At 71.1% G+C, this 57,671-nt stretch carries 35 protein-coding genes and 2 pseudogenes (2 of these 37 cut by a window edge); 16 read left to right on the top strand and 21 right to left on the bottom strand.

What is annotated here, in order from left to right:
• Positions 1-337, top strand: partial view of a TMEM175 family protein gene (locus ACJ6WD_RS17705; protein WP_233660076.1) — the 3' end only. It extends 362 nt beyond the left edge of the window; only the last 337 of its 699 coding nucleotides appear in the window; the start codon falls outside the window, past its left edge; the stop codon is at positions 335-337.
• A gap of 540 nt (positions 338-877) precedes the next feature.
• On the opposite strand, the gene ACJ6WD_RS17700 is transcribed toward ACJ6WD_RS17705, so the two are convergent.
• The gene (locus ACJ6WD_RS17700; RefSeq protein WP_233660074.1) at positions 878-1,444 is read right to left on the bottom strand and encodes a TetR family transcriptional regulator; all 567 of its coding nucleotides are present in this window, start codon (positions 1,442-1,444) and stop codon (positions 878-880) included.
• Positions 1,445-1,561: 117 nt separating this feature from the next.
• Here ACJ6WD_RS17700 and ACJ6WD_RS17695 point away from each other — a divergent pair, with 117 nt between their 5' ends.
• From ACJ6WD_RS17695 to ACJ6WD_RS17685, 3 genes and pseudogenes are all read left to right on the top strand, one after another.
• A complete protein-coding gene (locus ACJ6WD_RS17695; protein WP_376439468.1) occupies positions 1,562-2,494 on the top strand; it encodes an NADP-dependent oxidoreductase in 933 nt (310 codons plus the stop codon).
• Positions 2,491-2,760: pseudogene (locus ACJ6WD_RS17690) on the top strand (leucine zipper domain-containing protein); the annotation flags it as partial. The gene ACJ6WD_RS17695 and the pseudogene ACJ6WD_RS17690, both read left to right, overlap by 4 nt.
• 106 nt (positions 2,761-2,866) lie before the next feature.
• Positions 2,867-3,577 (top strand): SDR family NAD(P)-dependent oxidoreductase, encoded by a 711-nt coding sequence (locus tag ACJ6WD_RS17685; protein ID WP_407616134.1) that lies wholly within the window; start codon positions 2,867-2,869, stop codon positions 3,575-3,577.
• A gap of 231 nt (positions 3,578-3,808) precedes the next feature.
• Here ACJ6WD_RS17685 and ACJ6WD_RS17680 read toward each other — a convergent pair whose 3' ends face one another.
• The 11 genes and pseudogenes from ACJ6WD_RS17680 to fabD form a co-directional block, all read right to left on the bottom strand.
• On the bottom strand, positions 3,809-4,108 hold the full coding sequence (locus ACJ6WD_RS17680; RefSeq protein ID WP_376439474.1) for a hypothetical protein: 300 nt from the start codon (positions 4,106-4,108) through the stop codon (positions 3,809-3,811).
• 125 nt (positions 4,109-4,233) lie between these two features.
• Positions 4,234-4,435: pseudogene (locus ACJ6WD_RS17675) on the bottom strand (transporter); the annotation flags it as partial.
• Between the two features lie 2 nt (positions 4,436-4,437).
• Positions 4,438-5,568, bottom strand: coding sequence for an LLM class flavin-dependent oxidoreductase (locus ACJ6WD_RS17670; protein WP_407616133.1), 1,131 nt, complete (start codon positions 5,566-5,568; stop codon positions 4,438-4,440).
• A gap of 86 nt (positions 5,569-5,654) precedes the next feature.
• Positions 5,655-6,971, bottom strand: a complete 1,317-nt coding sequence (locus ACJ6WD_RS17665; protein ID WP_407616132.1) for an MFS transporter — start codon at positions 6,969-6,971, stop codon at positions 5,655-5,657.
• 76 nt (positions 6,972-7,047) lie between these two features.
• A complete protein-coding gene (locus tag ACJ6WD_RS17660; protein WP_233660068.1) occupies positions 7,048-7,563 on the bottom strand; it encodes a flavin reductase family protein in 516 nt (171 codons plus the stop codon).
• A 168-nt stretch (positions 7,564-7,731) separates the two neighbouring features.
• Entirely contained in the window at positions 7,732-9,018 is a 1,287-nt protein-coding gene (locus tag ACJ6WD_RS17655; RefSeq protein ID WP_331247026.1) for a hypothetical protein, read from the bottom strand.
• The gene (locus tag ACJ6WD_RS17650; protein WP_331247025.1) at positions 9,015-9,308 is read right to left on the bottom strand and encodes a thioesterase domain-containing protein; all 294 of its coding nucleotides are present in this window, start codon (positions 9,306-9,308) and stop codon (positions 9,015-9,017) included. The genes ACJ6WD_RS17655 and ACJ6WD_RS17650 overlap by 4 nt, the downstream gene beginning before the upstream one ends.
• Positions 9,305-30,325 (bottom strand): SDR family NAD(P)-dependent oxidoreductase, encoded by a 21,021-nt coding sequence (locus ACJ6WD_RS17645; RefSeq protein WP_407616131.1) that lies wholly within the window; start codon positions 30,323-30,325, stop codon positions 9,305-9,307. The genes ACJ6WD_RS17650 and ACJ6WD_RS17645 overlap by 4 nt, the downstream gene beginning before the upstream one ends.
• Positions 30,322-32,325: an asparagine synthase (glutamine-hydrolyzing) gene (gene asnB, locus ACJ6WD_RS17640; protein WP_407616130.1), complete on the bottom strand. Its 2,004-nt coding sequence runs from the start codon at positions 32,323-32,325 to the stop codon at positions 30,322-30,324. Before asnB ends, ACJ6WD_RS17645 begins: the two co-directional genes overlap by 4 nt.
• Before the next feature lie 15 nt (positions 32,326-32,340).
• Positions 32,341-32,592 carry an acyl carrier protein gene (locus ACJ6WD_RS17635; RefSeq protein WP_233660064.1) on the bottom strand — a complete coding sequence of 84 codons (252 nt, stop codon included), beginning with the start codon at positions 32,590-32,592 and terminating at the stop codon, positions 32,341-32,343.
• A gap of 34 nt (positions 32,593-32,626) precedes the next feature.
• Positions 32,627-33,475 (bottom strand): ACP S-malonyltransferase, encoded by an 849-nt coding sequence (gene fabD / locus ACJ6WD_RS17630; protein WP_407616129.1) that lies wholly within the window; start codon positions 33,473-33,475, stop codon positions 32,627-32,629.
• Between the two features lie 470 nt (positions 33,476-33,945).
• On the opposite strand from fabD, the gene ACJ6WD_RS17625 reads away from it, so the two are divergent.
• On the top strand, positions 33,946-34,137 hold the full coding sequence (locus ACJ6WD_RS17625) for a hypothetical protein (RefSeq protein ID WP_331247022.1): 192 nt from the start codon (positions 33,946-33,948) through the stop codon (positions 34,135-34,137).
• Between the two features lie 101 nt (positions 34,138-34,238).
• Here the strand turns inward: ACJ6WD_RS17625 and ACJ6WD_RS17620 are convergent, their stop codons facing one another.
• Positions 34,239-34,970, bottom strand: a complete 732-nt coding sequence (locus ACJ6WD_RS17620; RefSeq protein WP_407616128.1) for an SDR family oxidoreductase — start codon at positions 34,968-34,970, stop codon at positions 34,239-34,241.
• Positions 34,971-35,238: 268 nt separating this feature from the next.
• On the opposite strand from ACJ6WD_RS17620, the gene ACJ6WD_RS17615 reads away from it, so the two are divergent.
• The 10 genes from ACJ6WD_RS17615 to ACJ6WD_RS17570 all read left to right on the top strand — a co-directional run bounded on the left by ACJ6WD_RS17615 (position 35,239) and on the right by ACJ6WD_RS17570 (position 45,184).
• Positions 35,239-36,915 (top strand): FAD-dependent oxidoreductase, encoded by a 1,677-nt coding sequence (locus ACJ6WD_RS17615; protein ID WP_331247020.1) that lies wholly within the window; start codon positions 35,239-35,241, stop codon positions 36,913-36,915.
• Positions 36,912-38,387 (top strand): ATP-binding protein, encoded by a 1,476-nt coding sequence (locus ACJ6WD_RS17610; protein WP_233660061.1) that lies wholly within the window; start codon positions 36,912-36,914, stop codon positions 38,385-38,387. The genes ACJ6WD_RS17615 and ACJ6WD_RS17610 overlap by 4 nt, the downstream gene beginning before the upstream one ends.
• Positions 38,384-38,737: a UBP-type zinc finger domain-containing protein gene (locus ACJ6WD_RS17605; RefSeq protein WP_233660060.1), complete on the top strand. Its 354-nt coding sequence runs from the start codon at positions 38,384-38,386 to the stop codon at positions 38,735-38,737. The genes ACJ6WD_RS17610 and ACJ6WD_RS17605 overlap by 4 nt, the downstream gene beginning before the upstream one ends.
• A 162-nt stretch (positions 38,738-38,899) precedes the next feature.
• Complete coding sequence (locus tag ACJ6WD_RS17600; protein ID WP_376552962.1) at positions 38,900-39,871, top strand: alpha/beta hydrolase; 972 nt, start codon at positions 38,900-38,902, stop codon at positions 39,869-39,871.
• Positions 39,872-40,529: 658 nt separating this feature from the next.
• On the top strand, positions 40,530-40,769 hold the full coding sequence (locus tag ACJ6WD_RS17595; RefSeq protein ID WP_233660057.1) for a ferredoxin: 240 nt from the start codon (positions 40,530-40,532) through the stop codon (positions 40,767-40,769).
• The gene (locus ACJ6WD_RS17590) at positions 40,759-42,150 is read left to right on the top strand and encodes an NAD(P)/FAD-dependent oxidoreductase (RefSeq protein ID WP_376552959.1); all 1,392 of its coding nucleotides are present in this window, start codon (positions 40,759-40,761) and stop codon (positions 42,148-42,150) included. Before ACJ6WD_RS17595 ends, ACJ6WD_RS17590 begins: the two co-directional genes overlap by 11 nt.
• 39 nt (positions 42,151-42,189) lie before the next feature.
• Positions 42,190-43,395, top strand: a complete 1,206-nt coding sequence (locus ACJ6WD_RS17585; protein ID WP_233660055.1) for a cytochrome P450 — start codon at positions 42,190-42,192, stop codon at positions 43,393-43,395.
• Between the two features lie 265 nt (positions 43,396-43,660).
• On the top strand, positions 43,661-44,584 hold the full coding sequence (locus ACJ6WD_RS17580; RefSeq protein ID WP_407616127.1) for an NADP-dependent oxidoreductase: 924 nt from the start codon (positions 43,661-43,663) through the stop codon (positions 44,582-44,584).
• 38 nt (positions 44,585-44,622) lie between these two features.
• Positions 44,623-44,796 carry a hypothetical protein gene (locus ACJ6WD_RS17575; RefSeq protein WP_407616126.1) on the top strand — a complete coding sequence of 58 codons (174 nt, stop codon included), beginning with the start codon at positions 44,623-44,625 and terminating at the stop codon, positions 44,794-44,796.
• A 25-nt stretch (positions 44,797-44,821) separates the two neighbouring features.
• The gene (locus ACJ6WD_RS17570) at positions 44,822-45,184 is read left to right on the top strand and encodes a hypothetical protein (RefSeq protein WP_233660052.1); all 363 of its coding nucleotides are present in this window, start codon (positions 44,822-44,824) and stop codon (positions 45,182-45,184) included.
• Between the two features lie 152 nt (positions 45,185-45,336).
• Here ACJ6WD_RS17570 and ACJ6WD_RS17565 read toward each other — a convergent pair whose 3' ends face one another.
• From ACJ6WD_RS17565 to ACJ6WD_RS17530, 8 genes are all read right to left on the bottom strand, one after another.
• Positions 45,337-46,053, bottom strand: coding sequence for a GntR family transcriptional regulator (locus ACJ6WD_RS17565; RefSeq protein ID WP_407616125.1), 717 nt, complete (start codon positions 46,051-46,053; stop codon positions 45,337-45,339).
• Between the two features lie 177 nt (positions 46,054-46,230).
• Positions 46,231-47,064, bottom strand: coding sequence for an alpha/beta hydrolase (locus ACJ6WD_RS17560; protein ID WP_331247018.1), 834 nt, complete (start codon positions 47,062-47,064; stop codon positions 46,231-46,233).
• A gap of 168 nt (positions 47,065-47,232) precedes the next feature.
• Entirely contained in the window at positions 47,233-47,826 is a 594-nt protein-coding gene (locus ACJ6WD_RS17555; protein ID WP_407616124.1) for a YbhB/YbcL family Raf kinase inhibitor-like protein, read from the bottom strand.
• A 102-nt stretch (positions 47,827-47,928) separates the two neighbouring features.
• Complete coding sequence (locus tag ACJ6WD_RS17550) at positions 47,929-49,758, bottom strand: glycoside hydrolase family 15 protein (protein ID WP_407616123.1); 1,830 nt, start codon at positions 49,756-49,758, stop codon at positions 47,929-47,931.
• 289 nt (positions 49,759-50,047) lie between these two features.
• A complete protein-coding gene (locus ACJ6WD_RS17545; protein ID WP_331247015.1) occupies positions 50,048-50,725 on the bottom strand; it encodes a methyltransferase domain-containing protein in 678 nt (225 codons plus the stop codon).
• Positions 50,722-51,225: a hypothetical protein gene (locus tag ACJ6WD_RS17540; protein ID WP_233660046.1), complete on the bottom strand. Its 504-nt coding sequence runs from the start codon at positions 51,223-51,225 to the stop codon at positions 50,722-50,724. Before ACJ6WD_RS17540 ends, ACJ6WD_RS17545 begins: the two co-directional genes overlap by 4 nt.
• A 2-nt stretch (positions 51,226-51,227) precedes the next feature.
• On the bottom strand, positions 51,228-52,661 hold the full coding sequence (locus ACJ6WD_RS17535) for a molybdopterin-dependent oxidoreductase (RefSeq protein ID WP_407616122.1): 1,434 nt from the start codon (positions 52,659-52,661) through the stop codon (positions 51,228-51,230).
• 1,129 nt (positions 52,662-53,790) lie between these two features.
• A complete protein-coding gene (locus ACJ6WD_RS17530; protein WP_407616121.1) occupies positions 53,791-56,565 on the bottom strand; it encodes an ATP-binding protein in 2,775 nt (924 codons plus the stop codon).
• A gap of 225 nt (positions 56,566-56,790) precedes the next feature.
• Here ACJ6WD_RS17530 and ACJ6WD_RS17525 point away from each other — a divergent pair, with 225 nt between their 5' ends.
• Positions 56,791-57,671, top strand: partial view of an AAA family ATPase gene (locus ACJ6WD_RS17525; protein ID WP_407616120.1) — the 5' end (the start) only. It continues 1,993 nt past the right edge of the window; 881 of the gene's 2,874 nt are visible here — the first part of the coding sequence; the start codon lies at positions 56,791-56,793; the stop codon falls past the right edge of the window.

Raw genomic sequence — 57,671 nt, 5'->3', positions numbered from 1 at the left:
GTCGGTCGTCGTGCTCCCACTCCCGACGGAGATGATCGGCGCCTTCGGCCGCGACCGGTTCGTGGCGGCGTTCTACTACGCGGTGCTCCTGGTCGGCATGGTGTGCCGGGTAGCCATGCTGAAGATCCTGAAGAGCAACCCGGGGATGGTCGAGAGCGATGGCGAAGAATCCCGCCTCAGGATCGCGCGCCTGTACACCGACAGTTACATCAACGTCATCGCCGTGGTCGTCGCGTTCGCCCTCGCCCTCGCCGTACCGGTGCTGCAGTACTACAGCCTTCTGCTGCTGATCCTGCCGGGGCGGGTGCGCTTCACGGGCCGGCGCCGCTCGCGCTGACCACGGAAGCGGCCAGTGCCCAGGGGCATCTGCCCCGCTATCCGCTCGATGGTCAGCTGCCCCTTGCCCAGGTCCCGTCGCCAGCGGACGACTTGGAGGGCCTGGCGTGCGCGGGGGTGATCGAGGTGCGCGAACGAGGCCGTCTTCTGACGGCGGGTCTCGTCGCAGTGGTGGCCTCGTCCGCGTTCGCAGCGGTCCACGGGCGCCCGGCGTTGTAGCGCAGGGCCGACTTCTCACGCATCGTCGCCTCGGCCGACCCGTCGTCCTCCGGGACCAGAGTCGCGACCGTCGCGACCGCCGAGGCCACCGCCGCACCTCGGTGAACGTCCCGTGCGCCTCGGCCTGTTCATCGGTCAGAAGCTCCGCCGGCACGGCCGGACCGCAGCCAGCCCGACTCCCAGCCGACCGGCTTTCCCCGAATCTCAGCAGGGTCCACGGCCGGTGTGCCAGCCGTATCGACCACGAGCGTTGTCGACAGATGGCGAGCGGGCGAGGACTGGCTGTTCAACGTTGACGGGCGCGGGCTGGCCGGAAGGTGGTTCAGCCGCTGGCGGCCAGGGCCCGCAGTCGGTCCAACGTCTCGCGCATGATGTCTTGCAAGACCTGATCGTCGGTGGCGGTGACCCATCGTGAGAAGGCGACGCGGAACACGACGATGCTGGTCTCCGCGGCCAGGCTGGCCTCGATGTCGCCGATGCCTCGCTGTCGCAACCTGTCGGCCAGGGCGGTCGACAGGGATGTGAGCTTGATCAACTCGCGTTCGCGGAGCTCGGCGTTGGCCATGATCACGGCCTGCCGCTTCCGGGCGAGCTCACGGTCGACACCCACTGTCTGGGCCACGGTTTCGAGCACGGCCGCGACGGCATCCAGCGCCGACGTCGTGGTCGGCAACCCCTCGAGAGCAGCCAGTGACTTCTCTTCCAGGGCGGAGGAATCGTCGAAGAGGACCTCGCGTTTATCGGCGAAATACCGGAAGAACGTGCGCGCGGTGACGCCCGCCCGCTCAGCTATGTCCGCCACCATCGTCTGCTCGAAGCCGCGCTCCAGATAGAGCGACAGCGCGGCCTCGCGCAGCCGGTCACCGGCCCCAGGCTTCCACCGTCCCATGCCGAGAGTGTAGGTGATGGCACCTCGTGACACCGCGCTCCGCCCGCCGTGATGTCACTTGATGACATCGCAGTGGTACAGTGATGTCATTCGATGACGTCACTTGTGGAGGCACCGATGAAGCGCATCCAGTACCACCAGTACGGCGGCCCCGAAGTGATGCGTCTGGAGGATTTCGAGCCGACTCGTCCTGGTTCCGGGGAGGTTCTGGTCCGCGTGCGGGCAGCCGCGGCCAACCCGATGGACTGGGGTATCCGCAGCGGCGCCATGAAGATGGTGACCGGACGGAAGTTCCCGCGCGCACTGGGCTACGACTTCGCGGGCGTCGTCGAGGCGGTCGGCGAGGGCGTCACTCGGCTCGCCGTCGGCGACGACGTGCTCGGCGGGGCGTCGATCAAGGCATCGGGAGCCTTCGCCGAGATGGTCCTGGCCGCGGAGAGAGGGGTCGTGAAGAAGCCCGCGGAACTCTCCTTCGAGGAGGCCGCCGCCATCCCGACCGTTGGCCTCACCGCACTCCAAGCCGTGGTCAGGAAGGGAAAGCTGCGGCCCGGGCAATCGGTCTTCATCAACGGCTGCCTCGGTGGAGTCGGCCGCGCCGGCGCCCAGCTCGCGCTGGCGCACGGCGCCTCAGTGGGAGGCAGCTGCCGCACCACCGCCACGCAGGACGCACACGACCTCGGCCTCGACCCGATCGTCGAATTCGACTTCGACCCGACGGCGCTCAGCGGCCGATTCGACCTCGTCGTCGACACTGCCGGCACGCTCCCGACCGGCGCAGCGAAGAAGATGCTGAAGCCGGACGGACGCATCGTCAGCATCCACCCCACCCCCGCGAACATCGCAAGGAGCGCACTGCCGGGCCCGTACAACGTCTTGATCACCAGACCCGTCACGGAGGACCTCGGGGAGGTCGCGCGCGCCGCTGGACGCGGCACACTGCGGGTGCCGATCGCCCGCACGGTGCCACTCGCGGAAGCCATCGCGGCACTCGCAGAGCTCGAACGCGACGGCACGCCCAAGGGCGGCAAACTCGTCATCACGACCGAATGACCGCAGGGGTATTGGCCTCATATCCCCACGCCCGGCCGACCGTTCACGGCCGCCGACTCCTGGTCGACCGTCTCCGGGCCAGACATCCCGTCGTCCACGTCGCTGACGAGACGGGCATCTCCCGGGCTACGGCGCACACGTGGGTTCGGCACCGGCCGGCCGAGGGCGATGCGGGCCTGTGCGACCGCACGAGCCAGCCCCGAGCCACTCCACACCGCACGCCCGCCGACGTGGAGGAACGGATCCGCGCTCAACGACGCGAGCAGATCTCCTTCACATCCAAGTGGTCGTTGCGGCGCACTCCCCCGCCCCACGGCCCGGACCGCTCAGCGATCCCCCTCCACCTCCCCGGAACACGCAAAGGAACGCATCATGTCCGCACCTGCAGCTTTGATAACCGGCGGAACCAGCGGCATCGGCAAAGCGACCGCTGAACTGCTCCACACCCGCGGCTACCGCGTCATGGTCACCGGCCTCGACACTCTCGCCGCCGGGCTTCCCGAAGACATCACGGTCGTGCGGGCCGACGCACGGTCCCTGCCGGACATCGACCAGGCAATGGACCAGGCACGCCGGCAATTCGGCTCCCTCGACCTGCTCTTCCTCAACGCGGGCATCTCCCGCCCCGGCCCGATCGAAGCAACCGACGAAGACACCTTCGACGCCCTGTTCGACATCAACGTCAAGGGCAACTTCTTCACCCTGCAAAAGGCACTCCCGCTCCTCAGCGAAGGCGCCTCCGTCGTGTTCACCGTGGGCGCCGGCGAAGGGATGGGGGCCGCCATGACAGCCGCCAAGGGCGCCCTGCTGCCTCTCGTGCGGTCCCTCGCGCTCGAACTCGCCCCTCGTCGCATCCGCGTCAACGCCATCAGCCCAGGAGTGATCAACACCCCCGCCTACGGCAGGATGGGCATCTCCCAGGAAACGATCGGCTCCTGGGGCCAGGGCATCCCGCTCGGACGCGTCGGCGCTGCCGCCGACATCGCCGACGCCGTGGCCTTCCTCGCTTCGGACGCCGCCAGCTACATCACCGGCGACAACCTCACCGTCTCCGGCGGCATCGGCATTCACACCCGCCCCTGACGCCCAACTCCTCACCCGGCTCTGACGAGGAACGTTCACCGAGGGCGGCCTGCCCCGGCCTGTCACCCGCGCCTGCCTACGGATGCCGCAAGCGCCACCACGCCGGACGGGCAGCCTGGGGGGGGCGCCAAGGTCCCTCCCTTGAAGCCCCGAGGGGCGCCGGTTGGGTCGGCGCCCCTCGGTCACTGTTGCGCGAGTGCCGGGTCGGTGCTGTGCAGGTCCCGCCTTTGGTCACTGTGTCCCGGAGCAGGTGCCTTGGACGGTCACCCAAATGTTGTTGTCGGGCGTGGTGCCGCTGGCCACCACCGTGGAGTAACAGCCGTGCGGGAGCTTGCTGTCCGCGTTCGACCGGGCACCGTCCAGCGAGCTGCTGACCCCGGTGACGTAGACGTAGTAGGTGGCCGAGTCCGCCGTCGCCGCTGACCGGCCTGGACCGGCAGTGGCGGCCGATGCCGGGGCGGCCAGCGCCACCCCGGCCAGCAGGGTCGCCGCGACCACGGCGAGTGTGGTTCTCGCGAGCTTTCCGTGCACGGAGTCCTCCCGATCAATATCCCTACGGCGCACGGAAGTTACGCCGCACGCAGGGAATCTAAAGGGCATTTTCACACGGCGCAACAGTCGTTGCATCATGTGCAACCGCCGCTGGTAGGCGACACGTACGGCTTGCGCTGCACCCGCGTGACACCGTCCCCGACGCCGAGCAGCACCTCGTCGAGCGCCTCGGCCAGCTCCGCCAGCGCTCCGCTTGGCCGTGCCCGCGAGCCCCGTGACGGAGGCGACGGTCTCCAGGCCGATGCAGTCGTCGCCGTAGTACCGGTAGCGGACCAGGTCGATGCTGCGGCGGTGCTCGCGCACCGAACTCAGCCGCCGACCGGTCGCAGAGCGGCGACGTCGGCGGTCGGGGCTGGGGCGTCCGCCGCTTTCTGCCGCAGGGTGTCGCGCTTGGCGACCTCCGCGCGCACGATCGGGATGACCTCGCGCCCGAACTCGACGGCGTCCTCCAGGTAGTCGTAGCCGTGGGCCGCGATGATCTCCACCCCGAGGTCGACGTAGTCGAGCAGCGCGGCCGCGACCGTCTCGGGCGTGCCGACCAGCGCCGCCACGGGGCCGCCACCGCCGGTGGCGGCCACCGTCCCGGTCCACAGGCAGCGGTCGAAGCGCTCGCCCCGCGCGGCAAGCTGGCGCAGACGGTGGGAGGCGACGTCCGCACTCTTGCTGAGCCCCTGCTTGCGGGCGTGGATCTGGTCGACGACGCGGTGCGCCTTCTCCCAAGCCTGTTCCTCCGTGGCGCCGAGGATCGGCCGGAAGGCGCAGTGCAGACGGGGCATCTCGGTGCGTCCGGCCGCTCGGGCCGCCGTGTACACGGAGTTGATCTGCTCGGCGGTGCCGGCCAGGGACTCCGCCCACAGGCCGTAGATGTCCGCCTCCGCGCCGCCAACCGCGTACGCCGCTGGCGACGAGCCGCCGAACGAGAGTGCGGGCCGGGGCTGTTGCGCCGGGAAGACGTCGCTGACGAAGTCGTGGAAGCGGTAGTGCTCGCCTTGGTAGTCGAAGGGTTCGTGCGAGGTCCACGCCTTCTTGACGATCTGCATGTACTCGCGAGTGCGTGCGTACCGCTCGTCCTTCTTCAGGAAGTCGCCCTCGCGCTGCTGGTCGTCGTCGAAGGCCCCGCTGATGAAGTGCAGGGTGAGCCGACCGTCCGTGACGTGGTCGAAGGTGGCGAACGTGGTGGCCGCGAAGGTGGGACAGGACACGTTCGGCCGGTGCGCCACGAGGAACTCGATGTGGTCGGTGTTCGCGGCGAGGTATGCGGCGATCTGCGCGGGGTCCGGCCAGTTGGAACGGTAGGCGATCAGCAGGCGGTCCCAGCCGGCCTGCTCGTGTGCCTGGGCGAGGCGCAGCGTGTACTCCTTGTCGAACACCGGGCCGGAACGCGCGCGGGTCTCCGAACCGTCGTTGGTCATGGCAGAGCCTACGAAGCTCACGGGCATGGCGTGTCGTCTCCTCAAAGGGCGGGCCCCGGTCAGGGGCTGCCGGTCGTTCTTCGGCGCGAGCAGAGCACCGCTCGCGGAGGTTGTCAGGTTGTGGACGGCCCGACGGCGCGGGCGTCGGCCGCCGGCCGTCCATGTCGGCGATGGAACGCGGCTGCGACGACGCCGGCCGCCAGGAGGATGGCCGCGCCGCCGAGGACGAAGGGCGCCCGGCCACCGAGTGCGTCGGCCAGCCAGCCGGTCAGCGGGCCGCCGAGGGGGGTGCCGCCGAGCAGCACGAGCATGTAGAGGCCCGTGACGCGCCCGCGCACCTCGTCGCTCACCGACGTCTGGACGGTGGTGTGTGCCGCGATGACGAACACCGTCGCTGCGGTGCCGGTGCCGACCAGCAGCAAGCCGAAGAGCCAGATGCCGGGCATGAGTCCGAGGGCCAGGTCCAGTACCCCCAGTAGGGCGGCGGACCGTACGAGCAGCATCCGCAGACGTTCCAGGGAGGTCTTGCCGCGCAGCGAGGCGATCACGGAGCCGGCCAGCATGCCCAGCGCCAGCAGCGTCGACAGCAGCCCGAAGGAGCCGGCGCCGGCGCCGAAGACCTTCGCGGCGGCCGTCGCCACGGCGGTGCTGAAACTGGCGAGCGTGCCGACCACCAAAGTGAGGCCCATCAGGAGCATCAGATCCGGATCGTTCCAGGTGTAGCGCAGGCCCTCGCCGAGCTGTCCCCGAGCCCGCCGCGCGGTGGGCCTGCGGTGCAGGGTGCTCGGGTCGGTCGCCATCAGCCCCGCCACCACCGCGGCGAAACTCACGGTGTTGCACAGGAAGACCGGCCCCGTGCCCCACCAGCCGATGGCCCAGCCCGCAAGGGCCGGACCGACGACGCGGGACACGTTGAACGTCGTCGAGTTCAGCGCGACGGCCTTGGACACGTCGTCCTTGCCCACCATCTCCACCACGAACGACTCGAAGATCGGAGCGTCCAGCGCGGAAAGGCAGCCGAGGGCGAAACACAGCAGGTAGACGTGCCAGAGCCGTACCGAACCGGTGAGTTCCAGCAGCCCCAGGACGAGTGCGCACATTCCCATCAGGGACTGCAGCGCCATCAAGGCCCTGCGTACGTCGAGGCGGTCGGCGAGTACGCCTGCCCACAGGGACAGCAGGAGAACCGGCAGGAACTGCAGACCCGTCGCCACCCCCAGCGCCACCGGGTCCTTGCCCGACAGTTCCAGTACGAGCCAATCCTGTGCGATCCGCTGCATCCACGTGCCGACCAGGGAGAAGACCTGCCCGGTCAGGAACCGGCGGTAGTTGGGCTGCCGGAGGATGTCGAATCCGTCGACCAGCCGCAGGAGCAGCGGCGGACGGGCGAGGGCACCGCCCCGCCCGCACCGGCTCGTATCGGTGCCCAATCGAGTCTCCCTCACTGTTCCCCTTATCGGCTCGGTTCTCAGGCCCGGCCCCTGGTACTGATCGCCGACATGGCGTTCACCGAAGCAGCGGCGCCAAGTGGTGGAAGCCGCCGTCGTGGTAGAGCAGCGGCCTGCCCGGTCCCGAGGTGCGGCCGGTGAGGGCCTCGGCGACGACGATGCGGTGGCCCGCAGCGGGCATGCGGGCGACGATCCGGCACACGAGCCGCCCGAGGACCCCGTCCAGCAGGGGCACGCCGTTGGGGCCGGGCTGCCAGGCGGTGGAGGCGGCGAAGCGATCGGCTCCGCTGCGGGCGAACGTGGCCCCCAACTCCCGCTGGTCGGCGGCCAGAAGGTGCACTCCCACGTACTCGGCCTGTGCGATGACCGGCCAGCAGGAGTTCGAGGTGCCGATGCCGAACGAGACCAGCGGTGGGTCCAGGGAGACCGAGTTGAGCGAGGTGGCGGTGAATCCCACGGGCTTGTCGCCGAAGGCCGTGATCACGGCGACGCCGGCCGCGTGCTGTCGGAACACCGAACGCAGCAGCTCCGCAGTGGCCGGCTCTTCCGGACCGGCCGTTGCCGGGTGTGTCATGGGTTGACCGTTCTCCGTTCCGGGCGCCCAGGGGCGCCGTGGTCTGCCGGGTGAGGGAGCGTCTGTCGCCGTGCGGGGCCCTGCGCCGGGTCCTGGTGTGGCGCGGCGACAGGGTGGCCGGGCGGGTCCGCTGTCCCACTGCACGGATCACCGCGGCGGTGTCGACGGTCACCGCTCCGGTTCCGGGAGGACCTCGACCTCGACGTCGTACGCGTTCATGATCGTCCTGGCGTCCTGCTCGATCTGCGCGGTGCTCTCCCCCGCGAGGATGAACAGGCCACTGCCGACGAAGAGGCCAGGAGCGTCGTTGAAGACGGTGCCGACCTCGGGCGTCTCGGCGAGGATCACCGAGGCGGGATAGGTGTCGGGGCCCCTGACCTCGGTCACCCTGCATCTGGCCTCCTCCCGCAGCGCCGGGTGCACCCAGCCCGCGACGCCCCGTCCGGCATCGCGCAGGTCGAGGTTGGTGAGGGGCCTGTCCACGGCGGAGGGCAGGTTCATGCAGGCCGCGATGGACTCCCGGATGAGGTCGAGTTCATAGGCCACCTCGAAGTGGCGCCGGATGTAGCCGCCGCCGAACCGGCCCGCGATCTCCAGGAAGACGAGTCCGCCCTCCGGCGTGCGGAACGCCTCCAGGTGGAAGGCGCTGTCGCGCAGCCCGAGGGTGTTCAGCACCCGCTGGGTGAAGTCGCGGATCACCGCCACCTCGTCCGGGTCGTCCAGGGCTACGGAGGCGAGACCTTCCCGGCGGTACTGGAAGCTGAAGCAGTCGCCGAGGTAGCGGGAGGCGTGGAGGAACCGGATCTCGCCGTCGCGCACGAACCCGTCGAAGTGGCACACGTCTCCCTCGACGAACTCCTCGACATGGTGTCCGTCCTCGATGCCCCGGTCCCGCACGTGCCGCAGAAAGCTCTGGGCGTCGTCGAATATCTCCACGCCGAAACTCGCCGCCTGGCACTTCGGCTTGAGCACGACCTTCCCCGGCAGCGCCGCCGCGATCTCCGTCAGCTCGGCCTCCGTCGTGCCACTCCCCACGCTCCAGTACCGCGGCACCCGCACCACCTCGCGCAGGGCCTCCTTCATGAGGACCTTGTCGCGGGTGAGGAGAGCGGTGCGTACGTCGGTTCCCGGCAGGCCGAACGCCTCACGCAGCCGGGCGGCGGGCAGCACGGTGTGCTCGTACAGGCCGACGATGGCTCGGGGCGCGCCGAGGTCCCGCGCGAACTCGCTGACGTGGTCGATCATCTGGCCGATCGACAGGTCGTAGTCCTCGACGTTGATCCGGTGGGGGGTGTCGATGATGCCGATGCGCGCGAAGCGGTCCCGCGTGTGCTGCGGCATGAGCGAGTGGTTGTACGCGTCCAGCAGCAGGGTGACGTCGTAGCTGTCGAAGTCGATGTGGGAGACGTCCTGGTCGGCGAAGCCGACGTGGACCACATGTTCTCTTCGGCTCATGACATGCCTCCCGTGGTGCTGCGGATCACGTCCGCGATCTCGTCGGTGTGGGTGTCGAGGTGGAAGTGGCCGCCGTCGCACACCCGCAGGGTGAATGGGCCGTCGGTACGCCCGGCCCAGGCGCCGACCTCGTCGGTCGTGGCCTGGGGGTCGTCGGTTCCGACGAGGGAGAGGACCGGGCAACGCAGGGGTGGTCCGGGCACGTACGCGTACGTCTGGACCGCCCGGCAGTCGCCGCGCAGCGCCGGCAGGATCATCGCCGGCAGCTGCTCGTCCTTGGCGCCTGTCATGCGTGCTCGTCCCCTTCGCGCGGTTCGTCGGCGGCGGCGGCGTCGGCGTCGGCGTCCACCGGAGCGTGGTCCGCGTGGCGCCACGGCTGATCGCCGATCCGGAAGTCGGCCGTGTGCGCGACGTGTTCGATGACGCGGCCCAGTTCGTCCGCCATGGACTGTGCGGTGGACGCCTCGAAGGCGTGCGCGTCGTACTTGAAGAACAGCTTGTAGCCGTCCGGCCCTTGGTAGATCTCGATCGTGACCGGCATCTCGCCGCAGTCCGGCAGGTCGTCGAAGGGCCTGAGGTCGAGCGGGCCGGCCTCGGCGCCGCCGGCCCCGGCGCCGCCGGCCCCGGTGAACACGGACGCCCCGTTGAAGTTCTGGAAGATGAGGTTGGTGGTGAGCAGAGGGGTCACCGGGCGGCTCTCCTCCTCGGACAGCGCCCGCTCGATCTCCAGCAGGGGGTAGGCGCCGTGGTCGATGCCCTGGACGACGGCCCGCCCGGCGCGGCTGACAAAGGCGCTGAAGTCCTCCTCGCCGCTCAGCGTGGACCGGATCGGCAGGAAGTTGATGAACTGGCCGATCACGTTCTTGAACCGTTCCTCGTAGCGGGCCGCCGTGGTGAAACCGACGACGAGGTCCGACTGACCGGTCAGAGCGTGCAGGTAGACCGTGTACGTGGCGAGGAAGAGCGTGGCGACGCTGGACTGGTGCGCGCGGGCTCGTGCGACGAAGGCATCCGTGACGTCCGGGGTCAGTTTGACGAGGACGAAGCTGGTGCGGGGGGCGAGCCCGGCGGTGTCCCGGTGGTCACGGGGCAGCGCGAGATCGCCGCGGGCGCCGCGCAGTTCACTCAGCCAGTAGGCGCGGTGCCGCTCGGCCTTGGGGCTGTTGAGGAGGGCGGCCTCCCAGGCCACGAAGTCGGCGAAGGTGGTCTCGTCCGGGTCAGGGGCGGGGGGCTCCTGGGCGTGCAGCGCCGCGGTGTAGGCGTCCTTCAGCGACTGGACGAGGAGCGCGGCGGAGGTTCCGTCCATGACGACGTGGTGGACCGTGACGAGCAGCAGGTGCCGCGGGGCGCCGGACCCGGAGTCGAGTGTGACGCGGTGCGCCCGCGCCAGGGGTCCGGCCTCCAGGTCGAACGGGCGGTTGACCAACTCCCTCAGCTCGTCGAGCTGTTCGTCCCGCGAGGCGGCCGTGACGAGCACGGTCTCGAAGGACATCTCACGCGTCCGGTCGATCTCCATCTGGGGCACGCCGTCCTCCTTGCGGAAGACCGCTGCGAGCATCGGGTGGCGTCGCGGCTGCGTGCGGCACGCCTGTTCCAGCGCTTTCTCGTCGAAGGCGCCGTGTATCTCGAACAGGAGGGGGGTGTTGTAGGTGGGGGCGTCCGGCTGGCCCGTGTGTCCGTGCCACAGCCTGCTCTGGCTGCGGGACAGGGGCCAGCGTTCGCCGCTGCCCGCGGCTGCCTGGGGCGCCACGAGGGCGTCGACCGCGTCGGCGCGTCGGGCCAGGAAGTGCGCCACCAGGCCGTCCACCGACTCGACCTCGAACAGCAGCGTGGACGACACGTCGTCACCGAGGTCGGCGCGGATCAGGTGGGTCAGTTGCAGGACGAGCAACGAGTCCAGGCCGTAGGACGTGAGCGGGACCGCGGGATCGATCCGCTCCGCCGGGATGCCCAGTACCTGGGCCGCCATTGCGCTCAGGTGGCGGGTGAGGGCCTCGGCGGTTTTGGGCCCGGCCGGGTCCGGCTCGGCCTGGACGCGCCGGGCAGGCTCGCGCCCGGCAGGTACCCGCTCCGCCGGAACGGTCGGCGGCGTCTGCGGTGGCGGGGCCTCGCCGGGCGCGGCGTTGCCGGGGATCACGACGGTACGCGGCGTCGCGGCGGGGTCGGGCACGTCAGCCGGAGTCGCGGTGTCCGTCGGGGAGACCGTCACGGCACCGGACGACGAGGCCGGTGCGACGTGTGGCCGGGGGGTCCGTCCGGGGACCGTCTGGCGCGCGGTGCCGTCGCTCTCCGCGGCGATGATCTGCTGGCCGAGTTCGGCTGCCTGGGGCAGCACGGACGCGACGGTGGCGAATCCCTCTCCGCGCAGGACCTCACGCCAGCCGTCGGGAGAGAGCGCGGGCGAACCGGGGATGCGCAGCGCGGTGTCCTCGGACAGCCACCAGCCCTCCAGCAGACCGAAGGTGAGATGGCTGAAGACGTCGAACTGCGACAGCTCGTTCAGCACCAGCCAACCGCCGTCGCGCAGGGCGGCCTTGGCATTGCGCAGCGTGCGGCGGATGTTCGCGGTGGCGTGCAGGACGTTCGCGGCGACGACGATGTCGAAGCCGCCCTCCTCGATGCCCTGGCCGGCCAGCGGCCGCTCGACGTCGAACTGCGCGCAGTCCAGGTAGGGCACGTGGGGCCCGTGCGTGGCGCGGGCGTTGTTGAGGAACGCCTTGGACAGGTCGGTGTACAGGTACGTTTCGATGCTGTCCTCGAAGGGCTTCAGCGCCCGGAACAGGCCGACGCTGGTGCCTCCGGTGCCCGCACCGATCTCCAGGATGCGGATCTTCGCTCCCCGGTCCTGGCTCAGCCACTCGGTGACCAGGCGGACGACCGTGTCCTGCACGGCCCGGTTGTAGGCGTCCGCGACCGGGTTGTCGCGATAGCAGCCCTCCACGAGCCCGAAGGAGCCTCGGGGGAACATGACGTCAGTGGGGCGCCTGACACCGGTCAGAATGCCGGGCAGCTCCCGCAACGTCGCGTCCACCAGCTCCAGTTCGGCCTTGACGCCCGCGTCCAAGGACCAGGCGCGCCGCCGTTCGTCCCACTCGCGCTCCACCGTCCGCAGCGGCGGCGCGGTGTCCGGGACGACCCGCAGCGCCTGGCGCAGCCAGGGCCGGTAGCGTTCCGGGATGCCCGCACGTCGGCAACGCACACCGGCGTCCGCCTCGGCCGCGGTGGCGGAGACGTCCCCGCGGACCCGCTCCTCGGGGTCGAGCGCGCCGAGGGCCACGAGGTGCGCCCGCAGGACGCGGCCCAGCATGGGGTCGCGCTCGTTCTCGCGCCATGCGGCGACGGAGCCGAGCACCTCCCGTTCCGCGCGCGGCGTCCCGTGCCCGGTGAGCGCGTGGACAGGCACGCGCTCGGCGGCGGGTGGGCGCAGGGCCGCACGCACCGACGGTTCGGCGGCGGTCAGCGCGTCCGTCCCGGTGAGCTTGACGAACGCCATCTGGCCGTACGGTCCGCCGAGCAGTACGTCGAGGGCCGCCATCGCCTCGGGGGCCTCGATGGAGACGAGGCCGGCCTGACGCATACGACGGCGGTAGTACGCCGACGAGACGCTGCCCTGGCTTCCCCACCAACCCCAGTTCATCACCTTCACCGGGCAGTTCCAGTGCCGGTCCAGCAGGCGCGCGTAGGCGTCGAGGAAGGCGCTGCCCGCCGCGTAGTTGCCCTGTCCGGCGGTCGTGGCGAAGGACTGGACGGAGGAGAAGAACAGGGCGAAGTCCAGGTCCTCTGCGCCGAAGACCTCGGCCGTGGTGACGACGGCGTCGACCTTCGCGGCGAGGCTGGCGCGCATGGTCTCCTCGTCCATGGTGGCGAAGCTCTGGTCGCGCAGGACGAGGGCCGCGTGCACGACACCGTGGACTCGCGGGAACTCGGCGCTGACGCGGTCGTACGCGTCCTGCAGCGAGGCGCGGTCGGACGCGTCACCCCGCACGTAGTGGACGCTGCCCCGGCCCCGGACGGACGCGAGGGCGGCATCCACGGACGCGTCGCGCGGGCTGCGCCCGATCCAGACGACGTGGGCGCCGAAGTGCTCGACGACATGCCGGGTCCAGGCGGCGCCGAGACCGCCGGCCCCGCCGATCACGACGTAGACGCCGCCTTCGCGGTAGCCGGCCGGGCGGGTCCCCTCGACGTCGCAGGGCGCCCAGCGCCGGGTCAGCCACTGGCCGCCGCGGTGGACCCAGGAGTCCGCCCGGTCAGGTACCGGCAGGGCTACGAGGTCCTCGGGCCAGGGGTCGTCCGCCAGGTCGGCGCGCCGCACGGTCCAGTTCGGGTACTCCTGGGCGAGCGAGCCGAACAGCCCGTGCAGCCCGGCGTGGGCGGGCGAGGCCGGCTCGGCGGGGTGGGTGGCGAGAGCCCATCGGGTGACCAGGGTGATGCCGAGCGGCCTACGGTCGTACTCGGCGCGCAGCAGTCCCTTGATCATGCGGAAGGCCGCGTACACACCGTCGGTCTGCGCACCGAGGAGGCCGGCCGCGTCCATCGCCGCGGGAGCGGTCTTGGGGGCCGCCCACACCAGGTGATCGACCGGGTCCATGGCGCGCAGCGCCCCGGCCACCTCGTCAACGGACGCGGTGGGCGGCAGATGCCACGCCGTGGTACGAGCGCAGCGGCCGGTGATCCGGGAGAGCTGTTCGGCGTCGCCGCCGACGACCAGGACGTGGTCGTCGTGTTCGGGAGAGGACGCGGTGAGGTCCTGTACCGGGAGGGCGTCCCAGACGGGTGCGAAGAGCGACGGCGGCGCCTGCGTGACCTGGCGGGCGGTGTAGCCGGTCATCCGCACGCACACCTCTCCGGCGTCGTCGACCAGGTCGATGTCGAGGCGGCTGAGCGGGCTGTCCACCGCCGGGTCGTCCGCGGTGCGGACGACGGCCCACATGGCCGGTGCGCACTCGGCGAAGACGTCGAGCTGTTCGAGCGCGAAGGGCACGGCGGTGCCCTGCGGCATGCCGTCGCCCGCCATGTTCAGGGCTGCCGATGCCTGGATGGCCGAATCGAGCAGCGAGGGGTGCAGCAGGAAGGGGACCGCGGGCGCCGGCGCCGCATCGGGCGTCCGCAGCTCCGCCAGCACCGTGCCGGGACCGACGTGTGCCTCGTGGAGGGCGCGCAGCGCGGGGCCGTGGTCGATACCGCGTTCCACCAGCGCCTCGTGGACGCGTTCGCCTGCCACCGTGGTGGCACAGTCGCGGCGCAGTCCGGGCAGGTCGGTCCTCGGCGGGCGGGGCGCGTCGGTCGAGGTGGCCCGGCCCTCGCAGAAGACCGCGTCCTCGGCACCGGCCGAACGGAACTCGAAGGCAGCGCCGCCGGGCGCACGACGCACCCACAGCTCGATGTCGCCCATCGCCTGGTCCATTTGGTCCGCTTGGGTGCCGTCGGCCGAGATCGGCCGTACCCAGGTGACGTTGCGCAGGCGCACGGCCGCGTCCGGTTCCGCGCCGAGGAAGCGCGCCGCCGCCTCCCTGGCCATTTCGAGGTAGACGACACCGGGCAGGACATGGCGCCCCTGGACCACGTGGTCGTCCAGGAACCGCCGGAAGTCGCCGAGGGTGAGGCGGGTCCGCTGCCCGTCGGTCGCAGCCGGGGCCCGGCCGGTTCCGCTCGGTGCGGCGGCGTCCTGGGCGGTGTCGCCGGATGCGGCGGGAGTCCCGGCGGGGAGTTCCGCACCGGCCCAGTGGCGGACGCGGGCGAACGGGTAGGTGGGCAGCGGTACCCGGCGGTGGGATCCGGGGGCGAAGGCGGCCTCGTAGTCCAGTTCGGCGCCACCGGCGAACAGGTCCGCCAGCGCCTCCAGTTCCGCGCGCAGGGTGTGGGGGTCCACGGGGCCGGCGAGCCTGCGCGGGGACTCCTGCTCCGTTCCGCCCGCAGCCTCCGCCGCGCGGCCCGCACCGGCGTCGCCGATGACGGCACGGGGTCCGCCGGTTCCGGCGTCGAGCACGCGGAGCAGGTCGTCGTGGTCCCGGACGACGCAGGCGAAGCGGTACCGGAAGTGTTCCCGTCCCGCCATCAGCGTCCAGGCGATGTCCCCGGTGTCCTGGTGCGGGTGGGCGCGGCAGTGTGCCGCGAGGCGCCGCACCTGCTCGGTGAGCTGTTCGCGCGAGTGGGCCGACAGTACGACCAGGTGGGCCGGGCGCGGTTCGCGCAGGGCGCGGGTGGGCCGAGGTGCCTCCTCCAGGACGAGGTGGGCGTTGGTGCCGCTGGCGCCGAACGCGCTTACCACGCCGCGGCGCGGCACCCCGGCGGGTGTCTCCCACGGCAGGGTGCGCGTGTTCACGTAGAAGGGACTGTTGCCGAGGTCGATGGCCTTGTTGGGTGACGCGAAGTGGAGCGAGGCCGGGATGCTCCGGTGCCGGAACGCGAGGAGCACTTTGAGCACTCCGGCGATCCCGGCCGCGAACTGCGTGTGCCCGAGGTTGGTCTTCACCGATCCGAGCGCGCAGAACTCCGTGTCGTCGGTGCCGACGCGGAACGCGCGGGTGAGGGCACCGAACTCGATCGGGTCGCCGAGCCGGGTGCCCGTGCCGTGTGCCTCGACCATGCCGATGCGCCGGGCGTCCACGCCGAAGGTGTCGTACACCTCGCGCAGCAGGCGTTCCTGTGAGAGGGAACTCGGGGCCGTGAGGCCGTTGGTGGCGCCGTCGTGGTTGATGCCGGAACCCCTGATGACACCGTGGATGTGGTCGCCGTCGGCGAGGGCGTCGTCAAGGCGTTTGAGTACGAGGACGCCTACCCCCTCGCCGGGCACGAAGCCGTCGGCACGGTCGTCGAAGGTGTGGCAGCGGCCCGATGGCGACAGCATGCCGGCGCGGCCAGCGAGGTCGTACAGGCGCGGTGTCGACTGCACGAACACACCGCCCGCGAGCGCCATGGACGTTTCGCCCGACCACAGGTCCTTGCAGGCGAGGTCGATCGCCACCAGGGAGCTGGAGCAGGAGGTGTCGACGGCGAGGGCCGGTCCGCGCAGGTTGAGGAAGTAGGAGATCCGGCCCGGGATGACGGAGCCCATGGTGCCCCACAGCCCTTGCACGGGCGCGGACTCGCCTTCGCCTCCGGGGTAGTCGCCGGCCCAGCAGCCGACGTAGACGCCGCATCGCCGTTCGTCCATCGCGCGGGCCGGGTACCCCGCGTCCTCAAGGGCCTTCCACGTCTCTTCCAGGAGGAGGCGCTGCTGCGGGTCCATGCCGCGCGCTTCGACGCCCGAGATGTTGAAGAACAGCGAGTCGAACTCGTCGATCCGGTCCAGGAATCCGCCGCGGGGCGCGATCGTGGCGTCGCCCGAGGCGGCCGTGTCCCAGCGGGTCGCGGGGGTGATCAGGTCGTCCCCGTCGGCCAGGTGTTCCCACAGGGCGTCGAGGGAGTCCGAGCCGGCGAACCGGCCGCTCATGCCGATGACCGCGACGGGCGGGCGGGCGACGGACCGGGAGGCGGGCGCGGGCGCGGGGTACGGCGCAGGCGCCTCGGTCGTGTGGGCCTGCTGCGCCTCGTGGCCTTCGTGCGCCTGGGACGGCGACGTTCCGCGGTCCGTTGCCGTGGCCTGGGGCCGTGCGGTGACCGGTGCCTCGGCTGCCGGGAGTTCGCAGTCCTCAGCCGGACGGGGCAGCACGATGGAGTCGCGGTGGGCCGTCAGCAGGTGGTCGGACAGGCGTCGGGCCGAGCTGTGGTCGAACAGGACACCCGTGTCCAGGTCGAGTGACAGCGCCTCGCCGAGTTCGTGCGCGACCCGTACCGCGAGGATGGAGTCGAGTCCGTAGTCGGCGAAGGCGGACGTGTCGGCGATGTCGGTGTCCGGCATGGCCAGCGCCCGCGCCAGAACGGCACGGACAACACGCGGGACCTCCGTGTCGAGCGCGGCGGGGGCCGCCGTGCGCGCGCTCCTCGGCGCGACCCGCGCCGGGGCAGGGGTCCGCGTCTCCGGGGCCGACGGGGACTCGCCGGCCCTTTCGGCCCGGAGCCCGGCCGCGGGCGACCGCGTGCCCTCGGTCTCGGCCTCGGTCTCCGCCGTCGGCCGCCCGGCCGGTGCGACGGGCGCGGCCACAGGCTCCTGAGCGTGCGCGGCCGGGCCCGCCCCGCCGCTCTCCGCGGAGACGGGGGCGAGATCCCCGATCCAGTACCTGTCCTTGGCGAACGGGTAGGTGGGGAGAGCTACCCGGCGGCGGACGCTCCCCTCGTGCAGCAACCGCCAGTCGGCGTCCAGGCCCTGGACCCACACCGCGGCCAGCTTCGTCAGCTTTCCGGACCGGGCCCACCGTTCGGCCAGCAGCTCGCGCACGTCGTCGTCGGCCAGTTCTGCGAGCAGGCCCGCCGCACCGCCCGTGGTGGTGCCGCGGTGGAGGACCGCGCCGTCATGGTCCGGTCCGGCTCCGGTGAGGAAGTCGTCCAGGGCGTCGAGGAGTTCGCCCTTCGAGGCGACGACGACGGCCAGCCGTTCGCTCATGGGCTCCCGGCCGGTCTGGAGGCTGTAGGCGAGGTCGGCGAGGTCGTCGTCGGTGCGGGCGACGTGCTCGGCCAGCCGTGCGGCGACGGCGGTGAGCTGCCCCGAGGTACGCGCCGACAGGACGACGAGCTGCTCGGAGCCGTTGGCGGAGGCCTGGGTCATCGCGGGAAGGTGCTCCTCGGTCTGTAGCGGTGTGTACTCCTCGACGATCACGTGGGCGTTGGCCCCGCCGGCTCCGAAGGAGGAGACGGAGGTGATCCGGGGCCGACCGTCGAAGTGCCAGGGCGCCGCCTCGCGCTGAACGAAGAAGGGGGTGCGGTCGAACGCGATGTTCGGGTTGAGTTCCCCGGTGTGCAGGGTGGGCGCGAACTGCCGATGCCGAAGCTGGAGGACCGCCTTGGTGAGTCCGGCGATGCCGGCCGCGGCCTCCAGGTGCCCGATGGCCGACTTCGCCGACCCGATCGCGCAGAACTGCTTGTCGGCGGTGTCCTGTTCGAAGGCGGTCGTCAGCCCCTGGATCTCGATGGGGTCGCCCAGTTCGGTGCCGGTGCCGTGGGCCTCGACGTAGCCGATGTCGCGCGCGGACACCCCGGCGCGGTCCAGGGCCTCGCGGATCAGTTCCGCCTGGGCGCCGGAGCGCGGCACGGTGTAGCCGTTGGAGCGGCCGCCGTGGTTGACGCTCGTGCCACGGATGACCGCGAGGATGCGGTCGCCGTCGGCCTCGGCCATGGACAGGGGCTTCAGCAGGACGCAGCCCACTCCCTCGCCCGGCACGAACCCGTGGCCGCCGGAGCCGAAGCTCCGGCAGTGCTGGTCCTGGGACAGCATGCCCGAGTGGCACAGCTCGATGTAGTCCAGCGGGTGGAGGTAGAGGTTGACGCCACCGGCGATGGCCATGTCGCAGGCGCCCCGGTGGATGTTCTCGCACGCCTCGTGCACCGCGGTCAGCGATGCCGAGCACATCGTGTCGATGGTCATGCTGGGACCGTTGAGATCCAGCTGGTACGACGTGCGGGAGCTGAGCGACGCGAACGACAGCGCGGGTACGACCGTCTCACCCGAGGGCAGCCGGGCGGCGCCGTGGCGGATGTGGCCGCTCTTGGTGACGCCGGCGAAGACCCCGACGCGCCTGCCGTGGCGGCGGCCCAGCGTCTCACGGGTGTATCCGGCGTCCTCCATCACCTCGTGCGCCGCTTGGAGGAAGAGCCGCTCCTGCGGGTCCATGACGTAGGCGTCGCGCGGGGCGATCTGGAAGAACAACGGGTCGAACGCGGCGTGGTCGTCGAGAAATCCGCCCCATTTGCTGTAGCTGAGTCCGGAGGCGACGGCCTTGCGCCGGTCGGGCTCGTAGAAGCCGGTCAACGGCCAGCGGTCGGCGGGCACTTCGCGGATGCAGTCCCGCCCTTCCCGCAGGTTCGTCCAGAACGCGTCGAGGTTGTCCGCCTGCGGGTAGCGCCCGCTCATGCCGATGACCGCGATGGGCTCGCGCACCAGCGGGACGGAGGCCGCGGCGCTCCGCCGCTCCGGCGCGGCCGGTCCGGGAGCGGGCTCGGTGGGCCGCGCGGCGTCCGCGCCGAGGGACGCGAGCCGCTCCGCTATCTTCCGCAGGGTGGGCAGGTCGTAGAAGAGGGTCTTCGGCACGTCACCGAAGGCCAGCGCGAGTTCCCGGTTCAGCTGAACGACCATGATCGAGTCGAGGCCGGTCTCGCCGAGCGGCCGGTCCACGTCGATGGTGTCCACGGCGGTCTTCGTCACCCGGGCGAAGAGCGTGACGAGATGGCGCAGGCCGTCCGCGGCGTCGCGCTCGCGGGAGGCGGTCGGCGCGGTGCCGGCAGCCTCCTGGCCCGGCGTGGCGGGTGGCGGGGACGGCCGGCCGTGGTGCACCCACACCCGGTCCTCGCCCAGCTGCCACGCGCGGGACAGCGCGGCGATTCCGTCGGAGGCGGGCATGGGGGCGAGGCCGCGGCTCCGCCACAGGTGGGCGAGGGCCGCGGGCGACACCGGCATCCCGCCGTCCGCCCACAGCGGCCAGGCCACCGACAGGGTTCGTCCCTGGCGTTCCCCGGCCGCGACCCGCGCGTTGCGCAGTTCGGCGAACTCGTCGAGGAAGGCGTTCGCGGTGGCGTAGTCGCACTGGCCGGGGTTTCCCGTGACCGCGGCCCCGGAGGAGAAGGTGATCAGGAAGTCGAGCGGCGCGTCACCGAGCGCGTGGTCGAGGTTGACCAGGCCGTCACTCTTGGGTTCGAGGACGTCCTCCCACTCCTGGTCGGTCTTGGTGGTCAGCGCGGAATCCCGGAGCACACCGGCCGCGTGGAACACGCCGTCGATCCGGCCGAACTCGGCGCGGACACCCGCTACGAGACGGCGGGTCTCCTCCCATCGGGAGATGTCGGCCCGCGCGTGGCGGACGGTGGCGCCGGCGGCCCGCAGGCCGTCGAGGAGGGCGTCGGTCGCGGCACTCCGCGGCGAGCGGCCCGCCAGGACGACGGTGGACCGCTCGGCGCGCTCGGCGATCCAGCGCGCGACGACGGAACCGACTCCTCCGGTCCCGCCTGTGATCAGGTACACGCCGTCGGGGCGCAGCGGGCCGTCCGCGGTGGGCTGCGCCGCCCGGGCGACCTCCCACGTACGGACCAGGCGCTCGCCGTCGCGGTGGAGCACCAGGTCGTCGCCGGCGCCCGCCTCCGCGGCCAGGACGGCACCGAGCGCGCCGCCCTTGCCAGGTTCGTCGAACCCGATGACCTGGCAGGTCAAGTGGGACGCTTCGAGCATCGCGGTCCGCATGAACCCGGCGAGGGCGAACGCGGTGCCGCCCCGTCCGGCGGCCGGGACGACCGCCTGTACGAGGGTCCTGCCCGGGCGTTCGTCGGCCGCCGCCTCCCGGACGGCGCCCAGGCACTGGCGCGTCACGTCGCGGAACCACCCGTCGAGGCGTTCCTTGGGCGAACTGACGGTCACACAGCGCACGTCGGGGTCCTGGACGAGGGCGTCCCGGGCGGCCTGGGCTTCCTCCAGGAGGATGACCAGGCGCCGTGCCGGGGCAGTCGCGCACTCAGCCGCCGTGCGGGGCCGAGGCGTCCACCGGGGCACGAGCAGGGTGGTCTCCATGGCCTGGGTGCTCATGGCGGGGGTGCCGGAGCCGGTGTCCGAGGTCGTCGGCACGGCCGGGGCCCGCCCGGCGGCAGGGGCCGAGATGCGGCGCGGCGGGTGGCCGGGAATCCAGTGGCGATCGCGGGCGAAGGGGTACCCCGGGAGGTGCGCACGCTTCGGCGTGCGCGCTCCGTGCAGTGTCCGCCAGTCGGGGTCGGCGCCGCGGGTCCAGTCCAGCAGGACCTGCCGGAGGTCGTCGTACCCGGCCGTCCGCTCCGTCGCGGGGGTGGCGGATGCGCCGGCGCCGGCGTGGCGTCGCGCACCGCCGTCGGCGGGCAGTTCGACGCTTCCCCGCGCGCCGCCCTCGACGACGTGGCCGTCGGTGACGAACGCGTCGAGGGCCTGCGCGAGCCGTTCGTGGGACTCCACCACCCATCCCACGCGTTCCGCCATCGCCTCCCGTCCGGCCTGGAGGGTCCAGGCGAGGGCGGTGAGCGGAAGCGGAGTGTGGCGCTCGTCCCGCAGCCGGGCGAGAAGGTTGCGCGCGATGTCGCGCAGGCGGTCCTCCGTACGCGCGGAGAGCGGGACGACGACCGCGCCCGCGGCCGGGCCCTGGTCGGCCCGGCCGGTGTCCGGGTCCGGGTACTCCTCCACGACGAGGTGGCAGTTGGAGCCGCCGAAGCCGAAGCTGCTGACGCCCGCGCGGCGCGGGGCCGCGGCGCCGTCGCGGCCGGTGGGCCGCTGCCAGATCTCGTTCTCCCGCACGATGTGGAAGGGTCCGCCGTCCAGCTCGATGAACGGGTTGATCTCGCCGCAGTGGAGCGTGGCCGGCAGCACGCCGTGCCGCATGGCGAGCAGCACCTTGAGCAGCCCGGCCATCCCGGCGGCGGCCTCCAGGTGACCGATGTTCGACTTGACGGAGCCCAGGCCGCAGGCGCCGTCGCCGCTCGCGCCGAGGCGCCGGAACGCCGAGCGCAGGGAACGCACTTCGACGGGGTCGCCGAGTGCCGTCCCGGTGCCGTGCGTCTCGATGTATCCGATGGTGTCCGGGTCGGTGCCGCCGACGGCCGCCGCGACGAGGTCGGCCTGGGCGTCGGCGTTGGGCGCGGTCAGCGAGTGGGCCCGACCTCCGTGGTTCTCGGCACTGCCGAGCAGTACCCCGAGGATGGCGTCGCCGTCGCGTTCGGCGTCGGCGAGGGGTTTGAGGACGACCGCCGCGACGCCCTCGCCCCGCACGTATCCGTTCGCCTCGCTGGAGAAGGTCTTGCACCGTCCGTCGGGGCTGAGCATGCCCGCCTTGTGGGCGCTGACGAAGGTGTCCGTGCTGAGCAGCAGGTTCACCCCGCCCGCCACGGCCATGCGGCAGGCGCCCGAGCGGATGGCCTCCAGCGCGCGGTGGACGGCGACCAGGGAGCTGGAGCAGGCCGTGTCGACCGGCTCGCTCGGCCCTCGTACGTCCAGTACGTAGGAGAGGCGGTTGGCGAGCATGGAATGCGCGTTGCCGGTCGCTGTGAACACGTCCGGCTCGATGCCGTGGGCGCTCAGCAGCGTGGCGTAGTCGGTGCCCGAGACGCCGAGGAACACGCCGGTGTCGACCGGCAGGTCGACGGGGCGGTACGCGCTGTCCTCCAGCGCGTTCCAGACGGTCTCCAGGGCCAGGCGGTGCTGGGGGTCCAGGAGTTCGGCCTCGCGCGGGTAGATGCGGAAGAAACCCGCGTCGAAGGCGTCCACGTCCTCCAGGACTCCCGCGTGGTGCGGGAAGTCGGCGTCCTCGGCGATCGCCCGGTACGTGTCGTCGTAACGGTGCAGCGGGAACGTGCCCACGGAGTCCACGCCCGCGACCAGGTTCGCCCAGTACTCGTCGAGGTTGCGGGCACCGGGGAAGCGTCCGGCCGCGCCGACGACGGCGACGGGCATCGGTGAGCCGTCGGCGGTGTCCCGGGGGCCGGTTGCCCCAGTGACGGGAGCCGGCGCCGCCCTCCGGGCCTCGGGCGAGCGCTCCGGCGCGGCCGTGGTCGCATCGGCCGTCTGCTTCTGCGCGCCGACGGGGTGTGGGGGCGCGGTGCCGGTCGTCGGCGCGGCGGGAGGGGCCGGGGGCCTGGGGTGGTTGGTGGGTATCCGGTCGCCGAACTCCGCCACCAGGTGTCGTGCCAGGGCGTCGAGTGTGTCCAGTTCGAAGAAGAGGGCCGGACTGACCTGCACGCCGAACCGTTCGCTCACGCGCCCGGCGAGGGTGACGAGCGAGATCGAGTCGAACCCGAAGGCGTAGAAGCCCGTGGTGGGTTCGATCTCCTCAGGCTCGAACCCGAGGATGCCGGCCGCGATCACCCGCAGCTCACCGGCGGCGAACCCGACCGCTCCCGCACCGGAGGCGGCTGCCTCCGTGGCCGCGGTGGCCGCGGTGGCCTCGACGAGGGACGCGGACGCGCCTGCGGGGGCGGGCGACGGCGCGCTCACCGGTACGGAGACGGATGTGCGCGGCGGAGCCGAGGAGTACGGGATGGTACGCCGCTCGGTCCGACGTCCGGGCAGGTCGGCATCCTCGTCGCCCCACCACACGTCGGTCAGCTCGCCGACGAGGCGGCCGGCGCCGGACAGCAGCAGGACGCGTCCGCCGAGTCCGCCGTCGCCGGGGAGGAGGTCGAGGACGACGCGTGCCACATCGGCGATCGGGGGATGCGCCACGGCGGCCTCGCCGATGCGGTGCGGTATCAGGCTCGCCCACCTCGCCGTGCCCGCTCGCTTCGCCACGAGCTGCGCGCCGTGCGCGACGGCCGCGAGGACGGCGGGCTCGATCGAGACGTTCCGCTTGACGTGGTTCTGCTGGAAGTCCGGCTGGGTGACGTCGAGCGCGAGGCATCCGTCCGGCAGCCAGTAGGCCGCCCGCACGCCTTCGGACATCGGCTGCCGCTCGATGCCGCCTTCGGCCAGCTCCGCGAGGAACTGCTCCTGGGTGAGTACGGCGACGGCTTCACGGGAGAGATCACCGGCGCCCGGCGCGGTACCGGCCCACCGGTCCGCCGTGCCGGCGTCGTCACCGGCGTGCGCGGTGAACTCGGCGATCGCGGTACGGGCTCCCGTGTCGTCCTGCGTGAAGACAGTGCCGTACCCGCGGCCCTCGGCGGCGGCGAACGTGGTGACCAGCCGGGACGCCTTCTCCCAGTCGACGCGGCCCACGGTGCGCAGATCACGGATCCGGGCACCGGCCGCGAAGCCGGAGACGCGTGCGCAGGCGAGGGCCGAGTCGACGGCGAACGTCGGCACGACCGCGCGCCGCTTGTCGCGCAGGTGACCGTAATCGACGAGGTCGTCCAGGCGCAGGTCCGTGCCGTAGCGCAGACCGCCGAGGTCCGACTCGTTCTCGCCGAGGAACGGATGCAGCGCGCGGCGGAACACCAGCGGCGCGACGACCGAGGGCGCGGCCGGGTCCTCCTCGACCCAGCAGCTCACCCGAGCGAAGGGGTAGGCGGGCAGCGGCAGGCGCCGGGGCCTGCGGTCTCCGTCGAGCACACTCCAGTCGGTCTTGTGGCCGCGGGTCCAGTCGAGGGCGGTCTCCCGCGCCTGCTCGGCCTGCGGACCGTCCCCGGCAAGGGCGGCAGCGGTGTCGCGGTCTCCCGCGAGGTAGCGTTCGACGGCTGCGAGGACGCCCTGGCAGTCCTTCGCCAAGAACGCCCAGCGGCGCGGCAGTTCGTTCTTGCCGACGCGCAGGGTGAAGGCGATGGCGGGGAGGTCGTCGTCGGAGCGCGTGGCGACGAAGTCGCGGAAGCGCAGCAGGTAGCTCTCCAGGGCTTCGTCGGTCATCGCCGAGAAGACGAAGAGTTCGTGACCGCCGTCGTGTGCCGGGACGGGGGCGGGGGTGTACTCCTCCAGCACCAGGTGGGAGTTCATGCCTCCCGCTCCGATCGAGGTGACCCCGGCCCGCCGGGGGTGCTCGACCAGACCGCCGGCCACGAGCGTGGTCGGCCTGCGCCAGTCGGTGAGCCGGCGCTGCACGTGGAAAGGCGTGTCGCCGAACGGGATGTCCGGGTTGGTCTCGTCGCTGTGCAGCGAGGGCGCGAGCTGGCCCTCGCGCATCTGCAGGACGACCTTGGTGATGCCGGCTACGCCCGCCGCCGCGAGGAGGTGGCCCATGTTCGACTTGACGGAACCGAGGGCGCAGAAGCCGGTGTCGGCCGTGGACGCCCGGAAGGCGTCGCCCAGCGCCTTGACCTCGATGGGGTCGCCGAGCGAGGTGCCCGATCCGTGGCCCTCGACGTAGCTGATGGTCCGGGCGTCGACGCCCGCGTCGTCGAGGGCTTTCCTGACCGCGCTGGTCTGCATGGCCATGCTGGGGACGGTGAACCCGTTGCGGGTGCCCGCGTTGGTGATCGCCGTTCCCTTGATGACCGCGTGGATGTGGTCGCCGTCCCGCTCCGCGTCGGCGAGGGTCTTGAGGACCACGACGCCGGCCCCCTCGCCGAGGATGGTCCCGTCCACGCCGAGGCCGTAGCTGCGGATGACGTCGGAGGTCGCCGTCGTGAAGTGCTCCTGGGACGACGTGATCAGGTTGTACGGATGCAGCAGGAGGTTGACACCGCCCGCGACGACCATCCTGGACTCGCCGGCCCGCAGCATCTGGACGGCCTGGTGCACGCAGGTCGACGACGTGGAGCACATCGTGTCGACGAAGAGCGACGGGCCGGTCAGCCCGTAGAAGTACGACAGCATGTTGGGCATGGTCGCGTTGTAGCTGCCGCTCTGCGGGGCTCCGCGCACCAGGCTGTTCTGGAAGCCGTAGAGGCCGTAGTGGTTGCTCATGGTGCCGGTGAGCACCGCGACGTCGCCCTGGTACTGGCGCTGGATCTGCTCCCGCGAGTAGCCGGCGTCCTCCAGCGCCTCGACTCCGAGTTGGAGGAAGAGGCGGACCTCGGGCGACATCTGTTCCGCATCGCGCTTGGAGATGTGGAAGTACCGGGGGTCGAACTTGTCGATGTCGCGCAGGAAGGTGCCGGTGCGGATGACGCTCTTGCCCGGCTCGGCCCGGTCGCGGCTGTAGATGGCGTCGTGGTCCCAGCGCTCGCGTGGGACCTCCTCGAAGGAGTGCCGCCCGTCCCGCAGGAGTTGCCACAGCTCGTCCATGGTCGCGGCGCCGGGGTAGCGGCCGGAGATGCCGACGATGGCGATGTCCCGGCTGCCGTCGGCCTCGGCGGACGGCTTCGCGGGCTCCGTGACGGTGATCGCCGCCGGGCCGGTGGCCGGTGCCGCGGCCACGGGCGTCGCGGTGCCCGTGGTGGGCTTCGTGGCCGTCGCCGGGGCGGTGGGCTCGGGTGCCTGCTCCGCGTCCTGTTCCGGGGCCCGTTCCGTGTCCTGTTCGGCGAGGAGGCTCACGAGCCTGTCCCGGTGGGCCTCGGCGAAGTATCCGGCCACGTCGGTGACGTTGAGGTACTCGAAGAAGAGCGTCTTGGACAGCGTGCCGAACAACCCTTCCAGGCGCGCGGTCATGTCGAGGATGGCGAGGGAGTCGATGCCGTACTCGACCAGGTTCGCGGTGGGGTCGATGGCGTCGGGACGGTACTGGAGGACCTCTGCGAGAAGCCTCGTCACGAGCACCACCGCGCCCGCCCGAAGAGCCTCCTCCGAGGGGACCGCCGGGACCCCCGTCCGGGGTTCGTCCCCGGGCAGCGCCGGGGCGGGAATCGAGGCGTCGTCCCGGCGTCCGGCACCGGCGGCCGCCACCGGTGTGAGCGCCGGGTCGGTGAGCCTCGCCTCGGCTCCGTGGGCCACCACGAGGTGTGTGGGGCCGTGGGTCAGCGCGTGTCCCAGAGCGCGCACGCCCGCCTCCGTGGGCAGCGGCTCCCAGCCGTGCCGCTCGCGCATCGACGCGCGGGTCGGATCGTCGACGCGCATCCCGCCCTCGGCCCACAGCGGCCAGCTCACCGCGAGGGTGGTACCGGTGCGCTCTCCGGCCTCGACGAGGGCCTGACGGTGCCCGGCGAAGGCGTCGAGGAAGGCGTTCGCCGCCGCGTAGTCGGACTGTCCGGGATTGCCGAAGACCCCGGCGACGGAGGAGAACAGGACGAAGAAGTCCAGGTCGCAGTCGCGGGTCGCGGCGTCGAGGTGCAGGGTGCCACGCACCTTGGGACCGAGCACGGTGTGCAGGTCCTCGTGGCTCTTGCGCAGGGCGAAGCCGTCCCGGAGCACACCGGCCGCGTGGACGACACCGTCGAGGGAGCCGTGAGCGCGCATGATGGCGCTCACCGCGCGCTCGACGTCCTGCGCCGAGGTGACGTCTACGGGCAGGCTGTGCGCGTCGACGCCCTCGTCGCGCAGGGTGCGCAGGGCGGCCTCGGTGTCCGAGCCGGACGCGGAGCGCCCGCTGAGCACCACGGTGACGCCATCGTGGCGGGCGAAGTACCGGGCGATGTGGCGTCCCAGGCCACCGAGGCCGCCGGTGACCCAGTAGACGCCGTCGTCCTTGAGTGGGGGTGTCGAGGGTCCCTCGACGACCGTTGCCGGCAGGGTCCGGCGGACGTGCCGTACGCCGTCGGCGGTGTAGCGGACCTCTGCGTCGGCCACCGCGTCGGCGGCCTCGTCGCGCACCACGCGCCGCAGCAGTTCCGCGTCGGCCACATCGAGCCCGGCCACCCTGACGACCCGTCCCCGGACTGCGGGGTTCTCCAGGGCCACGGTCCGGAACAGGCCGGTGAGCGGGGCGTGGAAGTGCCGCGGCACACGGTCATCGACCAGGACGACGAAGCGATGGTCCTGCCTGGGCCTGCTGTTCAGCACCGCACCGAGCGCGCCGAAGACAGTGTCCGTGACGGCCGCGACCCCTTCGGCGGCCTTGGTGCGCGCCACTGCGGGCAGCCGTGCGAAGCCGGTGGCAGCGGAGTCCGGGGCCCCGGCGAGGTAGGCGTGCACGACGGTACCGGCGTCAGGCTCGCCGGTACCCTCCGGCAGCGGCACGGGTGTCCATCCGGTGACGGCCGCGACGACGTGCGAGCCGTCGGAGGCGGCAGGCAGCGGCGCCCCCGGCCTCTGGAGCAGTCCACGGACCCGAGCCGTCACCCGGCCCTCGCCGTCGGCGAGATCGATGTCGAACTTGTCCACCGTGCCACTGCTCCCCGCTCGTCTGACCCAGGCCCATGTCTCGGCCGGGCTCGGTCCGGTGATCTCGATCCGTTCCAGTACGAACGGCATCACCGCCGCGTCCGGCGGCTCCGGCGCCTCGGCCCTCATCAGCGCGACCGATGCCTGGAACGCGGCGTCGAGCACACTCGGGGGCAGCACCAGACCGTCGTGCGGCGCCGGGCCGCCGGGCACGGTGATCCGCGCGAGCACGCCGTGCGCACCGTGCCGGATCTCCCGCAGACCGCGCATGGCAGGCCCGTACTTCAGTCCCTGGCGGCGCAGTTGGGCATACAGCTCGGGGACCGGCACGGGCGCGGAGGCGGCCCGCAGCGCTTCGAGGTCGAGTGCGGCCGGGGCTTCGGCCGGGACCCGTGCCTCGGCCGTTCCCCGGCTGTGCACAGTGTCAGGGGAGCCGGCGGTGGCGCCCTGCCGTACCTCGAAGGCGACGGCACCGTCCTCGTTCCGGGAGAGCTCCACGTGCACCGTGACGGGCTCGTCGCCGACGGTCAGCGGGCGCAGCCACGTCATGTCCTTCAGGGTCACGGCGGCCCGCTGCCCGTGCCCGTCGGGTTGCACGGCACGGCCGACCGCCTCGCGGACCATCTCCACGTACGCCGCGGCGGGCAGGACGCGAGCGCCATTCACCCGGTGCGCCTCCAGGAAGGGTTCGGCGCCGGTGAAGACTGAGGTGAAACGCTGCCGACCGAGCACGGAGGTGTTGCGGTGCACCAGGGGGTGCGGCTCGTCGCGGCTCCCGACGGCGGTGGCCCGCCTCTCCTCGGGTATCACGTACCAGTGCGGCACGCGCTCGAAGGGGTAGGTGGGCAACCGGACACGGCGCGCCCGCGGGTATCCCGCGCGCTGCCGCCCGGCCTCCCAGTCGACCGCCTCTCCGGCCTGCCACTCCCGCGCGACGGCGAGGAGGACGGCCGGGTCCTCGTCCGGCGCCGTGGCGGCCCCGTCCGTGCCGCCGTCCGCGGGGGCATCGGAGGCGGCCGGGTCATCCCGCAGGAGGGTCTCCAGCGCCTCGGCCAGCCGGGCATGGCTGGTGGCGGTGATGACACGGCGGACCTGCATGGCCTCTCGCCCGATCTGCAGGGTGTACGCGATGTCGGCCAGTGCCTGGTGGGGCTGTAGCGACGCGGCGTCGCCGTCGGCGGAAGCGGCGAGGTGTGCGAGGAGTTGACGGGCGACCGCGCGCAGGCGGTCCTCGGTTCGCGCCGAGAGGGGGAAGACCTCCACGCGTCCGTCCCGCGTACCGGCCGGCGGGTCGTCGGCGAGGTGCTCCTCCAGCAGGCAGTGCGCGTTGGCGCCGCCGAAGCCGAAGGAGCTGACTCCCGCGCGGCGGGGCAGTTCGCCGCCGTTCGGGGCGGTACCGGGGGCCTGCCACGGCTGGGTGTCGCGCACGACGTAGAACGGGCTGCCGTCGAGGTCGATGAGCCGGTTGGGCTGGGTGAAGTTCACCGTGGCGGGCAGCGTCCGGGTGGCGAGGGCGCCGATCACCTTGACGATGCCCGCCACCCCGGCGGCCGCCTCCAGGTGACCGATGTTGGTCTTGACCGAGCCGAGGCCGCAGGTCCCCGGCACGGGGCGGGTGCCCTCGGCCGCGTGCAGGCGGTCGAATGCCTTCTTCAGGCCGAGCACTTCGATGGGGTCGCCGACCGGGGTGCCTGGTCCGTGGGCCTCGATGTATCCGACGCTGCCCACGGGGATGCCCGCGCGGGTGTACACGCCCTCGATGAGGTCGGCTTGGGCGGCGGGGTTGGTGACGGTGAGCGAGTTGGTCCGGCCGCCGTGGTTGGTGCCGGTCGCCTTGATCACGGCGTGGACCGGGTCCCGGTCCTCGACGGCGCGGTGCAGCGGCTTGAGCAACAGCATGGCGCCGCCCTCGCCGCGGACGAACCCGTCGGCGCCCTTGTCGAACGCGTGCGACCTGCCGGTCGGCGAGAGCATGCCCGCCTGGCTGAAGGCGACGAACAGCTTGGGCGACCAGATCAGGTTGACGCCACCGGCCAACGCCATGTCGCACTCGCCGCCGTGCAGCGCGGCGACGGCCTGGTGGACGGAGACGAGGGAGCTGGCGCAGGCCGTGTCGTTGATGACGCTCGGACCGTGGAGGTCGAAGTGGTACGACACCCGGTTCGCCACGATGGCGAAGTCGGTGCCGGTGGGGAGGTAGGCGTCGATCTTCGCCCCGTCCCGTTCCATCATCTCGGCATAGTCCGAGTGCGAGACGCCCATGAAGACGCCCGTGTTGGTGCCGGCCAGCGCGCTCTCCGGGTACCCGGCGTCCTCGATGGCCTTCCACGCCAGTTCGAGGGTCAGCCGCTGCTGGGGGTCCATGGTTGCGGCTTCGCGGGGCGAGATGTTGAAGAAGGCGGCGTCGAAGCATTCGGCGTCGTCGATGAAACCGGCCCAGACGCTCCTGGTCTTCTCCGCACCACCGCGCGGATCGCCGAACCAGCGCTCCTTGGGCCAACGCCGCTCGGGAACTTCGGAGATGAGCGACCGACCGGCACGCAGCTCGCGGAAGAGACCGGCGAGTGTGTCGGAGCCGGGAAATCGCAGGGAAAGGCCGATGACGGCGACGTCACAGGACTGGTCGGGCATCGGGCGGCTCATCGATCGGCTCCTGTCCGGGCGGCAACGCGCCGCCTGTCGACGGTCGTTCGCAGATTCATCCGCGCCCGCTTCGGGCCGTATGCCGCGCCCGCGGAAGTCGCCCGACCGGCGAGGACGAACTGCTGGTTGAGGATCGCGGTCGACAGCAGGTACACGAACGCCTGGTCCTCTTTGGTACTGATCTGTTCGACCGGTGCCCGCATGATCTTCGAAACGAGTTTTCCGGCGAAGACGGGATTGACGCAGTCGATGCGGCGCAGCTCGTTCTCGGAGAGCACCAGTTCGAGGCAGTCGGGACGTTGTTCCTTGAACACCGCGCTGCCCGGCGCCCGGTAGGGCTGTTTGGGCCGGCTGAGCGTCCATTGCGGAAGATCGTCGGCGAAGGCGTTCTTCAGGATGGCCTTCTCGTCCGATCCGTCGTCGTAGCGGAGATTCACCGAGGCCGCGGCGCGTACGACGGACGGGTCGAGGAACGGGGCACGGTTCTCGACGCTGTGGGCGAGACTCGCCCGTTCCCCCTGGGTCGCCAGGAGGTATCCGGCCAGAAGTGTCTTGTACTCGATCCACTGCGCTTTCTGCACGGCGGTGAGACGGTGGTATCCGGGCGTGCCGCCCACGAGTTCCCGCATGGATTCCAACGGGTCGCCGGGGTCCTTGAGCAGGCGGGTGGCGAACATTCCGTTCTGGTAGCGCAGTTCGTGCGAGAAGAGGCCGGGGGTGCGCTCGGCGCTGAACTGCTGGAAGAGGCCCAGCAGATGGGACCGGCGGGCGGCACCGAAATGTGCGAGCTCCGGGTGCAGGGTGGCGAGCCGACGCAGCCGGTCCTCCTCGGACAGGGTGTTCCAGGACTCACGGAGCATGGTCTCGCGGAAGAGCGAGTAGCCGAGGAACGCCTCGTCGGCGCCCTCTCCGCTGAGCACCGTCTTGATACCCGCGTCGCGGACGTGCCGGGACAGCAGGTACATCGGGACGAACGAGGTCCGGAAGGCGGGCACCTCGGCGTGCCACACCGCGTCGGCGAAGGAGTCGGCGATGTCGCGGTGGGAGACGGGCAGGGCGGAGTGTCGGGTGCCGAGGTGGGAGGCCACCAACTGCTGGCTGCTGGACTCGTCGAAGGTCCGGTCCGCGAACTCGACGGAGAACGTGCGGACTTCGTGTGCGGACTGCTCCGTCGCCAGCTTGGTGACGATGGACGAATCGAGGCCGCCGCTGAGGTACACGCCCACCTCGACGTCGCTGCGCAGCCGCACCTCGACGCTGCGGCGCAACGTCTCCCGTACGAACGCGATGGCTTCCCGCTCGTCGCCGTCGAACGCCGGCCCGTCGACGCGCAGTTCCTCGTAGTGCGTCACGGTGTGCCGACCGCCCTCGACCGACAGGAAACCGCCCGCCGGCACCTGCCGCACCCCCTGGAACGGCGTGCGGCCTGGCAGCGGAGCCCACAAGGTGTACACGGAGGCGAGTTCCCGCGCGTCGAACTCGAACCGGAATCCGGGGTAGGCGGCGAAGGCCTTCATCTCCGAGGCGAAGAGCAGGGCGCCGTCGTGCTCGGTGTAGAAGAGCGGCCGCTTTCCGTACCGATCGCGGGCCAGGAAGAGCGTCCCGGCCTCGTTGTCACGGATGGCCAGGGCGAAGGCGCCGTTAAAGCGCGTGAGGCATTCGGGTCCCCATTGGATCCACGCCTGGAGCACGACCTCCGTGTCCGATTTGGTACCGAAAGGACGCCCGAGTCGCCGGAGTTCCTCGCGGAGTTCCACGTGGTTGTACAGTTCCCCGTTGAAACAGATCCAATGACGTTCACCGGGATCGGACATGGGCTGTGCGCCCGATTCCAGATCGATGATGGCCAGTCGGACCGTTCCCATCGCGACGCCATCGTCCAGGTAATAGCCGGCCTCGTCGGGCCCTCGGTGATGGATCGACGAAAGCATCGAGGTAATACATCCAGAGGCTTCTTCACCGAGCGAACGGGAAGCAACCAAGCCGGCTATGCCACACACGTCGAATTCCCCTGCCTAAGCGTTCAGTTCAATCTTTTCGGCCATGAAATCGTCGATCGTGGCGAGCGACACGAAAATGTTTCCGAGAATCTCGTCCGATGAGATCTTCACGCCGAACTCGGATTCCAGGAAATCCATGAGCTGCAAGTAACCGAAGGAATCCATGACACCGGCCTTGAAAAGGTCGGTGTCCGGGGTGACATCCTCACCGAACTCGACCAGGAACCGATCCTCCATATAGTCCCTGATCTTCTCTCTCCTGCCCATTCCCCACCCCTTCACTGTTCGTTGAAAACCGCCGTCACACGCCGATGGTACGAATGTGCTGAACCATCCGCGTGAGGTCTTTTCCGCCGACTTCCTGGAATTCCAGTTCGCCGCGCGACATGAGGTACCGGATGCTGTCGGTCCAGCGGACCGGCCTTACCAGCTGCTCGGCCAGCCGCTCGCGAATCCGGCCGGGCTCATGCGGCCGTGCCGTGACGTTCGAGATGACGCGAACCCGCGGCGCACCGAAGGAGAAACCCTCCAGGAAACGGGCGAACTCGCGTCGCGCCGACTCCATATAACGGGAGTGGAACGCGCCGCCGACCCGCAGCGGAGCGAACCTCACCCCCCTGTTCCGCAGCGCGGCGTGCGCCGCCTCCAGCACCCGCTCGGGGGCCGCGACGACCACCTGCGCGTCGGTGTTGAAGGCGGCGATGTCAACGCCCTCGACGCCGTCCTCCGCGAAGATCTCCGCCAGTCGGGCTTCCGAGGTGTTCATCACCGCGGTCATCCCGCCCCCGACCGCCTCGGCCATCAGCTCGGCACGCCTGCGCACGATCCGCAGACCGGTCTCCAGATCGAGGACGCCCGCCGCCATCAGGGCGTTGTACTCACCGAGGCTGTGTCCCAGGCAGTAGTCGGCGGTGCGTTCCTCGCGCCGCTCCCGTTCGAACAGATGCAGGGCGTTGACGACGAAGAGGGCTGGCTGCGTGTAGGCGGTGTCGGCCAGCCGGCCGCCGGGATCGTCCCGGCACAGTGCCACCAGGTCGTACCCCAGCAGGTCGGACGCGAACTGCGCCACTCCCGGATACTTCGGGAAGACGTCCTGCCCCATGCCACGGAACTGCGAGCCCTGGCCGGGAATCAACACTGCGAAAGCCATCGGTTTTCAACTCCGTGCGTTTCGTCCGGTGGGCATGCCTGATCAACTCCGGGATGCCACCGGGAATTGACGGCCCGTCGGCTTCCGCGGTGCGCATCTCGCACCGCGGGCGAACGACGGACCGCAGGCACGAAGGACACGGCCCGTCGAGGGCCGACCGCGCGACCCGCACCACGCGGTCGACCGTTCCGGCGTCCGCTTCGGGAACCGTTCCGATCACTGAACCGACCGCCGGCTGGACCAGGGGGAAGGGCACTCCCCTCTCGTCGGACCGCCCGCTGACGTCCGGCGCCCAGTGCCGCGGGCCCGCTTGTGCGGGCCGTACGTCGCTCACGCCGATGACCTCCAGGCTTCGCCGTCCGACAGCGCCTTCTCCTACGAACATCTTGGCGAGCTGAGCCACGCCCGGATAATGCCTGTTCCGATCACCGGTATACCCGATCAGGCATAGCTGCTGGTGAGGGGCGTTCATGCACGGATTCACCGTCGACCTCGCCTGGAGTGCGGGGCAGGCGACCTCCTTCACCCTGCCCAACACCGGGCCGGCCAGTGCCACCCCCACGGTGGCATCGGCCGCGCGGCGCAGGCAGCTGACCCCCGCGGCCCAGGCGCCGGTCGTCCAGTGGCAGGCGACCGCGGTTTCGCCGACCGCAGCACGGTGAGCGCCGTCTTCCACGCTTCCGAGCGCGGCCGGCTCCCGGCGTCGCCCGCCGTCGGTTCGTCGTGCGCCATGGATGCGGCCTCCTGCGGTGGGCGGGCTGGATCAGGAGAGCCAGTCGGTGTAGTGCGTGGGGGCGATACGGGCGTCGCCCTTGGTGGTGAGAACGTCGCCGCTGACGGCGGCGAACATGCCTGCGGTGTCGTCGGTGACGACGCTGCGGCCGTCGGGACGGGCGTCCAGGGTGATCCGTCCGAGGTCGTCGAGGGGGAAGACGTCGGGCCCGCCGACCTGGAGAGTGCCGTTCAGGGGGGCGCCCGCGGCGACTTCGGCGACGGCGTCGGAGACGTCCCGGGCCGCGATCGGCTGGATCGGGGTGGTGGGCAGACGGACCACGTCACCCTCGGTCGTCCACGACAGGACCGCGGCGACGAACTCCATGAACTGGGTGGCGCGCACGATCGAGTACGGGACCGGTCCGGCCTTGAGGATCTCCTCCTGGAGGGCCTTGGCCCGGTAGTAGGCGAGGCCGGGCACCTGGTCGGTGCCGACGATCGAGAGGATGACGGCGTGCCCCACCCCGCACTTCCGGCCGGCGGCCAACAGGTTCTCCATCGAGGTCCGGAAGAACATGAGGGAGGCGTCGTCGAACGTCGGGGAGTTCGTCAGATTGACCATGACGTCGGCGCCGGCCACCGCCTCCTCCACACCCTGCCCGGTGATCACGTCGACGCCCGTGGACATGGAATGCGGCACGGCCTCGTGCCCTGCCGCGTTCAGCTTCTTCACGACCTGCGATCCGATCAGGCCCGTGCCACCGATCACTGCGAACTTCATCGGTCACCCTTCGTCGCGTACCGCTGGGGCATGCCCCCAGCCTGCGACGGCTCGGTGTGCGACGCACGCGGGCCGTGCCCGGCCAGCCGGCGCCCCCGAGGCGGGCCCGTGCTGCGCGGGCTCGGCGGCGATCTGCCACCGTCAGGTCACCCAGGCCGCACGGGCCGTAGCAGCCGAAGCGATCCGGATCGATCGAACATACGATGGTCGGGAGCGGGCTCGGGCAGCCCGTAGTGCCGGCCGTCGGGAGCGCGCAGGGCGGAGGAACATGGCACAGGCCACCGACGCAACGCGGACCGTCATCCTGACGGTGGACGACGACCCGGGAGTCTCCCGTGCCATCGCCCGCGACCTGCGGCTCCGCTACGGCGGCGGCTACCGGATCGTCCGTGCCGAGTCCGGCGCCTCCGCGTTGGAGGCGCTGCGCGAGCTGAAGCTGCGCGGCGACCTGGTGGCCGTGCTCCTCGCCGACTACCGGATGCCGCAGATGAACGGCATCGAGTTCCTCGAACAAGCCCTCGGCGTGTACCCGGGGGCGCGGCGCGTGCTGCTGACCGCCTACGCCGATACCGACGCCGCCATCGACGCGATCAACGTCGTCGACCTCGACCACTATCTCCTCAAGCCCTGGGACCCGCCCGAGGAGAAGCTCTACCCGGTCGTGGACGATCTCCTCACGGCCTGGCGGTCCAGCGACTACCGGCCGGTACCCGCCACCAAGGTGGTCGGGCACCGCTGGTCCGCCCCCTCCTCGCGGGCGCGCGAGTTCCTGGCCCGCAACCAGGTGCCGTACCGCTGGTACTCCTCCGACGAGCCGGAGGGACAGCGGCTTCTGGCGGCGGCCGGGGCCGACGGTCGACGACTCCCCCTGGTGATCACGCCGGACGGTACCGCGCTGATCGAGCCGGAGCCGACCGAACTGGCCGCCCACGTGGGGCTCGCGACCACGCCGACCGCCGCGTTCTACGACCTCGTCATCATCGGCGGCGGCCCGGCCGGACTCGGCTCGGCGGTGTACGGGGCCTCCGAGGGGCTGCGGACCGTACTGGTCGAACGGTCGGCGACCGGCGGACAGGCCGGACAGAGTTCCCGCATCGAGAACTACCTCGGCTTCCCGGACGGCGTGTCCGGTGCGCAGCTGACCGATCGTGCCCGCCGCCAGGCGAGCCGCTTCGGTGCCGAGATCCTCACCGCTCGCGAGGTCACGGGGCTGGAGGTGAACGGTCCGGCGCGCGTCGTGCGCTTCTCCGACGGCTCGGCGGTCGCCGCGCACAGCGTCATCCTGGCGACCGGAGTGTCGTACCGGCAGCTGGGGGCGCCGGGATGCGACGAACTGACCGGCTGCGGGGTGTACTACGGCTCGTCCCTCACCGAGGTGTCGTCCTGTGAGGGACAGGACGTGTACGTCGTCGGCGGCGCGAATTCCGCCGGGCAGGCGGCGGTGTTCCTGGCGCGGGGCGCGAAGTCGGTGACCATGCTGGTGCGCGGGGAGTCCCTGACGGCGTCGATGTCGTACTACCTGATCCAGCAGATCGAGGAGGCCCCGAACATCACCGTGCGGCCCCGGACCGTCGTCGAGGAGGCGCACGGCGAGGAGCACCTGGAACGGCTGACCCTGCGGGACACCGTGACCGGCGGCACCGAAGTCGTCGATGCCCAGTGGATGTTCGTCTTCATCGGTGCCGCCCCGCTGACCGACTGGCTCGGCGGGACCGTGCTGCGCGACGAGAACGGCTTCATCCTCGCCGGACCGGATCTGACGCCGGACGGGCGCCCCCCTGCCGAATGGGCACTGGACCGGCCGCCCTACCACTTGGAGACCAGCATCCCGGGTGTGTTCGTGGCGGGCGACGCACGCGCCCGGTCCGCGAAGCGCGTGGCGTCCGCCGTCGGAGAGGGAGCCATGGCCGTGATGCTCGTCCACCGCTTCCTGGAGCAGTCATGAGCGCACAGGTCATGGCCTGCGACCCGCACGAGATCGGCTCGCTGTTCCTCTTCGAGAAACTCTCCCCGGAGCAGCTCGGACGGCTGTGCTCCGAGGGACGGATGGAACGGTTCGCACCCGGGCCGGTGTACACCGAGGGTGACCCGGCGACCTGCTTCTACGTGATGGTCGAGGGAACCGTCGTACTGTCCCGCCGGGTCGGCGGCGACGATGTGGAGGTCAGCCGGACCTCGCAGCGCGGCGTGTACGCGGGGGCCATGCAGGCGTACCTGGGCGACCAGGTCCCGCAGACGTACATCAACTCGATGCGGGTGACCGAACCGACCCGGTTCTTCGTCCTGCCCGCGGAGTCGTTCGCGGACGTGATGCGGGAGTGGTTCCCGATGCCGACGCACCTGCTGGAGGGGCTCTTCTTCGGCTCCAAGAACACCCAGCGAGCCGTTGGCCAGCGGGAACGCCTGCTGGCGCTCGGGTCGTTGTCCGCCGGTCTCACCCACGAGCTCAACAATCCGGCCGCGGCCGCCGTCCGCGCCACCGCGGCGCTGCGCGAGCGGGTCGGCAGGATGCGGAACAAGCTGTCGGTCATCGCCCAGGGCCGCTACTCCCGCGAGGCCCTCGCCGAGCTCATCGAGATCCAGGAACGCACCGCCGAACGCGTCGCCAAGGCACCGGTGCTGACCCCTCTGGAGACGTCCGACCGGGAGGACGAACTCGCCGACTGGCTGGAGGAGCACGGCATCCCGGAGAGTTGGCGGATTGCGCCGACCTTCGTCCAGGCCGGGCTGGACACGGACTGGCTGGACCAAGTCGCGGCGACCGTGGGCGACGACATCCTGCCTGCGGCGATCGGCTGGCTCAACTACACGGTGGAGACCGAGCTGTTGATGGACGAGATCGACGACTCCACCACCCGCATCTCCCACTTGGTGGACGCGGCCAAGCAGTACGCGCAGCTCGACCGCGCCCCGCACCGGGACGTCGACGTCCACGAACTCCTCGACAGCACGCTGCTGATGCTGTCCGGCAAGATCGGCTCTCGGGTGCGGGTGGTCAAGGACTACGACCGCTCCCTCCCCGAAGTACCCGCCTACCCGGCGGAACTCAACCAGGTGTGGACCAACCTCATCGACAACGCGGTGGCCGCCATCGGCAGCACGGGCCACGACGGCACCCTGACGGTCCGCACGGCCAGGCAGGGCGACCGACTCCTCGTGGAGTTCCGCGACACCGGCCCCGGCGTCCCCGAGGACATCCGCAGCCGCATCTTCGACCCGTTCTTCACCACCAAGCCCGTCGGGGAGGGCACTGGCCTCGGCCTCGACATCTGCTGGCGGATCGTCGTCAACAAGCACCACGGCAGCCTCCAGGTCGAGTCCGTACCGGGCGACACGCGCTTCCAGGTGCTGCTGCCGCTCACCGCCACCGAGACCGAGACCGAGGCCGCAACCACGACCACCGAGGAGTCCGTATGACCGACATCGACGGCATCGCGGCGAGCGTCCCGCCCAGCAGTACCGGCTGCGCGGACTGCGACGCGGCGGGGGGCTGGTGGTTCCACCTCCGGCGCTGCGCGCAGTGCGGCCACATCGGCTGCTGCGACTCGTCACCGGCCCAGCACGCCACCGCCCACTGGAAGTCCTCCGGGCATCCCGTGGTGCAGAGCTTCGAGCCGGGTGAGGAGTGGTACTGGAACTACGCCACCGACGTGCTGTACGAGTCCGGACCGGAACTGGCACCGCCGACCAGCCACCCGGCCGCCCAGCCGACCCCGGGACCGGCCGACCGGGTCCCGCGGAACTGGCCGGACCTGCTGCATCCCTGAGAACCGGCGGCGAAATGACCACAAGAGACATGCATACGCCCGACTGTGGCGTGCACAAGGGTGCAGGCTCCGCTCGTCACCCCACAACCCGACCGCAGCGCAACACCCTTCAGCCGGCTGCGCTCGTCACCCCGCGTTACTCGGACCCCAGGGAGCATTCCCATGGCTGCTCAGACCGCATCGATCGTCCTTGAGCCCGAAGCACAGGACATCGCCGACGCGACCTCGCAACACCCGTTCCTGTACGAGCTGCAACCCGCCGCGGCGCGCAAGGTCCTCGACGACCTCCAGGCCGCACCGGTCGACAAGCTGCCCGTCGACGAGGAGTGGGTCACCGTTCCCGCCGCAGTGGGAGACGTACGGGTCCGCATCGTCACACCGCAGGGGACCACGGGAACGCTGCCCGTCGTGCTGTACATGCACGGCGGTGGCTGGGTACTCGGCAATGCCGGCACGCACGACCGCCTGGTGCGCGAGTTGGCGGTCGGCGCCCGTGCGGCGGTGGCATTCGTGGAGTACACACCGTCGCCCGAGGCCCACTACCCCGTGGCCATCGAGCAGGGTTACGCCACCGCGCAGTGGATCGTCCAGGAGGGTGCGTCCAAGGGGCTGGACGCACAGCGCATGGCAGTGGCCGGGGAATCGGTCGGCGGAAACATGACGGCCGCACTCGCCCTCATGGCCAAGGAACGCGGAGACGTCACGTTCGTACAGCAGTCGATGTACTACCCCGTCACGGACGCGGCCATGAACACCGATTCCTACGACCAGTTCGCCACTGGCTACTACCTGAGCCGCAGGCTGATGGAGTGGTTCTGGGACGCGTACACGACCGACCCGGACCAGCGCGCGGAGATCACCGCGTCCCCCAACCGCGCCGCCATCGGCCAACTCACCGGTCTGCCGCCCGCCCTGCTGATCGTCGACGAGGCCGACGTGCTCCGCGACGAGGGCGAGGCCTACGCGGCCAAGCTCCGAGCAGCCGGTGTACCGGTGACCACCGTGCGCTACGACGGCACGGTCCACGACTTCATGATGCTCAACTCGCTGAGCCGTTCCAAAGCCGCTCGCGGAGCCATTGACCAGGCCACGGCGTTCCTCCGCAACGCCCTCGGAACAGCCCAGGTCTCGTAGGCGAGCCCGGGGCCGGTATCCCGGCCGCGTCGGTTCGGTTTCCGGGGTGGCGGATGCGTTCCACGGCCCCGGGCCGCGCTCCGCAACCGGGTTCGCCATGGAAGAGTGGACCGGCCGCCCGTCGCTGCCGCCGACGTACCTGCTCAACGACTACCTCGCCGCCTGCCTGGGCGCTGCCGCCGTCGCCACGGCCCTGCGTCGACGTGCGACAGAGGGCGGCTCCTGGCGGATCCGCGTGACCCTGGCCGGAGTTGTCACTGGGTGCAGGAACTCGGGCTGCTGGCACGGGAGGACGCACTCGGCCTTCCCCTGCCCGGGCGCACCCCCCAGACCGAGCCCAGCGACGGGACCGCGGCCGGGCCCGAGGGGGTCCGGCACGGGTGGTCAACTCTCCTGTCTGGCCGGATGATTTCGCGGTCCGTGACGCGGCACGGGATCGCCCGCGTGCAGCCCGTGGGAATGCCCGCCTGACCTGTAGGAACAGGCCGATCTCGGGCGATGGGGAGTCGGCGCGCCCAGGCCGCGTATCCGGTTTGCGAGCCGCTGTGAAGGGGCCGATCCTGAAGGAGAGGTATGCCAACGATCGTGTGGACCGAGCGCGAGGGCTGCGGCGCTTGCGGCCGCCGGAGCCGGAGCCTGAGCAGGAAGCGGGTTCCAGATGAGGCTTGTCGTCGATCTCAACCGGTGCCAGGGCTTCGCGCAGTGCGTCTTCCTCGCCCCGGACGTGTTCGCCCTGCACGGCGAGGAAGCGCTGTTGTTCTCCCCGCGCTTCGACGAGGAGCAACGCGACCGGGTGGAGAAGGCCGCGGCGGCCTGCCCGGTGCAGGCCATCCTCGTCGACTACTCCGACGAGCCGACGCGGGGCGTGCCGGGGGGTGTGGAGCCCCATGTCGACTGATACGGAGATCGAGAGGCTGCGCCAGGGGCGCATCGTCGTCGTCGGCGCCTCGCTGGCGGGTCTGCGTGCGGCGGAGACCCTGCGTGATCAGGGGTTCACCGGATCTCTGACCATGATCGGCGACGAGCCGTACGAACCCTACGACCGGCCGCCGCTGTCCAAGCAGGCGCTGCTCGGACGGGCGCGGCCCGAGGACACCGCGCTGCCGCGGCGGCGCGACGTCGACGCCGCCTGGCGCCTGGGCGTCGCCGCCGAGGGACTGGACCGGGACGCCAAAGAGGTACGCCTGGCGAACGGCGACACCGTTTCCTACGACCGCCTGCTGATCGCCACCGGGACCCGGGCCAGACCCTGGATCCACCCTGAAGAGGCCGCGCTGGACGGGGTGTTCGTGCTCCGCACCCGCGACGACTCAACCCATCTGCACCGCAAGCTGACCTCCGGGGTCTCCCGGGTGCTGGTGATCGGCGCCGGTTTCACGGGCTCCGAAGTCGCCTCCGCCTGCCGGGAGTTGGGCCTTGAGGTCACGGTTGCCGAACGCGGCCCGGCACCCCTGGTCGGCGCGCTCGGCGGGGTGATCGGCGCGGCAGCGGACCGACTGCAACGGAGCAAGGGCGTCGATCTGCGCTGCGGGGTCAGCGTCACCGCCCTGGAGGGCGACTACGGGGGACGGCTCAGGCGCGCCCATCTGTCCGACGGCACGGCGATCGACGCGGAGGTCGCGGTCATCTCGCTCGGCGCCGTCCGGAACACGGAGTGGCTCGCCGGCTCGGGAGTGGCCGCGGGGCCCCGGGGCGTCGCGTGCGACGCCGGGTGCCGGGTGTTCGACGTCAACGGCATCGTCACCGACGACGTCTACGCCGCCGGTGACGTCGCCCGCAGCCCGCACCCGTTGTTCGACTACCAGTTCCTGTCGCTGGAGCACTGGGGCAACGCGGTCGAACAGGCAGAGATCGCCGCCCACAACATGATCTGTGCGGGGACCAAGCGCATTCCGCACCTGTGGGTGCCGATGTTCTGGTCCTCCCAGTTCGGCATCAACATCAAGTCCGTGGGTGTGCCCCCGCTGGGCGACCAACTGGTCGTCACCCAGGGGTCGCTCACCGAGGAGCGGTTCGTGGCCGTGTACGGCTACCGCGGCCGGGTCATCGCCGCGGCGACCTTCGACGGAGCCAAGTGGCTGGGGTTCTACCAGGAGCAGATCGCCGCCGGCGCACCGTTCCCACCGGAGTACCGCACGGTCGACCGTCGCACCGAGACGTTGCAGCCGGTCGACCCGGACTTCCCCGACCCCCACCTGCCCACGCACGGGCCCACCGTCACGCTGTCGGGCCACTCACCGAGCGAGCGGCGCGTGCGGTTCGTTCCGTCGCGTGCCTGACCACCGGCCCTGTGCCGCCCGGAGCCCCCAGGAGACACCATGACGCTCGGCACCCTCCCCGCGCAGATCACCGACTACGCCAACCGAGCCGATCCGTACCCGCTCTACGCGGAACTGCGCAGGACCCCGGTCAGGCGGGAAGACGACGGAACATACCTGGTCAGCACCTACTACGAGGTGCGGAGCCTGGCCAACGACCCACGGCTGAGCAACGACACCAGTCACCGCTCGCCCGGCTACGCCCGCATCGGGCAACCGAACGAGGACACCGGTCTGCCGCCCAGCTTCATCTTCACCGACCCACCCCTGCACGACCGGCTGCGCGACACCATCAACCGGCCGTTCGGTCCCCCGCACAGCCCCAGGTTCCTCGACGACCTGCGCGGAGACCTGGCCAAGGTCGTCACCGAACTGCTCGACGCCTTCGAGGGCAAGGACGAGGTGGACATCGTCGAGGACTTCTCCTACCCCCTGCCCGTCACCGCCATCTGCAAGGTCCTCGGCGTGCCGCGCGAGGACGAACCGCGCTTCCACGGCTGGGCCGACGCCCTGGCGTCGTCACTCGACCCCCAAGCCGGCGAGGACGGCCTGGAGAAGGCCCAGCGGGCACGCCAGGAGTTGGGCAGCTACCTGACCGACCTGATCGAGACCAAACGCCGCCACCCCGGCCCCGGGATGCTCAGTGCGCTCGCCCCCGAGATGACCCCGGCGGACCTGGAGGCCACCGCGGTGCTGCTCCTGGTCGCCGGCCACGAGACCACCGTCAACGCGATCACCAACACGACCCTGGCCCTGCTGCGCCACCCCGACGTCCTCGCACGGTTCCAGAGGGAACCGGCTCTGGCCGTCCCGCTCATCGAGGAAGTGCTGCGGTACGAGCCCCCGGTCCAGTTCGTGCCGTGGACCACCGCACTGGCCGACATCGACGTCGCCGACACCACGATCCCCGAGGGCTCGCCGGTCTGGCTCATGCTGGCCGCGGCCAACCGCGACCCGAAACGCTTCCCGGACCCCGACCGGTTCGATCCCGACCGCAAGGACAACGAACACCTGGGTTTCTACACCGGCATCCACTACTGCTTCGGCGCCCCGCTCGCCCGTATGGAACTCCATGTGGCCGTGCCCGAACTGTTCCGCCGGGTGACGTTCTCCAGGCTGCTGGAGGACCCGCCGCCCTACCGCGCCAACGCGGTGCTGCGCGGCCCCCGTCACCTCCCCGTGGCGATCGAGGGCCTCACGGCCTGAGCGCGGGAGGGCCGCGATGGTGACGAGCCGTGCTGGTCCCTCCGAGGCACCGGCCAGCGCCGGCCCGGAACCCTTCTACTTCACCAAGTTCCTCGTGGACTTTCGGCGCACAGGGACTCGGGCGCGAACGGCCCACCCAAAAGGCCGCAAAGTGCACCAGTTCCCTGGACCACCCGACGTCTAGGCTCTGCGGCATGACGAAACAGGCGTCACCGGTGCGGTGCCGCACACAGCGTCCCGCCCCCTCCCCCGCGAGGAACCATTCATGCGAGCCATCACCCTCCACGACCGCGACGCCGGAATCCGTGGTCTGACCCTCACCGACCTGCCGCATCCGCACGCGGCCGAGAACGACGTGATCGTGCGCGTGCACGCCGCCGGGTTCACCCCCGGTGAGCTGGACTGGCCCGGCACCTGGACCGACCGGTCCGGCCGGGACCGCACACCCAGCGTGCCTGGCCACGACCTGTCCGGCGTCGTGGCGGAACTGGGCTACGGCACCACCGGGTTGAGCATCGGCCAACGCGTCTTCGGCCTCGCCGACTGGACGCGCAACGGCTCGCTCGCCCAGTACGTCGCCGTCGAGGCCCGCAACCTCGCCCCGCTGCCAGCCGACATCGACCACGTCACGGCCGCGGCCCTGCCCGTCTCCGGACTCACCGCCTGGCAGGGCCTGTTCGATCACGCCCACCTGACCACCGGCCAGACCGCACTGGTCCACGGCGCCGCGGGCGGCGTCGGCTCCCTCGCCGTCCAACTGGCCCGCGAAGCCGGCGCCCGCGTGATCGGCACCGGCCGCGCGGACGACCGTACGACCGCTCTCGACCTCGGCGCGGACACCTTCGTCGACCTGCAAGCCGAACGCCTCGAAGACATCGGCGACGTCGACGTCGTCTTCGACGTCATCGGCGGCGACGTCCTCGACCGGTCCACCGCCCTGCTCCGTCCCGGCGGCACGCTCGTCACCATCGCCCGCCCCGTCACCGTCCACCCCGAGGACGGACGCGCGATCTTCTTCGTCGTCGAACCCGACCGCACCCGCCTCGCCGACCTCGCCGCCCGCGTACGCGAAGGACGCCTCAAGCCGATCATCGGCGCCGTCCGTCCCCTGGCAGAGGCCGTCGACGTCTTCGCCCCCGACAAGCGCACCCCCGGCAAGACGATCATCCGCGTCGCAGACCACCAGTAGTCCCGAAGACCCGTACAACCCACGCCGAGCGAGGAACCGTGACCGAGCACAGCCGTGTCAACATCGGCAAGCAGCACCCGGCCAGTTACCAGGCCCTGCTCGCCCTGTCGACCACCGCCGAGGGCAGTGCGGCCGCCGCCGGCCTGGACCCGCTCCTGGTCGAGCTGGTCAAGATCCGCCTCGTCAAGGGCGGCGGTCGCCGTGGACGCTAATGGTTCCTGCGCGGGGGAGGTCGGCGTGGGCAGGCTCGATGAGGCCCACGACCACCTGATGCGCTACTGGCACTGGGCGCTCCCCACCGGCCTGCCGCAACGCCTGGCCCAGGCCGTCATCGAGGGCGCGGTGCCCACACCGCCGGCCACGCCCGCAGCGGCGGCCACGACGACGGCCCGGCGTTCCGCGCACATCTACGCACCCAGTTCCGCCACGGAACGCGCCCCGACTCGTTCCCGCTGCGGTACTGGCGACACGCCCTCAGCGCCATCGGCGGCACCCCACCCCGCTCCACCACCCCCGGCCAGGGACACCTCGCCGCACCCGCTCATCACCCTGCACCAACAAGTCACCGGCCCCCTACTGACCCCGGACCGAACGAACTGATCCACAACTCTTGACGATTGCTCACTCCGGAACACCCGGAAGAACCACCCCACACCACCAAGCGCCCAGGGACCCGGCAGACCGCAGACCGGTCAGCTCGGGCCCCGAACGGCTCGACGACCAAGGCCGGCTCGGTGCCCGTCGGTGACGTCTCATCGGGAGATGGTGATACTGGCCTCGGCGATCGACGGGCTGGCTGTGAGCACGTCGATGATCTGCTGCTGAGAGGTTCGCGTGCGGTTGTCCATGGCGGCTCGGGCCGCGACCGGATCGCGGTCGCGCACCGCTTCCCAGACCGCGCGTCGTTGATGCGCGGCCGATGTCGAGAACGGCAGCGATCCCAAGGTGATCCGCAGAACTCGTTCCAGCTCGTCGAAGACCTGGATCACCGACCGGGCCAGCCGGTCGTTGCCGCAGTTGTCGGCGATGATCGCATCGAACTCCAGAGTGGCGCGGAGGAACGCCTCGATGCTCTCCGCATCGCCTGGCTCGTAGGACTGGCCGAGCAGTTCCTCCATGCGGGCGAGATCGTCCTGCGGGCAGCCGCGCTCTGCCGCGAGGGCAGCGGCCTCCGTCTCCAGAAGCCGGCGGAAGGCGCACAGATCGCGTGCCCCTTTCAAGGTCACAGGCAGGATCCGGTATCCCGAGCGGGGAAGCACATCGACCAGTCCATCGCGTTGCAGCCGGGTCAGAGCTTCTCGCACCGGCATGGTGCCGGCGTCGGTCAACCGTGTCAGATCCGTCTTGGTGACATGGGCGCCGGGCGCCAGGTCGAGCTCGATGATCCGCCGCTTGATCGCGAGATATGCGCGCTCGGTGGCGCTCAGGCCGGGATGGTCCGTGCTGAGGATGGCGGGCAGATACTTCACGCATCCATCCTAGGACTTGATATCCCAGTCAGAAGTTCTCGGATCTTAGTGGTTGATGTAGGCGCTGGGGTCCGGATTCGCCTGGCCCCTCTGTCAGCCTTTTCCTCGTCGGACCTCGCGGGGGCCCACTCGAACCCGTCGGCCTGAGGGTGTCGAAATGGGGGCCAGGGCAAACGATCAGTTCGCCGTTGCCGTCAGCTGCATCACGAAGGTGTCTGCGACCTGCGCAACCCACTCCGGATCCTCAAGCGGCGGGTAATGCCCGATGTCGGGCACCCTCAGCAGCTGCGCCGCCGAGCCCATCTCGGCGACCGTGTCATCGACCAACTCGTCCTGCACGAAGAAATCGTCGGTGCCCTGCACGAGCAGGACCGGGCACCGCACGTCACCGAGTCGGCCGCGCAGATCGTGCGAAGCCCACGCCTGACCGTCGAACTGACCGGCCTGCTGGGAGGTGCTGCGCTGAAGCCACCTCAGCTCGGTTTCCTGCTCGACCGTCAGCTTCTTGCTCGCCGAGGTCACCGCCGCATACTCAAGGTGATCCGTCCAGCCGGCATCGGACGCGCTCGTCCGACCTGCCAGCAACGCGGCGGCCTCGGCCGACAGCGGTGTCCACGATGCCGCTTGCATCGCGATGACACCTCGATAGCCCTCTCCGTGGTGAGCGGCAAGGTCCAGCGCCGTCAGGCCCCCGACCGAGGCACCGAGCACGAAGGGCGAGACTCCAGGCAGCACCGTGCGCACGAAGGCGTGCACGAACTCGGCGTGGTCGTGAATGGAACTCCCTGGCTGCCACTGCGCCGGGTAGGAACGGCAGTGCCCGGGAAGATCGGGCGCGATCGCGCGATATCCGCGTTCAGCGAGCAACGGCAGAAGGCGCCGGTAGATCCGAGAGTCCGTGGCCCCCGGGTGGATGCACACGATCGGGACACCTTCGCCGGCCTCGTCGAAGTAGGTGCGTGCACCGTTGACCGCGACATAGCGACCCGTGATCGGTTCGAAGATCGTCATCGCTCAACTCCTTGCTGATCGCGTACAGAGATTTCTTCAGCCCATGACAGAGACTCCCTGTCAGCATTAAGACATGTGAGATCTCTAAATCGCAAACTGAGATCTCACCATCACTGGCTCGGCGATGGGGAGTCACTCCCGTTGGGTTGCCTGATCGCTGGATCTTCGTCAGTGGCGCGTGTAGGGGGCCACGAGCGTCGCCGAGGCGAAGGCTCGCCGCTTGATCTCCCGCAGGGTCTGGGCAGGTGGCGTGCTGCCGTCGAAGGAGGCGGGCATCGGTTCGCGGAGTGCGTACAGCGTCAGCTCGTACCTGTGGGTGCTGCCGTGGGGTGGGCATGGCCCGTCGTAGGTGGCCTCCCCGAAGTCGTTGAGTGCCTCACGGGCGCCTGGGAGAAGGTGGTGGGCGCTGATTCCGTGGGCACTCGGGGGGATTCCGAGTTGGAGCCAGTGAACCTTGTGGACATCGAGGTCGACCATGGTCAGGGCGAGTTCCCCTGTTCCGGTCGGTACGTTCGCGAAGTTCAGACCTGGCGAGTAATCCCTTGGATCGTCGCAGGTCATGAGCGACGTGAACGCCCCGGTGCGGTCGAATCCCTGTCCCCGGGTGAGGGTGAGGGGGCCGGTGGGCGCAGTGGTGGTGCGCGTGGTGGCCGTGGAGGACGTGCGGGTGTTGGGGGCCGGTTCTGACGTGCCGGAGCAGGAAGCGCAGGCCAGCAGTGCCGCCGTGGCCGCGACGGTCGCCAGGGGTGGGTGTCCTCGCATGCGGCCCACTGTAGAGAGGCGGGTGCGCAAGATCCGTCATCCACGCTGGTCCGCCCCGGCGGTGTACGTGTGGCGGTCCCCGAGCCACGGCGGGGACCGGCCTCACTCGACTCCTTGCGGTGGGTGCTGCTGCCCCGCGTCGCGGATGGCGCGGGCGGCGTTGATGAGTCCGATGTGGCTGAAGGCTTGGGGATAGTTGCCGAGGGCTTCTCCCGTGGCGGGGTCCGCCTCCTCGGCAAGCAGGCCGACGTCGTTGGCGTGCGCGAGTGCGGCCTGGAACACCTGCCGTGCCCGGATGACATGGCCGGTCAGGGCGAGGGCGTGGGCGAACCAGAAGGTGCAGAGCAGGAAGACTCCTTCCGCTTCGTCGATCTCGTCGCCGAGGTAGCGGCGGACAAGCCCGTTGCGGTCGGTGAGCTGGGTCGCGACGGCGAGCACGGTGGACTGGACGCGAGGGTCCTGCGGAGGCAGGAAGCCGACGATGGGCAGCATCAGCGCCGAGGCGTCCAGTTCGTCGCTGTCGAACGCCTGGGTGAAGGCGCCCGTACGCGGGCTCCAGCCGCGCTCTTCGATGGCTTGGCGGACGTTGTCCCGCTCGTGGCGCCAGTGGGGCACGCGTTCGTGGGCCTGGAGGGCGGAGGCCATGGAGATGGCGCGGTCCAGGGCGACCCAGCACATCAGTTTCGAGTGCAGGAAGTGCCTGCTTGGTCCGCGCCGCTCCCAGATGCCCTGGTCGGGCTCGGTCCAGCGACGGGCGGCGGTGTCGGCCGCCTGGACCAGGAAGGCGCGGGTGGGCGGGTCCAGGCGCTCCCCGGGTGGCAGGCACTCGTGGGCGGCGTCGAGGAGTTCGCCGTAGACGTCGAGTTGGCGTTGGCGCCAGGCGTCGTTGCCGATCCGAACGGGGCCGCTGTTGCGCCAGCCGGTGAGGTGCGGCAGGAGCCGTTCGCTCAGATCACGTTCGCCGCCGATGCCATACATGATCTGCAGGTCGACGCCGCGGTCGAGTTGGGTTGCCGCGGCCCGGGCGAGGAAGTCGAAGAACCGGTTCTTCTCCTTCTCGCAGGCGGCTGTGGCGAGCGCTTGCAGGGTGAAGCTCGCGTCGCGGACCCAGGTGTAGCGGTAGTCCCAGTTGCGCACCCCGCCCGCCTTCTCGGGCAGGGAGGTGGTGGCCGCGGCGACGATGGCCCCAGTGGGAGCGAAGGTCAGGGCGCGCAGCACGCGTCCGCTGTGACCCACCTCGTCCTGCCAGGGGCCGACGTAGCCGCGGTGGAGCTTCGACCAGGAGCGCCAGCCTTCGACGGTGTCGGCCATGCGGTGCCGGATCCGCCCCGGCCGCCAGCCCACCGACTGCCGTTCCCACGCCGGCACGACGTGGAGGGCGAATCCGAGGCGGTGCCCGGCCGAGAGCGGGATTCGGCCGTGCGCTGTGGAGCCGCTCGCCCGCAGGTCGACGGGGCTCGACAGCAGCAGAACGTGGGCGCCCCCGTACGCCGCGAGCCCGCCCCGGACGGCTGACAGGAGGGGGTGGACGAGTCCGAACTCCGGGCGCGGCGCGTAGGCGATCTCGACGTCCACCCGCCCTTCGGTGCAGGTGATCTGCCGCAGGAGCGTTCCGGGAGACGCGGTGCCGAGCGCGTGTCCGCGTTCGCGCCGTCCCAGGGCGAGGGCGTCCCGCAGGACCGCCGTGCCCCCGGGCGTGCGGAAGACCGTCTCCAGAACGAGGGTGTCCTTGAGGTATCGGCGGCTGGTGTCGACCGGGCCGGCAGGGCAGATGGACCAGTGGCCGGCGTCCTCGTCGAGGAGCCGGGCGAAGATCGCCGGACTGTCGAACCGGGGCAGGCACAGCCAGTCCACCGAGCCGTCGGAGGTCACCAGCGCGGCCGAGCGGCAGTCGGACAGCAGGGCGTGGTCACCGATCGGCCGCGTACTCATGCGTCGCAGTCCGTCCACCGTGGGCCGGACGAGTCCCGGCCGGGACGAGGTGGGCAGTTGCCTGGGCCGCAGGTCTCCCCAGGTGCCTGACGGGTGCGATGGATGCCAGCCTCCCTGAACAGCCGATTCGTCTCCAGGCAATCAGCCCGATCGACGCATCGCACCTGCCGGTTGCCGACAGTTGCCCCGACCGGGTGGCACGGCCGGGTGCTGCCGCGCCCCGCGCTGGGCGGTCGGTCGGCATCCGTCGTGTCTCCCCGCTGCCGCGTGGCGCGGCGGCCCGGCTTCATCAGCGAGGTCCCGAGGTCGAGTCCCGGCGGCCGAGGACGAGGAAGCGTCTGGGGCCGTATCTCCACTGGTCGGTGACGCTGAGGGCAAGGCCCTCGGCGATCCTGTGGAGCGCTGGTGCTCCCAGACGTGCCCAGGGAAACGGCGGGCCCTCGCGGCCATGGAGGTCCTCGAACCGGGCGGTGCAGCGCTCCTCGACCTCGTCGGGGTCGACCTCGACGAGGAGGAGCCCCGTCGGGGCGGTGAGTTGGATACAGCGGGCCAGCAGGGCGCGCGGGTCGCCGCCGATGCCGATGTTGCCGTCGATGAGCAGGACGGTCTGCCAGCCTCCCTCGGCCGGCAGCCGGTCGAACACCGATCGGCACAGAGCGATTCCGCCGCGGGCGATGGCATGGGCCGCCGCGCGGGGGGTGACGTCGACGCCGAGCGCGAAGACTCCGCGGCTCAGGAGCGCCCTGCACAGCCGGCCCGGTCCGCAGCCGACGTCGAGAACGGGGCCGACGCAGCGGCCGAGCACCGATTCGTCGGCCTCGGTGGGACGCGCGTACCAGCGATGCACCGGCATCCGGATCCGGCACCCGTCCGCCAGCCGCAGGTACACCGGTCCGCGGCCGGCCCGAAGGGCGAGCGCGTAAGGGTCTCCGTTGGCGCAGGGCGAGTCGTCCTCGTCGGTCGTCACGGTGCAGCGTCGCGACCCGGTGCAGGTCGTTCCTCGTCGGCGCGGGCGGCCCGCCGGACGCGGCGGAGCTTGACGGCGAAGGCCACGGCGGAGGCGGCGAAGAGCACGGCGGTGATGGCCAGCCACCGGCCGAGGTAGACGTCCATGGACAACCGGGTGGCACCCGGGTAGGGGGTCGACAAGGCAAAGATGAGGGGGAACCAGACGAGCAGGAGCACACCGGAGAGAAAGCCGGGCACGCGCAGGTAGTTGATCCACGGTGGTTGTGGCATGCGGGTGGCGCGATGCCGCAGGACAGCGTGTGCCGACAGGTCGGCGAGCGAGTACAGGGGCAGCAGGACCAGGTCGTGGAGGATCGCCGCGCCGACGAACCAGATCGCCACCTCAAGTGGGCGGACGGCGAACAGGCGCACCATGGCGTAGCCGGTGATGGCGAACGAGGCGATCAGGACGAGAAGGTGGAGGGGGCTGGAGCCGTACCAGCGGACGAAGCGCGCCATGGTCAGGTCCTGAAGGTGAGCCGGTGCACCCACTTGGTGTTGTTCACGCCGGGGTTGGCCGGGACGATGACACGGGCCGGGAAGCCGTGGTCGAGCGAGAGGTCCGCGCCGTTGACGCGGAGGGCGAGTAGCGATCGAGGGTCGTGGATCTGGTTGCCCCGCAGTACCACCGAGCTGTAGGGGCCGGGTGGTTGGACGGACTGCACCAGGACGCTCCCGGCGTCGGGGAGGCCCGCCAGGGCGGCGAGGTCGGCCAGCCGAAGGCCGCTCCACTGCTGGTTGGGGGTGGACCATCCTTCCACGCAGGCGATCGGCAGTGCGGCGGCATGCTGGGGCAGCGCGAGGAGTTGTGCGCGGGTGAGGACCAGCGTCGGACCGGGGCCGTGGATCTCCAGCCGCCAGGCGGGGCCGACGTGCGCGGGGGTGACGCCGACCGAAGCTGCCGTCTTGTTGATCTGGAAGCCGTTCGGGCCGCTGCCCGGAGCACGGTTGTGCGGCGCGAGAAGGGCGGTGTCGCGCAGCCAGCCACCGATGCTCTGTCCTGCGGTGACCACGAGGAGGAGCAGCGATCCGCCCCCCACCATGGCGAGCGCGCCGCGCCGGGTCATCGTCGGCGGTGCGGGAGCGGTCGGGACCAGGCCGTCGGGGTCGGGGGGCTCGGGCCGGGTGTGGGCGAGGTCGCTGCGCAGTTCCGCGGCCAGGCTGCGGGAGCGCAGGGCGCGGGTCATTCGGCCGAGTCTGAGGCTCACATGGACGACGAAGGCGGCGATGAACACCCAGGCGCCGTAGAAGTGCAGGGTGTAGAAGGAGCCGGGAAAGACGTAGAAGAGCTGGATGTTGGCGATGCCGGTGATGAATTCGAAGATCACCCCGCCGACCAGCAGGAGCAGGGACAACCGCTCCAGTGCGTGAGCGACGGAGCGGACCGGCAGCCACTCGAACAGCTTCGGGATCACTGACCACAACTTGGCCAGCAGTACGGGCAGGAGGACCACGCCGAGCGTCACGTGCACGCCCTGGGTCAACCGGTACAGCCAGTAGGGATGAGTGGGCCAGTCGAAGAGGTAGAAGCCCAACAGGCCCTTGTCCGGGGTCTGGTCGTTGATGCGGTCGAGTCCCGGGTTGTAGGCGGCGTAGGAGAGCATCCCGGTGACGAAGATCAACGGGATGCCGATCAGCAACACCAGGCCGAACACGGATGTCAGCCAGGGTCCGCGGAGGGGACTGCGCCAGAAGCCGGGACGGAACGGCCCCGGAGGCGGAGGAGTCTGCTCGACCCGCCGCACGAGGGCCCGGGCACGAGCGGCCCCCGTGGCGCCCCACGCGGCCACGGCAGCGCGAACGCGTTCAAGACGCCCCTGCGCATGCTCCTCGTCCGATCCCGGGTCCTGCGGCCCACCCGAGCCCGGGGCCGGCGGCCGTCCGCCACTGCCCATCGGTCGCCTCCTCTGTCCCGGGCCGACTCCCGAAAGGGGTGGATCGAACCCCACCGCGCCATCGGTGCCCATGAAGTCGTCAGCGACAAAATGGCACAGATCGTGCCGGCTTTCCGAATCTGACGTGCATGCGGGTGTCCGTCACCCGACCGCACCACCCACCGGATCGCGTACACCACCATCAGGTGGACTCGGACCGCACGTTGGAGCTGGGCCAGGACGTGCATGAGCTACGTGTCCAGCCGCCGCGTCGTCGGTCAGTCGCTCGCCGCCCGTGTACCGGGAACCAGACGGGCCGCTCTTGTGGCAGGCGGCAACTGGGCTTCAGCGGTCCCGCCTGGCGCTTGGTCTGACTGAAGGTGCCGGAGGCGTCCACGGCGACGTAGGTGTCGTATCCGGCGGCCGTGGCCGAGTACGCGGGCAGCGCCGCGCCGGCGCCGTTCTCGCTCACCTGCGTGCCGGCGGTATCCGGGCCAGCGAACTCGCCCGCGCTTCGGGGCGGCACAAACAGGTCATCGGCTCCCTCGTCGACGATCTGGAACGGCTGGGCAACGAGCTGAGGGGCCTCACCGCTGACGACGAAGGTGCGCGCCTGTCCGGCGGGCGCGCACCTTCGCAAGGGTTCCTCGCGCCCGGCCTCCGTCCGGCTGCAAGGGGAGGTGTGACCAGGGCAGCGGGCCGTCTTCGTTGAAGAACCCGCCGCTGGGGCCGTTCGGCGGCGGCGTTGCCAGGTCGACCACCACCCGCGCGCCTTCCGCCGCAGTACGGGGGCCGGTATGGCCGTTGAGATCGGTGGCGATGAAGCCCGGGGTCGCGGCGTTGGAGGTAGTCGGTGGCCGGCGGTGAACCGGGCTCGCTGATCAGGCTCAACGACGCCGTCGTGGACGTGACGTGGACGATGCGCGGCGCCGTGGCCTCGTGCAGCAGCGGCAGCAGCGCACCGGTGACCATCGGCCCGCACGACGACCAGGAGAACGGCCTCCGTGGCGGGGAAGAGGACCCGAGCGGCGACGGCGAACTGCGCGACGGAAATCACCGCCTGAGCAGTCAAGTGTCGGCCCGCCATCCGGACAGGCCGGCGGGCCCAGAGGGTGCTGCCGTTCGCCCGGGGCGTGCGCACCGCGGCCGGTCACCGCGGCGGGTCCTGCGAGAGGGCGTCGCGGAGTTGTGCTCTGGCGCTGATGCGCAGCTTGGGGAAGATCTTGTGCAGGTGGTAGCCGACGGTGCGGGGCGAGAGGTGCAGGCGGGCCGCGATGTCGCGGTTGGTCAGGCCCTGGGCGGCCAGTTCCGCGATCTGCCGTTCCTGCGCGGTGAGTGCGTCCGCGGCACTCGACGCCGTCGCCGCTGCCCTCGGGGCTCCTGCTGCTCGAAGTTCCGCTGCGGTGCGATCGGCCCAGGGCCGGGCGTCGACCCGTTGGAAGCACTCCAGTGCGGCGTTGAGGTGCGGGCGTGCCTCGGCGCTGCGGCGGCGCCGGCGCAGCCACTCGCCGAAGTCCAGCCGGGTGAGCGCCTTCTCGAAGGGCCAGCAGTCGGTGACGCCGTCGGCCAGGGCGGCCCGGAAGTGGTCCTCGGCCTTCTCGTTCGCGCTCAGCAGAGCGGCGGCCCGGTGCAGAACGGCGGCCAGCCGGGGTGACCTGTCGGGTTCCAGGCCGTCTTCGAGGGCCTCCACCACCGTGCGGGCGTCATCCGTCCGGCCGGCGCGGACCGCCGTGGCGGCCAGGTCGCCCAGCAGGTAGGCGGAGGCGTGGTAGTGGACGGGAACGGGCCGGAAGTCGCGGGTGAAGGCGGCGCGCAGCTGCTCGTAGGCGTCGGCGTGGTCACCGGCGACGTACGCGGCCATGCCCAGGGCGTGCCGGTGCCTGACCTGGAGGCCCAGGGACCCGCGCAGGTCCAAGCCTCGAACGGCTTCCATGGCCTGCGTCCGCGCGGTCGCATGGTCCCCCCGCAGTGCGCGCAGGCTGGCCTGCAGGATGCAGGAGCCCAGGGTCACGTTGTCGGCTCCCGCCTCGGTCGCCATGCAGAACGCCTCGTCCGCCGCGTCCTGGGCCGCCGTCCATGCACCGCTCTCGAACAGGGCGAGGGCCAGCGCCTGCGAAACGGTCGCGTTCGTGCCCATGCTGCCGGCGCGGCGTAGGACGTCCATGGTCCGGCCGAGAAGGCGAACGGCCTGCTCGGTCTCGTCCAGGATCCAGGCCGTGCCGCCGAGCGCCGTGAGGTCTTCCGTCGACTCCGGTGACACGTCGGCCAGCCCGTCCCGCAAAAGACGTAGGAGTTGGGACCGTTGACGGTGCGGATCGACGGCCGCTCGGGTCCAGGCGAAGGCTGCGGGATGGCCGGTTCCGTCGACCAGGGCGCCGATCCGGCGCAGTTCGGCCCGGTGGAACGCCTTCCCTGAGTGGTAGACGGACGTCGCGGCGGTTCCCAGGGTGCCCAGCGCCAGGTCCGGTGCTGACACGGCGGCGCCTTCGGCCACGTCGAACAGGAGCGTCAGTGCGTCGTCGTGACGAAGTGTCACACCGAGTGCCCAGCCGCCCAGCAGGGAAGCCTCCGCACGCAGCCGGGCGTCCTCGGTCAGGTCGCCGACCCGGCCGCTGAGCTCGCCGACCCATTGCGGATAGCCGGCGAACATGGCGGCCTGTGCGGCCCCCAGCAGCCGCCGGGCGCGCAGCTCCGCTGCCGGGGTCAGCTGCGCGGCGCGTTCCAGCGCCGAGGCGGCCGCCGCGAATCCGCCCCGGGCCCGGGCACGTTCGGCACTCTCCGCCAGGGCGTCGGCGACCTCCGCGTCCTCACCCGTCGCCGCGGTGGCCAGGTGCCAGGCGCGGCGATCCGGTGCGCCGGTGAGCGCGGAGGCCAGCGCCAGATGAGCTTGACGGCGTTCGGCGAAGGAGGCCGCGTGGTAGATGGCCGAGCGCACCAACGGGTGGCGGAACAGCACCTGGCCGTCCTCGATCCGCACCAGCCCGACGCGCTCCGCGGGGGCGAGCGCCTGGACGACGTCCGCCGACGGGGCGGCGCGCAGCAGGTCGGCCAGGTGTCCGGTGCCCGCTGCGGCCGCCAAGAGGAGTGCCTCGCGGGTGGGTTCGGGCAGCCCGGGGAGGTCGGCGGCGAACAGGTTCTTCAGACGGGTGGTGGGCGGCAGGGCGGCTCCGCCCTCCTGGTCCGGCCCGGTCCGGCCCCGGGCAAGGGCTCTGGGCAGTTCGATCAGGGCCAGCGGATTGCCGGCGGCCTGCTGGAGGATCTGGGTGCGGGTCCTGCCGCGAGGCGGGGTCGGTTGGGCGTTCAGCAGCAGCCCTGCCGCCGCCCGGCTCAGCGGGCCCACGGTCACCTGCGGGAAGTCCCGGTCGAAGCGGGCGGGCACGGAGTCCTCGCAGGCGGCGAGCAGCATCACCACCGGCTTGCCCTCCAGGCGCCGGGCGAGGAAGCCCAGTACGTCCGTCGAGCCGAAGTCCAGCCACTGGGCGTCGTCCACCAGGAGGAGGAGAGGCCGGCGTGCGGCGGCGTCGGCGATCAGGGCGAGCACGCTGATGCACAGCGACAACTGGTCGAGGACCGCCTCGTCCGGCGTCGCGGCCGGTCCGAACGCGCGCTCCAGGGCGGCCCGTTGCCGGGCGGGCAGGGTGTCGCCGGGAAGCAGCGGATGCAGCAGCTGGTGGACACCCGAGAGTCCCAGTCCGGCCTCGCCCTCGCTGCCCCGGACGCGCAGGATCCGCAGTCCGCGGGCCCGCCCCCGCTCGGCGGTCCAGTCGACGAGGGTGCTCTTGCCCGCTCCCGGCTCCCCGGTCAGCACAAGCACCTGGGAACCGGTTCCGTCCACCGCTACGAGCAGTTCCTCAAGGCGGGAGAGTTCGGTGGATCTGCCCAGGATGCCCGGATCGGCAGGGTAATTGGGGCCTATGTGCACCACGGTCGTACTCCTCCAGCACCGGTGATCACGCGCCGGCCATCCTGCCACCCGCGGTCGGTCGCACGCGCGCGGCCGTCCCCGGCCGGCCGCGGTCCCGGCGCCGGTCAGGACCCGTGACGGCGGACGACCGGTCATGTGACAGAAGCGTGGCGACCTCGCTCCCCCGATGATGAGCACGGCCAGGGAACACGCCCACAGCCGTGGGCAGCCGAGCAGTTCCGGAGTATGTGCATGACGGTCCACCCATCCCGATCGACGGCCGGCCAGGGGGCCGCCCACGGGTACTGCCGCACGGCGGAGTTGCGTCCACTGGGTCGGGACGGTGAGATCGAGCGGATCCTGCGGTGCGTGACGCGACAACCCGGCAGCCCCCAGGCGCTGCTGCTCCTCGGGGAGGAGGGGATCGGGCGTACGACCTTGCTCCGCCACGCCCGGGAAGTCGCCACCGGTGACGGCACGCTCGTCCTGTCGGCGCAGGGCTGGGCCGCGGACCACCGGCACGCGCACGCCTGTCTGCAGCAACTGCTGGTGCCGGTCCTGGACGACGTGGCCGACCTGCCCGCCCCACACGGCCGGGTGCTGAGCGCCGCCCTGAGTCCCGCCTCCCAGGATGGCGGACCGGACGACGAGCAGGTGCAGACCGCTCTGCTGGCCCTGCTGGCTCGACTCGCGGCGTCCGGGCCGGTGTTGGTGTGCGTGGACGACATCCACGCCTGCGACCGCGCCTTCCTCGACGGGCTGTGCGCCGGGATCCGGCTCCTGGCCGGGCGCCCGGTCAGGCTTCTGCTCACCGCACGCGGCGAGACGCCCCCGCCCGACCTTCCCCCCGGCACGGAGGATCTGCATCTGCGCCCGTTGAGTGCTCTTTCGGCCGCGGCGCTGCTGGATCGACAGCCTGCGCCGCCCGCTGGAAGGCGCAGGCTGGAGATCCTGGAGGAAGCCGAAGGCAACCCCTTGGCCTTGGTGGAACTGAGCCGCGGTCTGCCCGCGGCCTCCCGGGCGGGAGGCGGCGCCGACGCACCGGTGTGGCGCCCGTTGACGGGACACGCCTTCGCGGCACGACTCGACGCACTGCCCCCGGAGACGGCACGGGCCCTGCTGTACGC

Origin of the sequence: Streptomyces sp. VTCC 41912, from assembly GCF_045799175.1 — a bacterium.
Classification (GTDB): domain Bacteria; phylum Actinomycetota; class Actinomycetes; order Streptomycetales; family Streptomycetaceae; genus Streptomyces; species Streptomyces albulus_C.
The sequence above is the reverse complement of the archived record's forward strand: the minus strand, read 5'-3'. Positions and strand labels throughout refer to the sequence as shown.

Coding starts and splice junctions, on each gene's coding strand:
- ACJ6WD_RS17700 (WP_233660074.1), bottom strand. CDS start 1,444: ATGGGACGGTGGAAGCCTGGGGCCGGTGACCGGCTGCGCGAGGCCGCG.
- ACJ6WD_RS17695 (WP_376439468.1), top strand. CDS start 1,562: ATGAAGCGCATCCAGTACCACCAGTACGGCGGCCCCGAAGTGATGCGT.
- ACJ6WD_RS17685 (WP_407616134.1), top strand. CDS start 2,867: ATGTCCGCACCTGCAGCTTTGATAACCGGCGGAACCAGCGGCATCGGC.
- ACJ6WD_RS17670 (WP_407616133.1), bottom strand. CDS start 5,568: ATGCCCGTGAGCTTCGTAGGCTCTGCCATGACCAACGACGGTTCGGAG.
- ACJ6WD_RS17660 (WP_233660068.1), bottom strand. CDS start 7,563: ATGACACACCCGGCAACGGCCGGTCCGGAAGAGCCGGCCACTGCGGAG.
- ACJ6WD_RS17655 (WP_331247026.1), bottom strand. CDS start 9,018: ATGAGCCGAAGAGAACATGTGGTCCACGTCGGCTTCGCCGACCAGGAC.
- ACJ6WD_RS17650 (WP_331247025.1), bottom strand. CDS start 9,308: ATGACAGGCGCCAAGGACGAGCAGCTGCCGGCGATGATCCTGCCGGCG.
- ACJ6WD_RS17645 (WP_407616131.1), bottom strand. CDS start 30,325: ATGAGCCGCCCGATGCCCGACCAGTCCTGTGACGTCGCCGTCATCGGC.
- ACJ6WD_RS17635 (WP_233660064.1), bottom strand. CDS start 32,592: ATGGGCAGGAGAGAGAAGATCAGGGACTATATGGAGGATCGGTTCCTG.
- fabD (WP_407616129.1), bottom strand. CDS start 33,475: ATGGCTTTCGCAGTGTTGATTCCCGGCCAGGGCTCGCAGTTCCGTGGC.
- ACJ6WD_RS17625 (WP_331247022.1), top strand. CDS start 33,946: ATGCACGGATTCACCGTCGACCTCGCCTGGAGTGCGGGGCAGGCGACC.
- ACJ6WD_RS17620 (WP_407616128.1), bottom strand. CDS start 34,970: ATGAAGTTCGCAGTGATCGGTGGCACGGGCCTGATCGGATCGCAGGTC.
- ACJ6WD_RS17615 (WP_331247020.1), top strand. CDS start 35,239: ATGGCACAGGCCACCGACGCAACGCGGACCGTCATCCTGACGGTGGAC.
- ACJ6WD_RS17610 (WP_233660061.1), top strand. CDS start 36,912: ATGAGCGCACAGGTCATGGCCTGCGACCCGCACGAGATCGGCTCGCTG.
- ACJ6WD_RS17605 (WP_233660060.1), top strand. CDS start 38,384: ATGACCGACATCGACGGCATCGCGGCGAGCGTCCCGCCCAGCAGTACC.
- ACJ6WD_RS17600 (WP_376552962.1), top strand. CDS start 38,900: ATGGCTGCTCAGACCGCATCGATCGTCCTTGAGCCCGAAGCACAGGAC.
- ACJ6WD_RS17595 (WP_233660057.1), top strand. CDS start 40,530: ATGAGGCTTGTCGTCGATCTCAACCGGTGCCAGGGCTTCGCGCAGTGC.
- ACJ6WD_RS17590 (WP_376552959.1), top strand. CDS start 40,759: ATGTCGACTGATACGGAGATCGAGAGGCTGCGCCAGGGGCGCATCGTC.
- ACJ6WD_RS17585 (WP_233660055.1), top strand. CDS start 42,190: ATGACGCTCGGCACCCTCCCCGCGCAGATCACCGACTACGCCAACCGA.
- ACJ6WD_RS17580 (WP_407616127.1), top strand. CDS start 43,661: ATGCGAGCCATCACCCTCCACGACCGCGACGCCGGAATCCGTGGTCTG.
- ACJ6WD_RS17560 (WP_331247018.1), bottom strand. CDS start 47,064: ATGACGATCTTCGAACCGATCACGGGTCGCTATGTCGCGGTCAACGGT.
- ACJ6WD_RS17555 (WP_407616124.1), bottom strand. CDS start 47,826: ATGCGAGGACACCCACCCCTGGCGACCGTCGCGGCCACGGCGGCACTG.
- ACJ6WD_RS17550 (WP_407616123.1), bottom strand. CDS start 49,758: ATGAGTACGCGGCCGATCGGTGACCACGCCCTGCTGTCCGACTGCCGC.
- ACJ6WD_RS17540 (WP_233660046.1), bottom strand. CDS start 51,225: ATGGCGCGCTTCGTCCGCTGGTACGGCTCCAGCCCCCTCCACCTTCTC.
- ACJ6WD_RS17535 (WP_407616122.1), bottom strand. CDS start 52,661: ATGGGCAGTGGCGGACGGCCGCCGGCCCCGGGCTCGGGTGGGCCGCAG.